Source organism: Pedobacter jaeyakensis (assembly GCF_054461315.1).
Map to the genome: position 1 here is coordinate 1,325,260 of NZ_CM136921.1, position 57,671 is coordinate 1,382,930.

The 57,671-nt window shown below is 40.9% G+C and carries 47 protein-coding genes, 2 tRNA genes and 1 riboswitch (2 of these 50 only partly in view); of the genes, 25 read left to right on the top strand and 24 right to left on the bottom strand.

All coding sequences use genetic code 11. The annotated features are described in order from the left end of the window. The 3 genes from ACXZ1K_RS05995 to ACXZ1K_RS06005 all read left to right on the top strand — a co-directional run. A protein-coding gene (locus ACXZ1K_RS05995) for a 2-hydroxyacid dehydrogenase (RefSeq protein WP_458972475.1) crosses the window boundary here: on the top strand, nucleotides 1-24 show its 3' end. It extends 906 nt beyond the left edge of the window; only the last 24 of its 930 coding nucleotides appear in the window; the start codon falls outside the window, past its left edge; it ends in the stop codon at nucleotides 22-24. A 119-nt stretch (nucleotides 25-143) separates the two neighbouring features. Next, the gene (gene greA, locus ACXZ1K_RS06000) at nucleotides 144-617 is read left to right on the top strand and encodes a transcription elongation factor GreA (RefSeq protein ID WP_458972476.1); all 474 of its coding nucleotides are present in this window, start codon (nucleotides 144-146) and stop codon (nucleotides 615-617) included. 8 nt (nucleotides 618-625) lie between these two features. Continuing rightward, the gene (locus ACXZ1K_RS06005) at nucleotides 626-1,027 is read left to right on the top strand and encodes an HIT family protein (protein WP_458972477.1); all 402 of its coding nucleotides are present in this window, start codon (nucleotides 626-628) and stop codon (nucleotides 1,025-1,027) included. Between the two features lie 61 nt (nucleotides 1,028-1,088). On the opposite strand, the gene ACXZ1K_RS06010 is transcribed toward ACXZ1K_RS06005, so the two are convergent. From ACXZ1K_RS06010 to rsgA, 3 genes are read right to left on the bottom strand one after another with little or no spacing between them, the layout of a single operon-like run. Beyond that, nucleotides 1,089-1,415, bottom strand: coding sequence for a nucleotide pyrophosphohydrolase (locus tag ACXZ1K_RS06010; RefSeq protein ID WP_458972478.1), 327 nt, complete (start codon nucleotides 1,413-1,415; stop codon nucleotides 1,089-1,091). Between the two features lie 9 nt (nucleotides 1,416-1,424). Continuing rightward, nucleotides 1,425-1,877, bottom strand: coding sequence for a D-aminoacyl-tRNA deacylase (dtd, locus tag ACXZ1K_RS06015; RefSeq protein WP_458972479.1), 453 nt, complete (start codon nucleotides 1,875-1,877; stop codon nucleotides 1,425-1,427). A gap of 6 nt (nucleotides 1,878-1,883) precedes the next feature. Continuing rightward, the gene (rsgA, locus tag ACXZ1K_RS06020; protein WP_458972480.1) at nucleotides 1,884-2,804 is read right to left on the bottom strand and encodes a ribosome small subunit-dependent GTPase A; all 921 of its coding nucleotides are present in this window, start codon (nucleotides 2,802-2,804) and stop codon (nucleotides 1,884-1,886) included. A 313-nt stretch (nucleotides 2,805-3,117) separates the two neighbouring features. Between rsgA and thrA the strand changes: the two genes are divergently transcribed. Genes thrA through thrC form a run of 3 tightly spaced genes read left to right on the top strand, consistent with a single transcriptional unit; the run spans nucleotide 3,118 to nucleotide 7,820 of the window. Beyond that, a complete protein-coding gene (gene thrA / locus ACXZ1K_RS06025) occupies nucleotides 3,118-5,565 on the top strand; it encodes a bifunctional aspartate kinase/homoserine dehydrogenase I (protein ID WP_458972481.1) in 2,448 nt (815 codons plus the stop codon). Nucleotides 5,566-5,572: 7 nt separating this feature from the next. Beyond that, nucleotides 5,573-6,508, top strand: coding sequence for a homoserine kinase (locus ACXZ1K_RS06030; RefSeq protein WP_458972482.1), 936 nt, complete (start codon nucleotides 5,573-5,575; stop codon nucleotides 6,506-6,508). 4 nt (nucleotides 6,509-6,512) lie between these two features. After that, the gene (gene thrC, locus ACXZ1K_RS06035) at nucleotides 6,513-7,820 is read left to right on the top strand and encodes a threonine synthase (protein ID WP_458972483.1); all 1,308 of its coding nucleotides are present in this window, start codon (nucleotides 6,513-6,515) and stop codon (nucleotides 7,818-7,820) included. Between the two features lie 24 nt (nucleotides 7,821-7,844). On the opposite strand, the gene ACXZ1K_RS06040 is transcribed toward thrC, so the two are convergent. From ACXZ1K_RS06040 to metH, 3 genes are read right to left on the bottom strand one after another with little or no spacing between them, the layout of a single operon-like run. Next, complete coding sequence (locus tag ACXZ1K_RS06040) at nucleotides 7,845-8,285, bottom strand: META domain-containing protein (protein WP_458972484.1); 441 nt, start codon at nucleotides 8,283-8,285, stop codon at nucleotides 7,845-7,847. Nucleotides 8,286-8,335: 50 nt separating this feature from the next. Further along, complete coding sequence (locus ACXZ1K_RS06045; protein ID WP_458972485.1) at nucleotides 8,336-9,292, bottom strand: methylenetetrahydrofolate reductase; 957 nt, start codon at nucleotides 9,290-9,292, stop codon at nucleotides 8,336-8,338. 39 nt (nucleotides 9,293-9,331) lie between these two features. Next, a complete protein-coding gene (metH, locus tag ACXZ1K_RS06050) occupies nucleotides 9,332-13,009 on the bottom strand; it encodes a methionine synthase (RefSeq protein WP_458972486.1) in 3,678 nt (1,225 codons plus the stop codon). Between the two features lie 137 nt (nucleotides 13,010-13,146). Then, nucleotides 13,147-13,256, bottom strand: a riboswitch (SAM riboswitch). 249 nt (nucleotides 13,257-13,505) lie between these two features. Between metH and ACXZ1K_RS06055 the strand changes: the two genes are divergently transcribed. Beyond that, entirely contained in the window at nucleotides 13,506-14,120 is a 615-nt protein-coding gene (locus tag ACXZ1K_RS06055) for a GIN domain-containing protein (protein WP_458972487.1), read from the top strand. A gap of 56 nt (nucleotides 14,121-14,176) precedes the next feature. Here the strand turns inward: ACXZ1K_RS06055 and ACXZ1K_RS06060 are convergent, their stop codons facing one another. Continuing rightward, complete coding sequence (locus ACXZ1K_RS06060; RefSeq protein ID WP_458972488.1) at nucleotides 14,177-14,572, bottom strand: ribosomal maturation YjgA family protein; 396 nt, start codon at nucleotides 14,570-14,572, stop codon at nucleotides 14,177-14,179. Between the two features lie 65 nt (nucleotides 14,573-14,637). Here ACXZ1K_RS06060 and ACXZ1K_RS06065 point away from each other — a divergent pair, with 65 nt between their 5' ends. Then, nucleotides 14,638-15,294 (top strand): NAD(P)H-binding protein, encoded by a 657-nt coding sequence (locus ACXZ1K_RS06065; RefSeq protein ID WP_458972489.1) that lies wholly within the window; start codon nucleotides 14,638-14,640, stop codon nucleotides 15,292-15,294. A 59-nt stretch (nucleotides 15,295-15,353) separates the two neighbouring features. Here ACXZ1K_RS06065 and ACXZ1K_RS06070 read toward each other — a convergent pair whose 3' ends face one another. From ACXZ1K_RS06070 to murQ, 3 genes are read right to left on the bottom strand one after another with little or no spacing between them, the layout of a single operon-like run. After that, a complete protein-coding gene (locus ACXZ1K_RS06070; RefSeq protein ID WP_458972490.1) occupies nucleotides 15,354-16,103 on the bottom strand; it encodes a Bax inhibitor-1/YccA family protein in 750 nt (249 codons plus the stop codon). Between the two features lie 49 nt (nucleotides 16,104-16,152). Continuing rightward, on the bottom strand, nucleotides 16,153-16,725 hold the full coding sequence (locus ACXZ1K_RS06075) for a hypothetical protein (RefSeq protein WP_458972491.1): 573 nt from the start codon (nucleotides 16,723-16,725) through the stop codon (nucleotides 16,153-16,155). A 2-nt stretch (nucleotides 16,726-16,727) separates the two neighbouring features. Next, on the bottom strand, nucleotides 16,728-17,540 hold the full coding sequence (gene murQ / locus ACXZ1K_RS06080) for an N-acetylmuramic acid 6-phosphate etherase (protein ID WP_458972492.1): 813 nt from the start codon (nucleotides 17,538-17,540) through the stop codon (nucleotides 16,728-16,730). Nucleotides 17,541-17,746: 206 nt separating this feature from the next. On the opposite strand from murQ, the gene ACXZ1K_RS06085 reads away from it, so the two are divergent. Further along, nucleotides 17,747-19,324 carry a S41 family peptidase gene (locus tag ACXZ1K_RS06085; protein WP_458972493.1) on the top strand — a complete coding sequence of 526 codons (1,578 nt, stop codon included), beginning with the start codon at nucleotides 17,747-17,749 and terminating at the stop codon, nucleotides 19,322-19,324. A 1-nt stretch (nucleotide 19,325) separates the two neighbouring features. Here the strand turns inward: ACXZ1K_RS06085 and der are convergent, their stop codons facing one another. Beyond that, entirely contained in the window at nucleotides 19,326-20,627 is a 1,302-nt protein-coding gene (der, locus tag ACXZ1K_RS06090) for a ribosome biogenesis GTPase Der (protein WP_458972494.1), read from the bottom strand. Nucleotides 20,628-20,674: 47 nt separating this feature from the next. Further along, complete coding sequence (gene era, locus ACXZ1K_RS06095) at nucleotides 20,675-21,553, bottom strand: GTPase Era (protein ID WP_458972495.1); 879 nt, start codon at nucleotides 21,551-21,553, stop codon at nucleotides 20,675-20,677. A gap of 110 nt (nucleotides 21,554-21,663) precedes the next feature. Between era and ACXZ1K_RS06100 the strand changes: the two genes are divergently transcribed. Beyond that, nucleotides 21,664-21,736, top strand: a tRNA-Met gene (locus ACXZ1K_RS06100). Between the two features lie 46 nt (nucleotides 21,737-21,782). After that, a tRNA-Glu gene (locus ACXZ1K_RS06105) sits at nucleotides 21,783-21,854 on the top strand. 39 nt (nucleotides 21,855-21,893) lie between these two features. On the opposite strand, the gene ACXZ1K_RS06110 is transcribed toward ACXZ1K_RS06105, so the two are convergent. The 3 genes from ACXZ1K_RS06110 to ACXZ1K_RS06120 form a co-directional block, all read right to left on the bottom strand. Further along, nucleotides 21,894-22,490, bottom strand: a complete 597-nt coding sequence (locus ACXZ1K_RS06110; protein WP_458972496.1) for a 2'-5' RNA ligase family protein — start codon at nucleotides 22,488-22,490, stop codon at nucleotides 21,894-21,896. Between the two features lie 294 nt (nucleotides 22,491-22,784). Further along, a complete protein-coding gene (locus ACXZ1K_RS06115) occupies nucleotides 22,785-23,000 on the bottom strand; it encodes a hypothetical protein (RefSeq protein ID WP_458972497.1) in 216 nt (71 codons plus the stop codon). 32 nt (nucleotides 23,001-23,032) lie between these two features. Continuing rightward, nucleotides 23,033-23,305, bottom strand: coding sequence for a hypothetical protein (locus ACXZ1K_RS06120; protein ID WP_458972498.1), 273 nt, complete (start codon nucleotides 23,303-23,305; stop codon nucleotides 23,033-23,035). Nucleotides 23,306-23,548: 243 nt separating this feature from the next. Between ACXZ1K_RS06120 and ACXZ1K_RS06125 the strand changes: the two genes are divergently transcribed. The 11 genes from ACXZ1K_RS06125 (at nucleotide 23,549) to ACXZ1K_RS06175 (ending at nucleotide 40,820) form a co-directional block, all read left to right on the top strand. Beyond that, the gene (locus ACXZ1K_RS06125; protein WP_458972499.1) at nucleotides 23,549-25,702 is read left to right on the top strand and encodes a hypothetical protein; all 2,154 of its coding nucleotides are present in this window, start codon (nucleotides 23,549-23,551) and stop codon (nucleotides 25,700-25,702) included. Nucleotides 25,703-25,735: 33 nt separating this feature from the next. Next, nucleotides 25,736-27,733, top strand: coding sequence for a beta-L-arabinofuranosidase domain-containing protein (locus tag ACXZ1K_RS06130; RefSeq protein ID WP_458972500.1), 1,998 nt, complete (start codon nucleotides 25,736-25,738; stop codon nucleotides 27,731-27,733). 72 nt (nucleotides 27,734-27,805) lie between these two features. Beyond that, nucleotides 27,806-28,030, top strand: coding sequence for a CDGSH iron-sulfur domain-containing protein (locus ACXZ1K_RS06135; RefSeq protein WP_458972501.1), 225 nt, complete (start codon nucleotides 27,806-27,808; stop codon nucleotides 28,028-28,030). Between the two features lie 35 nt (nucleotides 28,031-28,065). Continuing rightward, the gene (locus ACXZ1K_RS06140; protein ID WP_458972502.1) at nucleotides 28,066-30,108 is read left to right on the top strand and encodes an ATP-binding protein; all 2,043 of its coding nucleotides are present in this window, start codon (nucleotides 28,066-28,068) and stop codon (nucleotides 30,106-30,108) included. A gap of 354 nt (nucleotides 30,109-30,462) precedes the next feature. Continuing rightward, a complete protein-coding gene (locus ACXZ1K_RS06145; protein WP_458972503.1) occupies nucleotides 30,463-31,377 on the top strand; it encodes a sigma-70 family RNA polymerase sigma factor in 915 nt (304 codons plus the stop codon). Between the two features lie 604 nt (nucleotides 31,378-31,981). Continuing rightward, the gene (locus ACXZ1K_RS06150; RefSeq protein ID WP_458972504.1) at nucleotides 31,982-32,563 is read left to right on the top strand and encodes an RNA polymerase sigma-70 factor; all 582 of its coding nucleotides are present in this window, start codon (nucleotides 31,982-31,984) and stop codon (nucleotides 32,561-32,563) included. Nucleotides 32,564-32,639: 76 nt separating this feature from the next. Beyond that, a complete protein-coding gene (locus ACXZ1K_RS06155; protein WP_458972505.1) occupies nucleotides 32,640-33,788 on the top strand; it encodes a FecR family protein in 1,149 nt (382 codons plus the stop codon). Between the two features lie 282 nt (nucleotides 33,789-34,070). Then, nucleotides 34,071-37,259 carry a SusC/RagA family TonB-linked outer membrane protein gene (locus ACXZ1K_RS06160; RefSeq protein ID WP_458972506.1) on the top strand — a complete coding sequence of 1,063 codons (3,189 nt, stop codon included), beginning with the start codon at nucleotides 34,071-34,073 and terminating at the stop codon, nucleotides 37,257-37,259. An 8-nt stretch (nucleotides 37,260-37,267) separates the two neighbouring features. Beyond that, nucleotides 37,268-38,650, top strand: coding sequence for a RagB/SusD family nutrient uptake outer membrane protein (locus tag ACXZ1K_RS06165; RefSeq protein ID WP_458972507.1), 1,383 nt, complete (start codon nucleotides 37,268-37,270; stop codon nucleotides 38,648-38,650). Nucleotides 38,651-38,658: 8 nt separating this feature from the next. After that, nucleotides 38,659-39,807 (top strand): redoxin domain-containing protein, encoded by a 1,149-nt coding sequence (locus tag ACXZ1K_RS06170; protein ID WP_458972508.1) that lies wholly within the window; start codon nucleotides 38,659-38,661, stop codon nucleotides 39,805-39,807. A gap of 323 nt (nucleotides 39,808-40,130) precedes the next feature. Next, entirely contained in the window at nucleotides 40,131-40,820 is a 690-nt protein-coding gene (locus ACXZ1K_RS06175; protein WP_458972509.1) for a DNA alkylation repair protein, read from the top strand. 233 nt (nucleotides 40,821-41,053) lie between these two features. On the opposite strand, the gene ACXZ1K_RS06180 is transcribed toward ACXZ1K_RS06175, so the two are convergent. The 5 genes from ACXZ1K_RS06180 to ACXZ1K_RS06200 form a co-directional block, all read right to left on the bottom strand. Next, complete coding sequence (locus ACXZ1K_RS06180; RefSeq protein ID WP_458972510.1) at nucleotides 41,054-41,320, bottom strand: hypothetical protein; 267 nt, start codon at nucleotides 41,318-41,320, stop codon at nucleotides 41,054-41,056. 37 nt (nucleotides 41,321-41,357) lie between these two features. After that, entirely contained in the window at nucleotides 41,358-42,791 is a 1,434-nt protein-coding gene (locus ACXZ1K_RS06185; RefSeq protein ID WP_458972511.1) for a TolC family protein, read from the bottom strand. After that, nucleotides 42,784-45,951: an efflux RND transporter permease subunit gene (locus tag ACXZ1K_RS06190; protein ID WP_458972512.1), complete on the bottom strand. Its 3,168-nt coding sequence runs from the start codon at nucleotides 45,949-45,951 to the stop codon at nucleotides 42,784-42,786. Before ACXZ1K_RS06190 ends, ACXZ1K_RS06185 begins: the two co-directional genes overlap by 8 nt. Nucleotides 45,952-45,974: 23 nt before the next feature. Next, nucleotides 45,975-47,057: an efflux RND transporter periplasmic adaptor subunit gene (locus ACXZ1K_RS06195; protein WP_458972513.1), complete on the bottom strand. Its 1,083-nt coding sequence runs from the start codon at nucleotides 47,055-47,057 to the stop codon at nucleotides 45,975-45,977. Nucleotides 47,058-47,227: 170 nt separating this feature from the next. Next, a complete protein-coding gene (locus ACXZ1K_RS06200; protein ID WP_458972514.1) occupies nucleotides 47,228-47,632 on the bottom strand; it encodes a hypothetical protein in 405 nt (134 codons plus the stop codon). A gap of 429 nt (nucleotides 47,633-48,061) precedes the next feature. Between ACXZ1K_RS06200 and ACXZ1K_RS06205 the strand changes: the two genes are divergently transcribed. From ACXZ1K_RS06205 to ACXZ1K_RS06215, 3 genes are all read left to right on the top strand, one after another. Then, nucleotides 48,062-51,187, top strand: coding sequence for a SusC/RagA family TonB-linked outer membrane protein (locus ACXZ1K_RS06205; RefSeq protein ID WP_458972515.1), 3,126 nt, complete (start codon nucleotides 48,062-48,064; stop codon nucleotides 51,185-51,187). 11 nt (nucleotides 51,188-51,198) lie between these two features. Then, the gene (locus ACXZ1K_RS06210; protein WP_458972516.1) at nucleotides 51,199-52,638 is read left to right on the top strand and encodes a SusD/RagB family nutrient-binding outer membrane lipoprotein; all 1,440 of its coding nucleotides are present in this window, start codon (nucleotides 51,199-51,201) and stop codon (nucleotides 52,636-52,638) included. A 75-nt stretch (nucleotides 52,639-52,713) separates the two neighbouring features. Then, complete coding sequence (locus tag ACXZ1K_RS06215; RefSeq protein WP_458972517.1) at nucleotides 52,714-54,810, top strand: S9 family peptidase; 2,097 nt, start codon at nucleotides 52,714-52,716, stop codon at nucleotides 54,808-54,810. Here the strand turns inward: ACXZ1K_RS06215 and ACXZ1K_RS06220 are convergent. The 4 genes in view from ACXZ1K_RS06220 to ACXZ1K_RS06235 are tightly spaced (at most 11 nt apart) and all read right to left on the bottom strand, a layout consistent with a single transcriptional unit that may run on beyond the window. Next, on the bottom strand, nucleotides 54,803-55,345 hold the full coding sequence (locus ACXZ1K_RS06220) for a carboxymuconolactone decarboxylase family protein (RefSeq protein ID WP_458972518.1): 543 nt from the start codon (nucleotides 55,343-55,345) through the stop codon (nucleotides 54,803-54,805). The genes ACXZ1K_RS06215 and ACXZ1K_RS06220 overlap by 8 nt on opposite strands. Continuing rightward, entirely contained in the window at nucleotides 55,345-55,896 is a 552-nt protein-coding gene (locus ACXZ1K_RS06225; RefSeq protein WP_458972519.1) for a carboxymuconolactone decarboxylase family protein, read from the bottom strand. The genes ACXZ1K_RS06220 and ACXZ1K_RS06225 overlap by 1 nt, the downstream gene beginning before the upstream one ends. Nucleotides 55,897-55,907: 11 nt before the next feature. Further along, nucleotides 55,908-57,125: an MFS transporter gene (locus ACXZ1K_RS06230; RefSeq protein WP_458972520.1), complete on the bottom strand. Its 1,218-nt coding sequence runs from the start codon at nucleotides 57,123-57,125 to the stop codon at nucleotides 55,908-55,910. A gap of 7 nt (nucleotides 57,126-57,132) precedes the next feature. Continuing rightward, a protein-coding gene (locus tag ACXZ1K_RS06235) for a TonB-dependent receptor domain-containing protein (protein ID WP_458972521.1) crosses the window boundary here: on the bottom strand, nucleotides 57,133-57,671 show its 3' end. It continues 2,227 nt past the right edge of the window; 539 of the gene's 2,766 nt are visible here — the last part of the coding sequence; its start codon lies off the right edge, out of view; its stop codon occupies nucleotides 57,133-57,135.

Genomic DNA, 57,671 nt, shown 5'->3' on the forward strand with positions numbered 1-57,671 from the left:
GATAAATTAAAATCAGCTTATTAATTTGCTTTTCTGATAATACCCTATTATCTTCGTTACAATTCAAAGCAAGACTATATCGGTGAAGTAGCCAATATAGTCTTGTTTGTTTTTTATAGAAAAATTAAATAATACATTGAGCTATGACAGAGGTAACATATTATACCCAAGATGGTTTAGATAAACTGAAAGAGGAATTACAGTATTTAAAAACTACAGGAAGACAACAGATATCTAAAGCTATAGCAGAAGCAAGGGATAAGGGCGATCTATCGGAGAACGCTGAGTACGATGCAGCAAAAGAGGCCCAAGGTTTACATGAGGCCAAGATATCTAAAATGGAAAATACGCTTTCAACAGCTAGACTAATAGATGAGTCTAAGCTGGATGCGTCAAAGGTACTGGCACTATCCATCGTGAAAATTAAAAACATTAAAAACGGCGCAACCATGTCTTATCAACTTGTCGCAGAATCTGAAGCAGATTTAAAAACAGGGAAAATTTCGGTTAAATCCCCTATCGCTCAGGGTCTTTTAGGAAAGTCTGTCGGTGATAAAACAGAGATACAAGTTCCTGCTGGTAAAATTGAGTTTGAAATACTGGAAATAAGTAGATAATCAGAAATATGGCAACAATTTTCTCAAAAATCGTTGATGGTGAAATTCCTGCATATGTTGTTGCAGAGACAAGTGAGTTCTTAGCTTTTCTAGACGTCAATCCCCTAGTGATGGGGCATATACTAGTCATTCCGAAAAGGGAAATCGATTATTTGTTTGATATGGATGAAGAAAGTTATTTCGGGTTGACCTTATTTGCAAAGATCGTCGCTACTGGGTTGAAGCAGGCTTTTCCATGTAAAAAGGTGGGTGTGGCAGTTATCGGTTTGGAAGTGCCTCATGCACACATTCATCTAATCCCTATGAATGAAGTAGGAGATATGAATTTCAGTAAAGAGAAACTTAAGCCTAGTTCTGAAGAGCTTCAAGACGCGGCAGCTAAAATCAAAGCTGCTTTAACCTTGGATTAACTTCAAAGCTACTTAACGCAAGCAAAATGTTTAAAAAGCGGGACTAATCAGTCCCGCTTTTTTATTTAAGTTTGTCATTGTTTTTATGCCTGTCCGCATCACGAATATTCTTTTTAATCAAATTTTTGGCTAACGCTTCGGTTAGGTCTATCCCGGTTTGATTAGCCAGGCAAATCAGCACAAATAAAACGTCGGCCATTTCATCACCTAGATCTACCGCTTCGTCGCTTTTTTTAAAAGATTGTTCTCCATATTCTCTCGACATGATCCTTGCCACCTCTCCAACTTCTTCCATTAGGATAGCGGTGTTGGTCAACTCATTAAAATAACGGACACCAGTGGTATTAATCCACTTGTCAACAGTTTCCTGCGCTTCCTTAATCGTCATTTTTGCTTATTATTCTTTGTTTTTTGTGTCGATCATTATCGTGACTGGACCATCGTTCAGTAAGCTAACTTTCATATCAGCTCCAAATATGCCCGATTTTATCCTTTTCCCTAATAGGAGAGATAGTTTCTCAATCATTGTTTCGTATAGTGAAATGGCTTTTTCAGGTCTGGCTGCTCTAGTAAATCCTGGTCTATTCCCTTTTTTTGTCGAAGCAAAAAGTGTAAACTGACTAATCAATAAAATATTGCCATCTACGTCTGAAAGTCTTTTGTTCATCAAACCATTCTCATCACCAAAAATCCTAATTGCCGAAATTTTACCCGCCAACCATTCCAAATCTTCGAGTGTATCTGCATCCTCAATACCCAACAACACTAATAATCCGAGGTCAATTTCTCCGGTAATTACACCTTCAACCCGGCAGGTGGCACTGGTAACTCTTTGTATAACCGCCCTCATAAATTCCTAAGCTCTGGTTTCATTGCCATGAAAAATACTAAGGTAACTTTCATATCTGCTTAATTCTATATCTCCATTTTCAACTGCCTTGATCACAGCACATCCTGGTTCGTTCACATGTCGGCAATTGTTAAACCTGCATTTATTCATCAGAGATCTCATTTCTCTAAAATAGTGACCCAGCTCCTCAGGCTTTATATCAAAAATACCTAGTTCTCTAATGCCTGGCGTATCGATCAAATACCCGCCAAAGGGAAGTGTATGCATTTCTGCGAAGGTAGTCGTATGTTGGCCTTTATCCGTAGCCTCAGAAACATCGCCAGTTTTGATACTTCTGCCGGGTAATAATGCATTGATCAAACTCGATTTACCTACGCCAGAGTGACCGGAAAATAGTGTCGTCTTGTCTTTTAATAATGATGATATCAAAGGGATATTTGTTCCTGTTAAAGCAGAAACCGAATAGCAGGGATAGTTAATTTGTTCATAAATACTCTTGTATTCGTCAAGTATCGCTAACCCCTCTTGATGAAAGAGGTCCAGTTTGTTGAAGATCAGTGTAGCAGGAATGCCATAGGCTTCTGAGGTAGCCAGAAATCGATCAATAAAGCCCAGTGAGGTTCTTGGAGAAGCAAGTGTTACTACTAAAAATGCCTGATCCATATTCGCGGCAATGATCTGTGCTTGTTTGGATAAATTAATTGATTTCCGGATTATATAGTTTTTCCGTTCATGCAATTTACCAATTATACCTTTATCGGAGTTAGGTTCCAATTCAAATTCAACCAGGTCTCCAACGGCGATAGGGTTTGTAGTCTGAATACCTTGTATTCTAAATTTTCCTTTAATCCTGCAATCGTAATTATTGCCATCTTCCCCGTGTACATTGTACCAGCTTCCTGTTGATTTTATAACTAATCCTTGCATATAATATCCAAAGTTAGTAATTTCTGTTGTGATGTATAGTGGGTTTAAATAGTGAGATACAATTCTTTACAGTAGAACGCTTAAGCCAATAAGTTAAAAAAAACATTTGCTTCTTAAATAAATATAAGCTTACTTTACGCCACAGCACAGTTAGTGTAAAAAATACAATGTATATAAACTCATCAACTACTACCATTACTAGCACCACCGGGATTTCTCGGGGGAAGGCAAGCTAATGGAAAAATTGAAAAAATAAAACCAAAAAAAGCGCCTTCCTCTAAACAGGAAGGCGCTTTTTTTATAACCTGTTATTATGAATATTTTAAAATTCGGGGGTACTTCGGTGGGTTCAGAAGAAAGCATCAAATCCCTAATTGGATTGTTGTCTACAACTGAAGAACAAGGTTACCCTGTTGTGGTACTTTCTGCAATGAGCGGAGTTACTAACGCACTTTTGGAGATGGCGGAGCAAGCCAGGAATCTTGGAGACTATACCTCCCTGCATAAGGAGATAGAAGAACGGCATTTTAGGGTGATAAGAGCCCTGTTGCCTGCAAGTGCACAAAATCCCGTATTAACAAAGCTTAAGATCTTTTTTAATGAATTGGAAGACATTTTGCAATCGGTATACAATCTTAGAGAACTGAGCCCACAAACTAAGGATCTTATTCTCAGCTATGGAGAGCGCTGCGCAACTGTGATGATCAGCCATATTGCCAGGCAAAAGTTTCCTGAAGCGATTTACGCGGACGGGTCAGTATTGATTAAAACAGACAATAATTTCGGACAAGCGAAAGTCAACACCAACCTCTCAGAGATGTTGATTAAAGATTTTTACAATAGCAATAAAGACAAGCTCATTTTTGTGACAGGCTTTATTTCCAGTAATGATGAAGGGCGAGTAACCACGCTTGGACGAGGAGGTAGTGATTACACAGCTGCAATTTGGGGTGCTGCACTTAATGCGGAGGAAATCCAGATTTGGACTGATGTTGATGGAATGTTAACGGCCGATCCCCGAATGGTCAGCAAGGCATTTTCTTTGCCGGAATTAAGTTATACAGAAGCCATGGAACTTTCTTATTTCGGGGCTAAAGTAATCTATCCGCCAACAATGATACCTGCTTTTCTAAAGAGAATTCCTATAGTTATCAAAAATACGTTTAATATTAATTTCCCGGGAACCTACATCAAACATGGTGTTAGTCCTTCAAATCTGCCAATAAAAGGAATATCATCTATTGACGAGATCAGCGTACTCAATTTATCTGGGAGTGGGATGGTAGGTAAGGCAGGATTTAGCGGGCGCTTATTCTCACTTTTATCACGTGAGCAGATTAATATTGTACTGATTACTCAGTCCTCTTCGGAACACAGTATTACCTTTGCAGTCAAGCCTGCTGATTCATTGAAAGCACTTTTGCTAATCAACAAAGAGTTTGAACTGGAACTTCAAGCTAAAAAATTAGAATATCCAGAGGTGGAGAATGGACTTTCAATTGTTGCTATCGTTGGTGAGAATATGAAGCGTACGCCAGGTATGTCCGGAAAGCTATTTAGTGCGTTAGGCCGTAATGGTGTTAATGTCCGCGCTATCGCCCAGGGATCTTCAGAATATAACATATCGGTGATCATTTCTAAAGCAGATCTTTCCAAAGCCGTAAATGCGGTGCACGATGCTTTTTATGCTGACCTTAAAAAGACGCTGCATATCTTCTGCCTCGGTACAGGTAATATCGGTAAAACACTATTCAGGCAACTTCAAAGTCAAATGCCCTTTCTGGCAGACAATAACGATTTACAGGTAAAGGTAATGGGTATAAGTAACACCCGTAAAATGTACCTTAATCCTAAAGGTATCGATCTCAAAAATTGGGAGTCAGAATTGAATCAGCAAGAAACAGTTGCAAGTCTTCCTGAATTTATTAAAAAAATGATTGCTATGAATCTGCCAAATTGTGTTTTCGTTGATAATACAGCTAGTCAAAACCCCGTAGATTTTTATTTGGATATATTACAATCCAGCATTTCTGTAGTTACCTGTAATAAGTTGGGTAACTCTGCAGAGTATGAGCAGTATGCGAATTTCAAACAGGCAGCTAGGACTTATGGCGTGGACTTCTTCTATGAAACCAATGTTGGGGCGGGTTTGCCTATAATTCGAACACTACGTGACCTTATGCTCAGCGGTGATAAGATATCAAGAATAGAGGCGATATTATCTGGAACTATATCCTACATTTTTAATAACTATAAAGGTGGCGTTTTATTTCATGAGGTAGTTAGAGAAGCACAAGATAAAGGTTACACAGAGCCTGATCCGCGTGACGACCTTAATGGAAAAGATTTTATGCGTAAGATGCTTATTCTCGCACGCGATGCTGGATATCCATTAGAAGAACAGGATATCGAACTTCAAAATATGTTGCCGCCATCATGCCTGGCGGCAAATACAGTTGCTGATTTCTACAAAGAATTGGAGAACAATGCTGCTTATTTCGAGAACCTTAAAAATTCTGCGAATGCTGAGGGAAAGGTACTGCGATACATCGGTAAACTAGAAAATGGAAAAGTAACGATTACGCTTCAAATGGTTAATGAAAGCCATCCCTTCTTCACGCTGTCGGGAAGTGATAACATCATTTCATTTACTACCAATCGGTACAAAGAGCGCCCTTTGGTGGTTAAAGGCCCAGGTGCAGGAGCAGAAGTGACTGCAGCAGGCGTATTTGCAGATATAATTAACGTTGGAAAAAGATAAAACTTAAATGAACAAATCAATAAAAGTGTTTGCCCCTGCAACAGTGGCAAATGTAGTTTGTGGATATGATGTACTCGGTTTTGCCGTCAATGCACCGGGAGACGAGGTGATTATGAAAGTAAAGGATACAAAGGGTATCGTTATTTCAAAGATCACTGGCGACGATGGTAAGCTGCCGATCGACCCTGAAAAAAATACAGTTAGTGCGAGCGTGCAGCATTATTTGAATTATATTGGCCACCCCGACTTCGGGGTAGACATTGAGCTTCACAAAAAAATGCCTATAGGTAGCGGACTAGGTTCCAGTTCGGCTAGTACCGTCGCCGGACTATTTGCAATCAACACTTTGTTTGATAATCTTTTAACCGCGAAAGAGCTTGTTCCTTTTGCCATGAAAGGAGAGGAACTGGCTTGTGGTTATGGACACGCAGATAATGTTGCTCCAGCATTAATGGGTGGTTTTGTTTTGATCAGAAGTTATGACCCATTAGATATCATCACCCTACCATATCCAGATGACATGCATGCGGCTATTGTATATCCTGAAGTGGATGTCCCAACAAAGGATGCGCGGCAAATGATCCGATCAAAAGTATTGCTTAAAGATGCTGTAACGCAATGGGGGAATGTAGCCGGATTGGTAAGTGGCCTTTTTATGAAAGATTATGATCTCATTGGCAGAAGCATGACAGATGTACTTGTAGAGCCTACTCGTGCCATTCTTATCCCCGATTTTTATGTCTTAAGGCAGCTCGCACTTGATGCCGGCGCTATTGGTTTTGGCATCTCTGGTTCTGGACCTTCTGTATTTGCATTGACACGGAACGCTGAAAGTGCTCATAAAATCACCACGCAATTGCAAAACCATTTAAAAAAGATGGCCATTAATAGCCTTTCTTTTGTTTCTGAAGTAAATAAAAAAGGCCCTGTAATAACTGATTAATCAAATGAAACTATATAGTACTAATAACCATAAACTCGAGACAGATTTTCAAACTGCCGTATTTAACAGCATGCCGCTAGATAAGGGTCTTTATATGCCATCTTCTATCCCTGAACTGGATGCTGACTTTATCGAAAACATAGATAAATTTACCTTAACTGAGATTGCATTTAAAATAGCCTCGACATTGCTTGATGGTGCAATACCTACTGAAGACCTTAAAAGTATCATCTCAGAGGCGATCAATTTTGATGCTCCTGTCGTGCAACTTGAAGACGAAGTATATGTCCTCGAACTTTTTCAGGGACCTTCTCTTGCTTTTAAAGACTTTGGAGCTCGTTTTATGAGTCGTATAATGGCCTATTTCTTACAAGAAAATGAAAGAATGCTGGATGTGCTCGTTGCTACCTCTGGTGATACTGGCGGGGCTGTCGCATTAGGCTTTCTTGGCGTAAAAAATACAAGAGTAACCATCCTTTACCCAAAGGGTAAAGTAAGTGATATACAAGAACTTCAATTGTGCACCAATGGTCAGAATATCCATGCAATAGAAGTGGATGGGACATTTGATGACTGTCAGGCTTTGGTCAAACAGGCTTTTGCTGATGGGGAGTTGAATGAGAAATTGCGACTAACCTCGGCAAATTCAATAAATATCGCCAGGCTTATTCCTCAAACATTCTATTATTTTAATGCTTATGCCCAGCTCGAGCGCATTGGCAAAGCCGAAGTTGTATTCTCTGTACCATCAGGTAACTTTGGTAATATTGCGGCAGGTTTATTAGCATTCAAAATGGGCCTTCCTGTAAAGCAATTTATTGCGGCAACCAATGTGAATGATACCGTTCCGAGATTTTTAGAAAATGGTGTATATGAAACCAAGCCGTCTGTTCAAACCTATGCCAATGCTATGGATGTTGGTGCCCCAAGCAACTGGGTCCGAATCATGGATCTGTTCAGTGGAGATGTTGATGCGATAAAAGATAAGGTAACCAGTTATAGTTTCACTGATGAGCAAACACTAGCTGGCATTAACCAAATTTACGATGATTATAAATATATCGCTTGTCCGCATACTGCAATCGCATATCTGGCGCTTGAACAATACCGCAGAAAAATAAAGGGCAGTATTTCCGGGGTATTTCTATCCACTGCCCATGCCTGCAAATTCCCTGATATTTTTCCAGAACATATCAAATCAAAAATTGAAATACCGGAGCAGGTGAGGGAATTAATGGATAGGCCTAAGTGCGTAACATCATTAGAAAATAGCTATCCGGCATTCAAAGCATATCTGTTAGAAATCAAATAAGACTTGCTGTAAAAAGCAGGGCTATTAGTCCTGCTTTTTATAGAAACGCATTACGATAATATCTCCCATCATAAAATAAAGAGTTGTATCACTGGAGATTGAATAAGTATTTACTTTTTTTAACATTTCAGTAAAAACGGCTTCTCCTTCACCAGGGCATGCCATTCTTGTCATCATCAAGGATTCATTAAAACTAATATTGCTGTCGTCCGCAACTAATGCGCCCGAAAAGGAATTACAACTGGTGTTGCCGCTAAATTTTTTTTCTCTTGTATTAAATTCTATAAATGGCTTGTTTCCTGGATATAGCCCATTAAACGCCATTCTCGGTCCCGAAACGTGATTTAATACCCATACACCCCCCAGCTTTGACAACCCCTCACTTCCAATTGTACCGGTTTTAATAGTGGTACAAGCTGCAATTGAGCTAATAATTAATACAACAAGTATCAACAGTCTTTTCATAGTTTTATAACAATGGAAGATGTAAGATACAAAGAGTATTCCAAAAAATACTAAAATACGCCTTGTACGATCTTCTTTGTAGGCTCCGGATTACCCATGGTATAAAAATGTAGCACCGGTGCACCCATGGCTTTCAGTTCTTTACATTGATTGATCATCCATTCAATCCCAACAGCTTTTACATCTTTTTCATTGCTGCAAGCCTGCACCGCTTCGCTCAGTTCCAACGGGATATCAAGATGGAATACTTTTGGAAGGCTCACCAATTGTTTGCTGCTGGTAATGGGCTTAAGTCCGGGGATTATTGGTACGTTAATACCGTTTGCACGGCACTTATCAACAAACTCCTTGTATTTGGAATTGTCGAAAAACATCTGCGTTACAATAAATTCCGCACCCATGTCTACTTTAAGTTTCAGGTATTTGAAATCCGTATCTAAATTTGGTGATTCAAAATGTTTTTCAGGGTAACCTGCAACACCTACACAAAAATCCGTGCGTTCAGAAGTGCCCATGTCATCGTGTAGGTATTTACCTTTATTTAAATCTGCAACTTGTTTTAAAAGCTCAGAGGCAAATGCGTGCCCATTTGGAGTCGGTATAAATGCGGCGTCGCTTTTCCTCGCATCACCACGAAGTACCAACACGTTATCTATACCCAAAAATTGCATGTCAATCAGTGCATTTTCTGTTTCGTCTTTTGTAAAGCCACCGCAAATCAAGTGGGGTACTGCATCAACTTTATATTTATTCATAATGGCCGCACAAGTTGCTACTGTACTGGGGCGCTTACGGTAGGCCACTTTCTCTAGCAAGCCGTTGGCGTGTTGTTTATAAATATAATCCTCTCTTAGATAGGTAACGTCTATAAAAGGGGGGTTAAATTCCATTAGCGGATCAATCGCATCAAATATGCCTTTGATACTTTGGCCTTTTATGGGTGGTAGCAACTCAAAGGAGAACAAGGTATTGCCCTTGGCATTTTTGATATGGTCAATTATTTTCATTTGTCTGGTTCTGTTCGCGTAATAAAATCGAGCTAATTTTTAATAGGCTAAGTTCGGGCTTAGCCATCTTTCCACTTCGTCAATAGTCATGTTTTTTCTGGTCGCGTATTCCTCAACCTGATCTTTGGTAATTTTACCCAGACCAAAATAGCGTGATTGAGGATGTGCGAAATAAAAACCGCTTACCGCTGCCGTAGGGTGCATGGCATAGCTTTCTGTTAAGTGCAGGCCAATTTTGTTTTCTGCATCAAGCAATTCAAATAAGGTGCCCTTTTCAGTATGTTCAGGACAAGCAGGGTAACCTGGTGCGGGACGGATACCTTCATATTCTTCCTTAATCAGGTCTTCATTGCTCAAATCTTCATTTTTTGCATAGCCCCAATATTCTTTACGCACCAGCTCGTGCATCCTTTCTGCAAAAGCTTCCGCCAATCTATCGGCTAACGCCTTGGCCATTATGCTATTATAGTCGTCATAATTGGCTTCAAATTCTGCAACCAATTCATCACAGCCAATCCCTGTGGTTAAAGCAAATCCCCCGAAATAATCTTGTACGCCGGTTTCTTTTTGTGCAATGAAATCAGAGAGTGCGTAGTAAGGCTGACCATCCACCTTTTCTGCCTGTTGGCGAAGGGTATGAATCATCACTGTTGTATCTTCTTGTGTATCCTGATTTGTAACCTGTAGTTCTATATCATCTCCAACAGCTTGCGCCGGCCAAAACCCAATTACTGCTTTAGCGGTCAGCAACTTCTCATCTACAATTCTTTGTAGCAATGCCTTTGCGTCCGTGAATAATTTTTTAGCCTCATCACCAACTACTTTGTCTTCTAAAATGCGTGGATAGCTGCCACGTAACTCCCAGGTCTGAAAAAACGGTGTCCAATCGATATACGGCACCAGCTCTTCCAAGGGATAGTTTTCAAAAACACGTGTCCCGGTAAATGTAGGGGCAGGAGCAACGAGAGCAGTATCTATTTTGAAATTACTAGTCCGAGCCTCTTCAATTGTTTTAAATCGTTTATCCGATCGCTTATTTAAATGAGCTTCACGGGCTTTATCATATTCTTCACGGATACTTAATATATAGGCATCCCGGGTATCCTTATTCATCAAAGTGCTGCAAACGGTCACACTTCGGGAAGCATCCAGCACATGGATGGCCGGTCCTGAATAATTTGGTGCAACCTTAACCGCTGCGTGGATGCGGGAGGTAGTAGCCCCACCAATGATTAGTGGAATGGTAAAACCTTCACGCTCCATTTCTTTTGCAAAATGAACCATCTCATCAAGTGATGGTGTAATCAGACCACTTAGGCCGATAATGTCTGCGTTAATTTCCTTGGCCTTTTTTATAATGTCCTGCGCTGGAACCATTACACCCATGTCTACGATTTCGAAATTGTTGCAGGCTAGGACTACACCGACAATATTTTTTCCAATATCATGCACATCACCTTTAACGGTGGCCATTAACACCCGTCCTGCAGATGAATTTTGATCCTGATCCGGATTGTCCAGTTTTTCCTGCTCAATAAAAGGTAGTAAATAGGCTACGGCTTTCTTCATAACCCTGGCAGATTTAACAACTTGGGGAAGAAACATTTTTCCAGCACCAAAAAGGTCACCCACAATGTTCATCCCATCCATCAGAGGACCTTCAATTACTTGTATTGGTCTTGCATATTTTTGCCTCGCTTCTTCAACATCTGCATCCAGGTATTCAATTATGCCCTTAACCAAAGCATGTGACAAACGTGATTCAACAGGTTCCTTTCTCCATTCTTCGTCGCGCACAATTTCCTTGCCTTTGGATTTTATAGTATCTGCAAATTCCACGAGCCGTTCAGTAGCATCATCTCTGCGGTTTAATAAGACATCCTCGACGAGTACCAGCAGTTCCGGCGGTATTTCCTGGTATACCTCAAGCATTCCTGCATTTACAATGCCCATATCCAAACCAGCCTTAATGGCATGGTATAAAAACGCAGAATGCATCGCCTCCCTCACAGTGTTATTTCCTCTAAAGGAGAATGAGATGTTCGATACACCACCGCTAACCTTGGCGTGCGGTAGGTTTTCCTTGATCCATCTCGTAGCGTTTATAAAATCGACAGCGTAATTGTTATGTTCTTCTAGCCCGGTGGCAACAGTAAGTATGTTTGGATCAAAAATAATGTCTTGCGGAGGAAAGCCGATTTCATTAACCAAAATATCATAAGATCTTTTGCAAATTTCTTTTCTTCTTTCAAAATTATCGGCCTGTCCCAGCTCGTCAAAAGCCATCACTACTACGGCTGCTCCGTAAGTCATGATCTTAAGGGCACTTTCCCTGAATTTGTCTTCACCCTCCTTAAGAGAAATGGAGTTTACAATTCCTTTGCCCTGTAAACACTTTAAACCTGCTTCAATCACCGTCCACTTTGATGAGTCAACCATGATCGGTAGCTTAGAAATATCCGGTTCAGAAGCAATCAGGTTCAAAAATTTGGTCATCGCGGCTTCAGAGTCAATCATCCCTTCGTCCATGTTGACGTCTATCACCTGTGCTCCGCCTTCTACTTGTTGTCTTGCCACAGTGAGTGCAGCTTCAAAGTCTCCGCTTAAGATAAGTTTAGAGAATTTAGGAGACCCTGTGATATTTGTTCGCTCACCAATATTAACAAAAATACTTTCGGGCGTGATCGCAACAGGCTCCAATCCGCTCAAGCGGAGATATTCTGGTATTTCAGGTATTTTTCTTGGTTCAATACCCTTGGCTTTTTCAGCAATGCAGCCAATATGATCGGGTGTGGTGCCGCAGCATCCACCTACAATGTTAACAAACCCATGCTGTATGAAATCTTCCACCAGGTGGGCAGTTTCATGAGGCATTTCATCATAGGCACCAAATTCATTTGGCAAACCAGCATTTGGGTAGGCCGATACGTAACAACCTGCCTTCGCCGATAGTTCTTCAATATGTGGCCTCATGTCTTTTGCGCCAAGCGCACAATTAAAGCCGATACTTAGCGGCTTCGCATGAATTACAGAGTTCAAAAAGGCCTCCACAGTTTGGCCAGATAGTGTCCTTCCAGAAGCATCTGTTATTGTTCCTGAGATCATGATCTCTATTTTCCTACCAATTATTTTTTCATATTGCTTAATTGCATAAATGGCTGCCTTTGCATTTAAAGTATCGAATATTGTTTCAATTAGCAGTACATCAGCACCTCCGTCAACCAATCCCCTGATCTGAACATCATAGGCATCAACCAACTGGTCGAATGTAAGCGCTCTGTAGCCTGGATCATTCACATCTGGTGATATGGAAAGGGTTCGGTTTGTTGGCCCAACCGCACCCGCAACGAAGCATTTCCTGTCGGGATTGTTGGCCATGAACTCATTGATGGCTTCTTTAGCAATTTTAGCTCCTTCAAAGCTCATTTCGTAATCAAGCTCTTCCATCTGGTAATCGGCCAGCGAAATGCGTTGGGTACTAAAAGTGTTGGTCTCAATAATATCAGTTCCAGCCTTGAGGTATTCTGTATGAATAGCTTTGATAATATCCGGCCGCGTGATGTTGAGCAGATCATTGTTGCCCTTTACATCGCAAGGATGATCTTTAAAACGTTCTCCCCTAAAATCCTCTTCGGTTAAAACATAGCGCTGGATCATAGTACCCATTGCACCGTCGATGATCAGAATACGTTTTTCTAATTCTTCTCTAATGTTCATTTAAATAGTATCCATATGAGTTGATAATAAGCTGTTTTTGATAGTGGCGGAGCCAAAACAAGTGCCGAACGAATTATAAACAAAGCTTAACGAGAATGATAAAGTCTGCTAACCGATTGGCATCTCTGCCGTCAACTAACTTATCTTTCAGAGGCCAAATAACAGGCTTCAGTAGAATGTAGCACCTTGTAAGCACAGGTTGCTAAGACTTCGCAGGGTCTAATCCCTCCGTCTTTCTCTATAAGCAGTACAAAAGTGCAACAAAGAAAAATCATTTCCAAAAAAACAACTATTAATACGAATAAAGTTCGCTATATGGGCCTGTAGCAAGACTGAATGGAAATTAAATTTTGATGGAGGCGTTCGTCGAATAATATTCGGGTTTGGTCGGTACTTACCCAATACTGGTATAGTATTCCAAAATGCCGTGCAACGTTTTTGTCATCCCTACGTCTTAATTACAAAACGACAAAAAAGACCTCAAAAATCAAACGACATGAAAACTCTAACACAAACATTATTCGCAGCAGCATTAACAGTAGTAGTTTTAACTTCTTCCGCTTTCTCAACTTTCGCAACTCAGCAGCCCACTACCATCTCATCACGAATTCCTTCAGTTATAAATTTCAACAAGATTTGGGTTAGCGGAAACGTGAAGATCATTTTAACACAAGGTGATAAAGAAATTGTACAAGGGACGGAAAGCTTTAATCCTGAGAAAACTTCAGTATTGAGCAAGGGCCAAACACTATACATCAATTCAATGGAATCATCGCAAGTGACCATCAACATCACTGTTAAAGATCTTCAACGCATTGAAGCATACGGACAATCAGTGGTGGTAACCAGCAACAACTTCGATGTAAAATATCTTCAATTGTTTTTAAGCCAAAGTGCAACTGCCAGGATTAAAGCAACCGTTGGTAGTATTTACAGCGTTGTAAATGATAGCGCAGTATTAAAAATCAGCGGAACTGCAGACCAAAGTACAATTGTCGCAAGTAATATGAATAATGTAAAATTCAACAATTTTGCCACTTTAAAATCCTCACAGTATGCATCTGAGGAAATAATGATCGCAGACAGATCATCAATGGCCATTGCCAAGTAAGCAGATACGTTTCAATATATATAAAAATAGCGGCTATTAAATAACAGTCGCTATTTTTATGTTAGCTTGCTTCTAAAACTGGAGAAGCCAATTATTACTACGCAAGTCAAGACCCCTATTGTATACGCTAGTATATCGCTCCATAAAAATCCCCGGCCCAAAACTAAAGCACCTAAAGTTGTTGCTCTTACATGGTCTATCCACGAAGCGTGGTAGAGTTGACTAAATTCCACTACATAGCAGATTAATAAACTTGATATTGCAACAGTGCTTATACGGGCCCGGATGATTAAGCATCTAATCATTAAAAATATCATTACTGCCCACAGCAAATCACCAAACCCGGGAGGTATTGCTGGTATACGCCTTGACATGAGACCTCCAAAAATTACGATGAAAATGAGTAATAGATAAACCAGTCTTGTTTTTGTATTTTTATTAGTATTCGCCATTGCCTGTCACAAATGTAGTGTCTTAATTGTTAATTGTTTACTTTGTATGAATAGGACTTAACAATATGAAAAAAATAGCATTGGTGATTGGTGCAACCGGACTGGTAGGTAAAGAACTTGTAAAGTTACTTCTCGCAGATAACCGTTTGGAAAAGGTTATGGTGTTTACGCGCCGTTCTATGCGCATTTCTGCAAAAAAATTGGAAGAGCATTTGGTTGATTTCGACAAGTCTTCAAGTTGGTCTCACCTGTTAAAAGGGGATGTAATGTTCTCGTGTATGGGCACTACAAAATCCCAGGCGGGCAGTGAAGCTGCGCAATATAAAATTGATTATACTTATCAGTATAACTTTGCCGCTGCGGGAGCTACAAACGGTGTTGATACCTATGTCTTAGTTTCTTCAGCCGGTGCAGATCCAGATTCAAGAATATTCTATTCCAGGATGAAGGGTGAGTTAGAACGAGATGTAAAGACACTAAATTTTTCCAGCATATATTTGATCCAGCCAAGTTTGCTTGTGGGTGATAGAGATAAAAGTCGTTTTGGAGAGAAAGCAGGTTTCTGGGTTTTGAAAGCATTGAATAAATTGGGCTTGTTTAAAAAATACCAGCCTATATCTGGAACAACTGTGGCTCAGGCAATGGTCAGTGCAGCAATCCAATCTAAACCCGGTATTCATATTATTGCGCTAACAGATGTGTTTTCCTTGGCAAGAGGGTAAGTGTGCAAATAAAAGAGGCTCGTTGATATCAACGAGCCTCTTTCTAAAAATTACTTTTATTATCTCCTTCCTCCGAATATCCTCAAAAGGAATAGGAAGATGTTTATGAAGCTTACATACAGCGACATCGCGCCAATAATAGCTAATTTTTTAGTATCGGCATCTTGCATATGAGCGCCGTTTTCTTCCAGTCCGGCACCAATTCTTTTTAACATTTGAACATGATATGCGACTAATGCCGTAAAAATTGCAATGCCTACATACGACATAATTAAATCAAATGATTCACTTTGAATAAAAATATTCGCAATACTTGCAATAATTAATCCAACCACCCCAACCATTAAAATTGGCCCAAATTTACTCAAGTCGACTTCAGTTGTATAGCCCAGAAATGCCATAATTCCGAAAATTCCGGCAGCACCTGCAAAACAACTTATAATGGATGCCGAGGTATAAACAAGTAAAACTGAACTCAAGCTAATTCCCAGAACGGACGCAAAAAGCAAAAATAAACCCACAATTGCACCGTATGAAAGCTTACTTAGACCCATGTTCATTATTAGTGATATAGCCAATGGTGATAGCATTAATGCCCACCCCAAGATATTGGGCTTTCCAGTCTCTCTGCTAAAAAAGTTAAAAAGTATTTCTTTATTTGCTGATACATAAAATGCAACGACTGTCGATACTGTTAAAGCAACAAACATCCACAAGAAAACATTGGCAAAGAATTTCTTGGCTACTGTTTTTTCCTGCTGCACAAACACCGATTCCTGTGCCCATTCGTAATTATTTTTATTATCCATTTGATTTAAAATTTAGTTAAATATAATGATACTTTTCTTGATACAAATCTTATGCCCCTAGTCTTTTTGTCAGGATTTCTTCAACTTTTTTAAATATCTGAAGAGGTTTAAGTGTACGCCATGCCAAATCGTCAAGTTGTCCGCCAAAATTAATATAGTAATCAATATTGCTGTTTCTGAATTCCTGTATCACATGATCCTGGAAATTGACTCCTGATATCCATCCGTCTTCCACATCCTGAAACCATTCCTCATAATAGCTATCCTCTTCTGATGAATGAAAGTTGAGTACGTTTTCTCCAATAAGGATAAACTTATTGATGCCTTCGTCAATCATCAGCTCAATAATCTCCCTTTTTAATAGCATGATGTCATTATTGATGGCGTCATTCCATTCCCCAATAAATTCAATTATGCTATACCCTCTGTCATAATCAGTGTAAAGGACTTTTATGTATAAGGTGTTGGATCCAAAATCATCCCATTGTGGATGGATAAGGAAATTGTAAAGCTGTTTGTCAAAATAAAACTCTGAATACTGGGTCTCAAAAAATGGCGAGCGCTCATCCTCCGCAGCGATATAATCATCCCTCCACTGGTAATATGGTTCTATTTCGTGCATAACTATTTGTTGTTTTGAGTGGCTTCCACAGCCTTGCGCACACTTCCGTAACGGATCAGTAATTCTTCAGCTTTATCACGTTCCATGTTCAATTCTTCCATGACCATCTGCGTACCCCGGTCCACCAACTTATGATTAGTTAACTGCATATCTACCATTTTGTTTCCCTTAATCCTGCCAAGTTTGATCATAACTGTTGTGCTCAGCATGTTCAATACCAATTTTTGAGCAGTGCCAGATTTCATCCTCGTTGATCCTGTTAAAAATTCCGGCCCAACCACAACTTCAACGGGGAAATCGCTTTCTGCAACAATTGGTCCGCCTTCGTTACAAACTATGCATCCCGTTAAGATGCCATGCTTACGAGCGGTATTCAAGCCGCCTACAACGTAAGGTGTAGTGCCTGAAGCCGCTAGTCCAACCAGGCAGTCGCCGCTTAGAATGTCGTATTCCTGCAAGTCATTCCAGGCTTGCTCAGCATTGTCCTCTGCATTTTCTACAGCTCGTCTAATCGCGGTGTCACCACCTGCTATAATTCCAACTACCTGATCAAATGGTACCCCAAATGTAGGCGGACATTCAGATGCATCTACTACGCCAAGCCGACCGCTTGTGCCGGCACCTATGTAAAAAAGCCGCCCCCCTTTAAGCATTCTTTCCGTAATAGCCACAGCTAGCTGTTCAATTTGCGGCATCGCTTTTTCGACAGCTAAAGGCACGGTTTTATCTTCGTTATTTATATTTTGAAGGATCTCAGCAACCGACATCTTATCGATGTTATGATATTTTGATTCCTTTTCAGTCACTCTGATCATGTTCTTTTTATTTCTATTTTTCTACTAGCCGATTACAACCCGCTGCCAGGATAATTTTATAAAATTCGGCTTTTTCTTTTTAAACGAGAAATAATAGCGCCATCATTTAAAACCACAAAAAATATTAGGATAAACAAATAAAATTGATATGGGTTAATTACATAAATGATCTGTATTTTATTAACTTTGTATGCGTCATCGCGCCAATGAAGAAGACAACCCGTTACAACGCCATTATTGCCTTAACCTATTCCATTACCTTAATAGGAGGGATGTTTATGGGCTATAAATTTCTGAAAGATCAGGGTTATCAATTTACACGTACCACCCATCTCGCTGATAACAACGCCGAAAAAGTAGATGAAATCATACACATCATCAACAAAAATTATGTAGACGATATAAATGCAGATTCTCTCAATCATCTACCTATCGATAGCCTGCTTCATAAATTAGATCCGCATAGTGCTTATCTGCCACCATCAGAAGCCAATGACTTTGCAGACAACCTGGGTGGTAATTTTGCCGGTGTTGGCGTAGAATATTACATCTTAAAAGACACATTACTCGTTACTAATGTGATTAAAGATGGGCCAGCTTATGCAGCCGGAATTAAACAGGGAGATAAGATTTTAAAAATAGACTCCCTTGTCGTAAGTGGTATGTCTCTGCCCAGAACACAAGTGATGGGTAAAATTAAGGGGCCACGCGGAACTCCGGTAACATTAACCATTTTGCATCCGGGAGTTGCGCAGCAAGTGGCATTAACGATGAAGCGTGACAGGGTAAAAGTGAGCACGATTGATGCGTCCTATTTGCTTAGCCCCGAAATCGGCTACATACGGATTAGTAAGTTTGGGGCAGATACGGATAAGGATTTCGTAGAATCTATAAAAGATTTAAAGGCCAGGGGCATGAAAAAGCTCGTACTCGATTTAAGGGACAACGGTGGTGGTTATCTTACGGCAGCTACCGGTCTGGCCAACCAGATACTTCAGGAGAATAAGTTAATTGTTTATACAGAAGGAAAACACGAACCACGTACAGATTATGTAGCTACCGGCGGTGGTGAATTTGAAGACGGTAAATTAGCGGTATTGATCAATGAGAACTCAGCGTCAGCAAGCGAAATACTTGCCGGTGCCGTACAAGACCTAAACAGGGGTATTATTATTGGTCGCCGTTCATTTGGAAAAGGATTAGTCCAAGAACAATTTCCATTTGGAGATGGGTCCGCCCTTAACCTTACTATTGCAAGATATTATACCCCATTAGGCAGGAGCATTCAGAAATCTTATAAAAATGGCTATAATGCTTACCAAAATGAAATTGAAGACCGATTCAACGATGGGGAGCTCACGGATAGTAAGCAAATGTCAAAAGACACGTTGAAAAAGAAGGTTGTTGCAGAAGGGGGCATCCAACCGGATATTTACGTAAGGCTGGATACAGCGGGGTACAACAAGTTGTATGCAAATCTTGCAGCTAAGAAAGTGCTTGTTGATTTTGTTTATGATGTTTTGGCAAATAGGTATACGCCATCCTTTATAGAACAAAACCTCAACTCATTTACCATAAACGATACTGATTACAAAGACCTCATTAAGTACATACAGAGCAAGAATATCGTAATTGATCCAAGGCAGCTGGCTGCCGCAAAGCCGGTGATTTTAAATGATGTTAAAGTATTGCTGTGTAAATACCATCTTGGTGGCGCTGGTTATTATAGGGCGCTTAACCTTGGTGATGCGGTTGTAAAGCAGGCCATTACCAGCCTGCAGTAAATTACTTCTGTCTAAAATAGATCTGAATAGGTACGCCGCTAAAATCAAAGTTCTCCCTGAGTTTATTCTCCACAAATCGTTTATAAGGCTCTTTAATATATTGTGGAAGATTACAAAAGAATGCAAACATAGGGGAGGTGGCATTGATTTGCGTAATATATTTGATTTTGATGTATTTTCCTTTCAGCGCAGGCGGTGGATATTTCTCAATTATCGGCAGCATCACGTCATTTAATTTAGAAGTAGGCACCTTTTTAGCCCTGTTCTTGTGAACTTCCAACGCGGTTTCAATCGCCTGAAAAATCCTTTGCTTATTCACTACAGAAGTAAATACAATTGGTACATCAGTAAACGGCTGCAACTTTGTGCGGATCTGATCCTCAAATAACTTGGTGGTTTTGCTGTCCTTTTCTACCAAATCCCATTTGTTTACCAATACAACAATTCCTTTTTTGTTTTTCTCCGCAAGATGGAAAATGTTCACGTCCTGAGACTCCAAACCTTCCATCGCATCAATCATCAGGATTACTACATCCGCTTCTTCCAGCGCCTTAATGGTGCGCATTACGGAATAAAATTCGATGTTCTCTTTAACCTTGGTCTTTTTTCTCAGTCCTGCAGTATCAATGAACATAAATTCATGCCCAAACTGATTGTAGTGAATATGAATAGAATCTCTGGTTGTACCGGCAATTGGGGTAACAATGTTTCTTTCCTTACCGATTAGCGCATTGATCAAAGATGATTTACCCACATTCGGGCGACCAACAATGGTAATCTTAGGTAAGGCATTCTCGTCTTCAGGGATATCTTCGAAATGTTCAATCACTTCATCCAGTAAATCCCCTGTACCAGAACCTGTCATTGACGATATCGGGTAAATCTCACCCAAGCCGAATCCGTAGAAAACAGCGGCTTCGTTTTGAAGCTGTGTATTGTCAACCTTGTTTACAACAGTGAAAACTGGTTTGTTGCTCTTTCTTAACAATTGAGCAATCTCGTCATCAAGATCAGTAATTCCAGTAGTAACATCTACCATAAACAATAAAACAGTAGCTTCTTCTATGGCAATAATTACTTGCTCACGTATTGCGGCTTCAAACACATCTTCAGAATTGGCAACGTAACCGCCAGTATCAATAACTGTAAATTGTTTGTCCGTCCATTCGGCAGAACCGTAATGGCGGTCGCGCGTAACACCGCTAAAATCATCAACAATGGCTTTGCGACTTTCAGTTAAGCGATTAAAAAGGGTAGATTTGCCTACGTTTGGTCTTCCGACAATTGCGATAATGTTACTCATGTGTATTTGTGAATTGTATTAATTATTAAGGGGTTGCAAAGGTAAGCTTAATTTTCGTACCCGAAACCTTTTAAGTAGTTCTTTTTACTGCGCCAGTCGGGAATAACTTTAACAAAAGTTTCCAGGAACACTTTTTGATCAAGAAACTTCTCGATGTCCTTACGCGCCTCAGTTCCAACCTTTTTTAGCATTGAACCACCCTTGCCTATCAGAATATTTTTTTGAGAATCTCTCTCTACTACAATCTCAGCACTGATTCTGGTGATTTTTTCCTCTTCTTTAAAGGCAGTAATTACCACTTCAGTGCTGTAAGGAATCTCTTTTTGGTAGTTGTTAAATATTTTCTCGCGGATAATCTCAGATACAAAAAAACGCTGGGTTCGGTCGGTTAAGTCTTCCTTATCATAAAACGGGTCGTGTTCAGGAATATAATCCAGGATCATTTCCATGATACCTTCCAGATTATACTTATGCAGGGCGGAAATGGCGAAGATATATTTAGGGTTTAGTTTCTCCTGCCAGAAAGCAGTTTTCTCATCAACTTGTTCTTGTGTTGCATTATCAATTTTGTTAATCAGCACAATCATTGGGATGGTTGTATTGATAATTTTCTCAAGTACATCATTTTCATCATGTTGCTCATTAATGTCAGTAACGAACAACAGTAAATCAGCATCAGTTAAAGCACCTTTTACAGAACTCATCATGGAATCTTGTAGGCCATACCTTGGTTTTATGATGCCGGGGGTATCCGAAAAAACGATTTGATAATCTTCTTCATTAACAATTCCGAGAATGCGGTGGCGGGTAGTTTGAGCTTTCGGAGTAATGATAGAAAGCTTTTCGCCCACCAGGGCATTCATTAAGGTTGATTTGCCAACATTTGGCTTACCGATGATACTTACAAAACCTGCTTTGTGCGACATGAAAATATTTTTTAAAATAAATTTGCACCGCAAAGAAACGAATTATATCTTTGCATTCCAATTCGGAAGAAGAGTTAAGGATTTAACAGAAACTTTTAAATTGTATATAGTGCGGGGTGGAGCAGTTGGTAGCTCGTCGGGCTCATAACCCGAAGGTCATCAGTTCGAGTCTGGTCCCCGCTACCTAAAAAGGTTCGTAGTTTTGTAAGAAACTAAGGCAATCTTAAATGGCCCGTTCGTCTAGGGGTGAGGACGCCAGATTTTCATTCTGGAAACAGGGGTTCGATTCCCCTACGGGCTACGATCCCGCTTTACGAAAAGTAGAGCGGGATTTTTGCTTTTAGAATAATTTTGTTTGAGTGTCTAATAGCCCTTTTCCTAAGAGAGGGTATTCACCTAAAATCTCATATTTCAAATTGGCATAGGTAAACGGCCTTTTTAATAACAAAATACGATTCGCAGTAGTAGAAGATTGATAATCTACATTTTTCCAACTTGGCCATGCCTTTGAGAATTCCAACTCTGGGATTCCTTTTGCTATAGTTAAATGAGCATTTTTTATATTATAGTGAGGTGGGTAGTCCTTCATAGACTTCAATATTGGTTTGCAAACTTTCCTAATATGCCGTACCATTTCTGAAAATTCTTTTTCATCTTTCAATTTTACATAAAGTGTATAGGTTTGTGTAGAAAAATAGTCAAATCCGCAAAGGTCTATTTGGAATGGTGGAATATTTGCGATCTCTCTTTCAAAACATTTAACTAGTCTTTCTTCGTTGTGAACAGGTTGAATGATATCGAGCACGGTAAAATGAGGAAGAGAAGAATCCCAGTCATATTCTGTTTTACATCGAATTTTCATGCGCATAGCATCTGAACTAACACACTTATTCGGCTTTATTATCGCTAGGTATTGATTAAAATTATTATTTTCCATATTTAATTTTTAAACTAAATTACTATTTTTTTTAGTATTTATCTCTTTTATTTTAAATTTTATATAATTTTGCTAACGGATATTCATCTGCAAGTGTATGACAGCTAAGCTTACTATTTAAATGAAAACATAATTTTCGCAGTTCTTTATCTCTACCCACGCTTTCAGAAATTGAATCACTTCCAATGTTTGTCAAAAGCAGTAAATCGTGACAAAAGAGGTAGACAAATGTAATTTTGGGTGCTCATTTCGCCTTGTCCAGGAATATTCCACTCAAGGACACGTTAATTCCTCTTACTTGATAAATTCGCAGGCGAATCGGGCCTTGGAAATTAAACTCACATACTTACCCTTGTCATAATGTCTTACATAAATCATCGGCCCTACCAAATTCAATGTGTTCATATCAAATATTTCGATAGCAGATCTTCTTCCTGGGTCACCTTTGTCCAGAAAGTATAAAGAAATCCGGTGTGGCTCGGTATCATTTACCGGAAAGTCAATCGTCATGGACTGTTCGCAAATATTGTTGTCCTTTGTGGCTATGGCACCGAAGTCATTAAAGTGAACATCTTTGCTGAGCTTGGTTTCAATGAAACCGGCTTCAGATGGTAAACCTCAAGCTCATCTGTTGCTTTTGGCGATGCCCATTTCATATTTACCAATGGGTCTGGAGATAATGGAAATAATTTTCCCGCTCTAGCCTCTGAAACTGGCTCATAATTAATTTTCTGTCCATAGGAACCTTGTATACAAAGGGTCATCCAAAGAACAGAAATGGAAGGATAAATAAAGTAAGCTTTTGACCAATTCATGTGGATGGGATATTCAAGATACCTTTCAAAAATAGCTGTTAGTCCTTTAAGCAGATTGTCCCGATCGAAACTTTGTTTGTTCTTTTTGATATTTTACCCAGATTTTTTAACTTTTCTCCTTTGTCTATTAATAAAATATCAAAAAGCGCAACGAATTCAACATTTTTAGTAATCCGAAATATAATTCTAAGCCTAAATTTGACCTATTATTGTTTTTAACTAGAAAAACGCCAAAGCAAGCACATGAAGATTGATCCTGATTTAAAGCCTACTCAGATAATTAATAACTGGAATTACAAAATATTGTGCGGCTATTGTCTAATAGTCTCGGCCTTAGTTGCTTTTATTCCAACTGTCGTCGCTCAAAAGATTGATCGCAAAGCGTTGGTTAGTCGCCATAATCTCCACATCACAAAAAAGGACTTAAGAGGCCCTACTCAGGTAGGTAATGGCCATTTTGCATTCGGTTTTGATATTACTGGCTTGCAAACTTTTTATGATGATGTGAACACACTATCAGACTGGGGCTGGCATAAATTCCCCGTACCCAAAGGAACAGATCCATACCTGTACAAAGGCCGCGAGTGGAATATGCAAGGTAGATGGGTACGTTATGATGTACATAACGAGCAGGAGCATGATTTGTATTATTGGATGCGTGCCAATCCTCAACGCCTCAATTTAGGGAGGTTAAAGTTCATTTTTAAGGACAATGATGGACGCTTGCTCAACTTAAAGGATATTGAATCACCTGTTCAAGATTTGGATATGTGGACGGGCGTTGCCGTGAGTAGTTATCAGATTGCAGGAAAAAAAGTAATCGTAACGACTATATGTGACCCTGTAAAAGATGCAATTACCCTTAAAGTACAAGCCCCTAAATTAAACGATGGAACCATCATGTTGCAGCTGGAATTTCCTTATGCATCCAACCAGGAATTCAGCAATGCAGGCGATTGGAATAATCCAGACAAGCACATCACTACAGCCAATATCGGTAAAGACAACGCAACTTTTACGCGGAAACTGGATTCGACTAGCTTTGATGTATTGCTATCTTGGAAGGGTGGCGGAAAGCTCGAGAGAAAGAACATGCATACCTATTTGTTAGCTCCTAAGGGTGGTTCAACCATTGAGGTGTCCTTGGGTTTTCAGGATCTGGGTACAACATTACAGCTTCCAACATTTACCTCAACAAAGCTGGCGAGCATTCAAAAATGGAAATCATTCTGGAACACCGGTGGTGCTATTGACCTTTCAAAAAGTAGGGATCCACGCTGGAAAGAGTTAGAGCGTCGCATTGTTCTTTCACAGTATTTAATGGAAGTGAACGAAGCAGGAACATTACCTCCGCAAGAAAGTGGACTTGTCAATAATGGATGGTATGGGAAATACCATTTTGAGATGTTGTGGTGGCATGCTGCCCATTATGCATTGTGGGGAAGGATGTCTAAAATGGACGGGCTAACTTCTATCTATCGGTCAGATGTGTCCTACTATGTTCCAAAAGCAAAGGAACAAGGCTATGATGGTGTAAGATGGCCCAAAACACTCGGAGGGCGGGAAAGGTGGGAATGGCCCAATGAAACCAACCCTCTTCTGATCTGGCAACAGCCCCATCCTATTTTCTTCGCTGAACTGGATTACAGAAGTAATCCAACACCGGCTACTATTAACAAATGGAAAGATATTGTACTAAAAACAGCCGATTTTATGGCCTCATATCCAGTGTATAACCGATTGGAAAACCGTTTCATTCTGGGCTATCCATTACAGGTCGTATCAGAGAATGCAGATCAACATACCACCATCAATCCCGTATTTGAGTTGAGTTACTGGAGAACAGGTCTGCGTTTAGCCCAGGATTGGAGAAAGCGTATGGGGCTTAAGGAGAACAAAAAATATCAGGACGTCCTTGATAAACTTTCGGCCCTTCCTGAAAAAGATGGGAAATATGAATCTTGGGAAAATATCCACAACATGTGGTCAATTTACAATTTTGAGCACCCAGCGCTTATTGGCGCCTATGGTATGTTGCCTGGCGATGGCGTAGATATTCAAACAATGGACAGAACATTAAGCATGGTTGAAAAGACATGGAAGTTTGAACATACCTGGGGTTGGGATTTTCCGATGCTCGCAATGACTGCAGCACGGTTGGGACATGCAGACAAAGCCGTCAGTTACCTGCTGGATTATCCAAGCTTCACTTGGGATGAACACGGCCTTTCGGGCGGTGGCATCGCACCATATCCCTACTTTCCAAGTAATGGCGGTTTATTGTACGCAGTGGCGATGATGGCCCAAGGCTGGGATGGTTCAACGGGATCTGCACCAGGTTTCCCAAAAGATGGTTCATGGACTGTAGTTTATGAAGGGCTCCACCCAGCACTTTAAAAACTTTTATCTACTTTAAGGATTTTAATCCATATGTACAAAAAATATAACTTTTTAATCGCTGCGCTTTTTCTGGCATCTGCGGCATTTTCACAATACATTTCACCTAAGGAAGGTTTAGTTTCTAACCCATATCAGGAGCTTCCTCTTGGCGCAATTAAACCGAAAGGCTGGTTGCTGGAAATGTTGACCCGTCAGAAAAATGGCAGTACAGGCAGTATTGACCAACAATATCCTTTGGTGATGGGTAGTCGCAATGGTTGGTTGGGCGGAGATGGCGACCAGTGGGAGCGTGGACCCTATTGGGTCGATGGTTTATTGCCTTTGGCTTACATTCTTCAAGACAAAGGCTTGATCGCCAAAGTAAGGCCTTGGATAGAATGGAGTATCAAAAGCCAGACCCCTGATGGATACTTTGGCCCGGCAAAAGATTATCCGGGTGAGGCTGGAGTGCAACGTGATAATGCGCGCGATTGGTGGCCTAAAATGGTAATGCTTAAAATCTTAAAGCAATACTTCATGGCTACTGGAGATAAAAGGGTAATCACCTTGATGACCAATTACTTTAAATATCAATTGAAGGAGCTCCCGGAGAAACCCCTTGATCATTGGACTTATTGGGCAAGATTTCGTGGTGCAGATAATCTGGCTGTTGTTTACTGGTTGTATAATAAAACCGGAGATAAATTTCTGCTGGAACTTGGCGAGCTGATCCATAAACAGACTTTTGATTTCACAAATGCCTTTCTAAATACAGATATGCTCAGTAAAATGGGCAGCATTCATACAGTCAATTTGGCTCAGGGGTTAAAAGACCCCATTGTGTACTATCAACATCATCCGGAGCAAAAGTATCTGAATGCAATGAAAAAAGGGTTTCAGGACATCCGAAACTACAACGGTATGGCGCACGGACTCTATGGTGGAGATGAGGCACTGCACGGCAATAACCCCACGCAAGGTTCGGAGTTATGCACTGCGGTGGAAATGATGTTCAGCCTGGAAACCTCGCTAGAGATTACAGGAGATGTAGACTACGCAGATAAGTTGGAAAAAATTGCATTCAACGCATTGCCAACACAAATCTCAGATGATTTTCAAACTCATCAATATTTTCAACAGGCCAACCAGGTTATGTTAACTAGGCAAATGCACAACTTCGGAGATAATCACGGTGGCACAGATCTTTGCTACGGTCTTTTAACTGGATATCCTTGCTGTGCATCAAATATGCATCAGGGTTGGCCAAAGTTTACCCAGAATTTATGGTATACTACAGTAGATAAAGGCATTGCAGCTTTAATATATTCCGCTAGTGAGGTGACCGCAAAAGTAGAAAATGGAACAGAAATTACCTTTAAAGAGGAAACCAATTATCCATTTGACGAAACTGTAAAATTTACCCTACAAAGTAGGAGGTCTGCTTCATTTCCGTTTCATTTAAGAATACCAGCATGGTGTAAAAAGGGTTTTATAAAGGTAAATGGGGTGCTTATTCAAGAAGCCGAGGGTGGTCAGATCATAAAAATTAACAGGTCTTGGATGCCGGGAGATGTGGTAGAACTTATGCTGCCAATGCATATTTTCAAAAATAAATGGTATGAGAATTCTATGTCGGTAGAACGGGGGCCGATTACCTATGCATTAAAGATTGGTGAGCAGGTAACTAAAGTAGAGAATACCAAAGACCCAAATGAATATGGAACTTCCTATACCGAAGTTCGCCCAACTACACCTTGGAATTATGGATTGTTTGATATGAACGAGGAGAAGCTGAAAGAAAATTTCAAAGTAGAAACCACCGGAAGCAATACCAATTACCCTTGGAATCTTGAAAATGCACCAATTAAAATCAAAACAAAGGCAAAGCGAATTCCATCCTGGAAACTATATAATGACATGGCCGGACCAATACCATACAGCCACATCTACGGACTGGAAAGCGAAAATGAAGAGGAGGAAATTACCTTAGTGCCCTATGGATGCACAATGCTTCGTATATCTCAATTCCCAAAGGTGGGCAGAAAATAACGTTTCTAAATTGTAATCAGATTGCCTGCGCTCGCTTCATTATTCTACTTTTGAGGTCAAACTCATTATTAGATGTCAGCAACAAAACTTACCATCAACAACAACGGCTCAGTAAAAATAGAAGGCGATTTCGAAATCGTGGACAGAAACGGTAATAACTATGGTCTTCAGGGCCGCACAGTGTTGTCAATATGCCGCTGCGGGCTTTCGAAAAATAAGCCTTTTTGCGACGGTGCACATAATGGTCATTTTGAGCATGAAGCTATAGCATTTGATCTTCCTCCAAAAAAAGTTTAGCGTATTTTTGGCATGCCTATTGAAAACATTAAGCCATGCCAGCATTTCCCATACTACCTAACGAGAAGGATCGCCATGATGCCCTATTGTCATACAAAATTCTAGATACCTTTTCTGAACAGGAATATGATGAATTGACTGCGCTCGCCACAATTATTTGCAATACACCAATTGCTTTAATTAGTCTTGTTGATGCTGAACGACAATGGTTTAAGTCAAAAAAAGGAATTACGGCTTTAGAAACTGACAGGGCGTACTCTTTTTGTGCCCATGCCATCGTCAACCCGGGTGAACTATTTGAAGTGGAAGACGCCACGAAAGATATGCGTTTCCGCGACAATCCTTTGGTTACTGGCCATCCTGATATCGCTTTTTATGCAGGGGTACCTCTCGTTAATGAAGATGGTTATGCTTTGGGCTCTTTATGTGTTATTGATTCTGTTACCAGAACACTTACTTCACAGCAGAAAAGCGCTTTAACCACCATTGCCAAACAGGTAATGGATAAAATGGAACTCAGAAGAAAGGTTAATCTTCTTGAGTCTGCGAACGAAGAAATCAGGACCAGCAATGAGCAACTCCTAATTTCCCAGGAATTGTTGACTCAAAATGAGGAGAAATTTAGATTAATGGCAGATAACATCTCGCAGTTGGCGTGGATGGCAAATCCTGGCGGTGAAATCTATTGGTACAACAAGCGCTGGTATGATTATACTGGTTCTTCATTTGATGAAATGAAAGGATGGGGATGGGCTAAGGTTCATCATCCAGACCATATTGAAGGTGTTAAAAGTAAAATAAAATTGCATTTTGATCAAGGTCTCATTTGGGAGGACACCTTTCCATTACGAGATAAAGATGGAAATTTTCAATGGTTCTTATCCCGAGCAGTTCCAACTAAAGACAAACATGGAGCCGTTACCAATTGGTTTGGTACCAATACAGAGATCACCGAGCAAATTATCGCACGTGAAAAGCTGGAAGCGGCACAGAAGCATTTAACCACTGCTTTTACCAAATTGGAACAAACGGAGCAAAAGCAAAGCATCGCCATATCACAAGCTAAGTTGGGTACCTTCAGTATCAACGGCCAAACCGGTAAAATCAGTTCATCATCTAGATCCAAAGAAATATTTGGTTATACAGGAGATAAAGAAATGCCCTATGAAGCGGTCATAAGCCAGGTCGGGATAGAATTTCAGGAGCAAGTCAGGAAGGCTGTTGAAGCGGTATTCGCCAATGGTGACGATTTTAATTTAGAATTTTCTATTGTTGATTACCATACAGGAAAAGTGAGATGGGTTAAAGTTACCGGTAAGCTATACCGTTCGGAACTTGAGGGTGCAGGCAATTTTTCTGGGACAATGTTAGATATAACAGAACAAAAGGAAGACGAACTACGGAAAAATGATTTTATTGCCATGGTAAGTCATGAGTTGAAAACACCTCTAACTTCATTGAATGGTTTTATCCAGGTTTTGGAATATAAGGCTAAAAGAGCTACTGATACTTTCTCAGAGAACATTTTAGAAAAAGCAAAACGTCAAATTGGAAAAATGACAACCATGATCAATGGGTTTTTGAATATCTCTAAATTAGAATCCGGTAAAATTCATATTGATAAGCAACGCTTTGATATGAAGGAGCTGATTAAAGAGATTGAAGAGGAAATACTCCCAGTTACCAACTCACATCACATCATTTTTGATCCGGTGCTCACCACTTGGGTAGATGGTGATAGAGATAAAATTGGTCAGGTGATCACAAATTATATAAGTAATGCGCTCAAGTATTCTGCGCCTGGTACTAAGATTCAGATAGCTTGTGTTGCAGAAGAGAATTGTTCAAAAGTCAGCGTACGGGATGAGGGGATGGGTATTGCTCAAAAGGACATCAATCAATTATTTGAAAGATACTACCGTGTAGAAGGCCATGAAATGCGCAGTATTGCTGGCTTTGGGATTGGCTTATACCTCTGTTCAGAAATTATAAAAAGGCATAATGGAAAGGTTTGGGTAGAAAGCAAACCAAAAGTAGGTTCCACGTTTTATTTCAGCATACCGGTAATTGAAGATTAGCAGCATTGCGCTGTTAGGGTAAGTCACAGTTCTGTTCGTGTTTCGTTATAGGTTGGTTAATCCTTGGTAGGTCCTTGGGTAATCCTTTGTTAGACTATAAACGAAGCAAGGTCTTGGGTAAGGCTAGTTAACATTTATATAAATACTATATAAACCTTAACTCATTCCGAACGGAGCAGAAAACCTGGCAAAGTGCAAACTATGTGCAATCTATCTCCCTGGTGCGTACAGTTTTCTGTGGACAAACCAAATAAAAATTGGCGGCTAACCTTAAGCCCTCCTTTCAAACAGAAATAAATATGGTAGAAGATTCATTTATAAGGAAAATTTAACGATTCACTCTGAATTCATGAAATGAAAAAGCCAGCTGACGAACTTTGCCGTGGAACCAAATGCCGTATGAGAGAGTTTAAGATCGTCAATAAAATCACCAACAGAAATGAAGACATGTTGGGGCGTTACCTTCATGATATTTCTAGTTATCAATTGATAACGAATGTAGAGGAAGAAGACTTGGCCAGGCAAATAAAACTGGGCAACAAGGCTGCCGAACACCGCTTAGTTACCGCTAATTTACGCTTCGTGGTGTCCTGTGCTAAGAAGTATCAAAATATGGGGATGAACCTTACTGATTTGATTAGTGAAGGAAATTTAGGCTTAATTAAAGCTGCTGGGCTTTTTGATCAAACTCGTGGTTTTAAGTTTATTTCCTATGCAGTGTGGTGGATCAGGCAGGCCATGTTGAATGCCTTAAATGAAAATCTGCGCGTGGTACGTATACCCATGAATAAGCAGAATGATTTGGGAGAGATTAATAAGATTGCGCGGAAGTTGGAGCAAGTATTGGAACGAGAACCTACGATTGCAGAACTTGCTGAAGAAATTGGCAAAACAGAAGCACACGTTGCAGATGTAATCTTGGTAAACGATAGGGGAACTTATCTCGATGACATTATGCCGGGTGCAAGTGAAAGCAACAATTTGATGGATTATCTTCACAATCCAGATGGGCACGGTACAGAAGGTTGGGTTAATGAAGAGGATCTCGATTACCAGGCAAAGTTTTTCTTAACTACGCTTTCAGAACGCGATAGGAAGTTGATCATTCATCTATTCGGGCTTTTCGGTGCTCCTATGCTGGAACCGGAAGATGTTGGAGTTCTACTCAACCTTTCCGCAGAACGTGTAAGACAGTTAAAGACAAAAGCGATAAAAAAAATGCGAGAAAGCAGGGTCTCTCTCCAAAGTGGCCCTGCTTTTTTCTATTAACTACCTAAATCTTGTGCCGTGAAAATCACGAACACTAGAAACTCCCTTATCCAACATGGGAGATTCCTGCGGTGGTTAGTACCTCTACTAACCTAGGGTCACAGGTATTTTTTTTGCCTTAGTATGAATCAGGTTTGTTGGCGATTCAAAATTGCACTTTACATATTAATAATGGCGGCGTTGCGCAAATATTAGAAAATTTTGCGGAAAATGCAGTCGTAATTCCAAATAATATTTTGTTTTCCTTATGTTGCAAATCTATTTTCAAAATTTAAAGGAGGTGAATCTCGGTAATTATGTGCCCTGCTCTCGCTACTTGAGATCACTGTAACTGAATGTCCGACATTTACCAATTCGGTTACCAGTGGTTTTCCAATGTTCCGATAGAGCCTGTTCATACAATTTTCATAATTTTAGCTTATAAAACGAACTTCGAAAATAGAAGCACCTTGAATTTAACCATATGGCGCAATTTTGTAGTCAAAGGGATTCTGTAATTGATGGTAACTTCCTGATTTAGATGTTTTGCAAGTTTTCTGAGTTCAGAAAAAGGAAATAAATATTATGTTTGTTTAGAAAACTAATCTAATAGGGACTTATACCAATGGCATCTTCCAATATTTCAGTTGATCTGAACCTATTTACCCTGATTAAAGCGGGGAATGTTGATGCTTTCACCGAGATATACAATAGGTATTTCGATTTACTCTACATACATGCGCTCAAACGGGTGAGAGATGAAGATGCTGCAAAGGACCTGATTCAGGATTTGTTTACGGCATTATGGAATAAGAGAGAAAAGCTGGATCAGCTTACTAATCCAAGCCACTATTTATATACAGCAACTCGTAACGGTGTCTTAAATTACATTGCCCGGCAAAAAGTAGAATCAGCATACACCACCGCACTTCCCAACTTAGAAGCCGTTGGAATAAATCAGACTGACTACTTAACCAGGGAGAAGCAATTGCAAGCTTTAATTGATAAAGAAGTCGGTGAATTACCAGAAAAAATGCGACTTATTTTTCAGTTGAGCAGGTCCGAAGGCTTAAGTCATAAGGAAATTGCAGTCCGATTGGGTCTTTCTGAGTTAACTGTGAAAACCCAGGTTAAAAATGCCTTGCGAATTCTAAGGGGCAAACTAGGGATTGTACTCTATCTTCTGATGGTTTTTGGTAACAAGTAATGCTATTTTGATTTCGTTCTACCCCCAAAGGTATGTTTGATCTGTCTATATCTAAATGGCTCCAAACTGCTAACATATGCATCCTCAAGATTTACAATCCCTAATCACAAAGTACCTCGCAGGTCAATGCACTGAAGCGGAAAAAGCGCTCCTGGAAAATTGGTACCTTACCTGGAAACCGGAAAAAGTTGCTGTCGAGGAAGATCAAATGTTAACTACCAAGGAAGAGGTTTTTGCTCAACTTCCCATACATTTTATCCCTAAAAAGGTTGCATTGTGGAAATATGTTGCATCTGTGGCTGCACTTTTATTTTTAGCTTTAAGCGCTAGCCTTTTTCTTCTTTCAAGAGACACTCAATATAATATTATTGAAATTGCAGCAGGTTCCTATGACATTCCGCCCGGCCGCAGCGGTGCAACCTTAACCCTGTCAAACGGCAATGTAATTGCATTGAGTAGTTCACAAAATGGCATGGTGGTCAGTGGAAGGAAAATAAAGTATAATGATGGAACTGATTTGCAGGGAACAATTGCAGAAATATCTACAGAGGGAGCGCCTCAAATCCTGAAAGCTAGTACAGGCAAAGGTCAAACTTATGAAGTAACACTACCGGATGGAACTCATGTTTGGTTAAATTCAGCTTCGTCTATACAATTCCCAACAGTTTTTAAAGACACAGATAAAAGAGTGGTTGCAATTACTGGTGAAGCTTATTTTGAGGTCAGTAAGCAATTTTTAGGAGGTACAATTTATCCAAAGACTCAAAGGCAGGCTTTTGAAGTTCACTCCGGCAATCAAATTGTGGAGGTTTTAGGAACCCATTTTAATATCAATAGCTACGGGGATGAACATACCATCATGACTACACTGCTTGAAGGTAGTGTGCGCGTGAGCGCTGCTGGCAATAGCAGAATATTGAGGCCAAATCAGCAGGCAGCACTTGTGAACAACACATTTAAAATAGCTGAGGTACAGGCCGAAGATGCCATAGATTGGAAGCGTGGAGATTTTGAGTTTAATACAGAGCCCTTATTTTCTATCATGCACAAGATATCCAGGTGGTATGATGTGGATGTGATCTATGAACAAGGAGTGGATAAAAGCCAAACCTTCAGCGGAAAAGTAACCCGGGAACAGAGTATCTCCAATGTTTTAGAAATTATGCAGACGACCAGGCGACTGAGATTTAAAATCGAAGGTCGGCAAGTTACTGTAATGAAATAACCGAGCACAATTAATTAATCAACTAAACTAAACAACCAGACCACACATGAAGAAAATTTTACTAGAATAATTTCAGGAATAACCATCGGTGACTAAATAAAAAACCGCATTCCGACTGCGAATCGAAACACGGTCTATGTTTGAGTTAACCCTTTCCGGAAACCGGAAAAAATAATTTTGCGACTATTTCATGTATTAACCCAGACCATCAAAAGTATGAAAATAAATGCTTTTAACCTAGGTATGCTCCGCCTCGGCATACCGCCTAAAATTCTATTGATTATGAGATTAATCATAGTTTTATTAACCACCGCAATATTTCAGGTAAGTGCAACTTCCTATGGGCAAACTGTAACCTTGAAAAGGAAAAATGCATCACTGGCAACTGTTTTCACAGACATCAGGAAACAGACCGGGTACGATTTCTTTTACAGTGATAAAATGATGTCAACCACTAACCCCATTACAATAAACTTAATCAATATCAGTCTGCGCGAAGCACTCAAGCAAATTTTTGAGAATCAATCTCTAAATTTTGAACTAATGGACAAAGCAGTAGTTGTTACGGAAAAGCAAAAGACCTTTCTGGATAAGGTCGCCGGCCTGTTTGAGAATATTGAAGTTTCCGGTCGCATAGTTAACGAGGACGGAAATCCGCTACCAGGCGCCACCATCTTTATTAAAGGAACAAACCAATCCGTTTACAGCAGTACTACCGGTTACTTTACCTTAAAGAATGTAGAGGAGAAAGCAGTGATTGTGGTGCGTTCAGTAGGCTATCTCACAAAGGAACTGAACGCAAAAGCGGATCTTGGTGTGATCAAACTGGAGGTCAGCAACTCTAAGCTGGATGAAGTATTTGTAGTTGCTTACGGAACGTCCACCAAACGCTTAACTACCGGTTCCTCCACCACTATCAATGGCGAAGAAATTACAAAGCAACCAATCTCTAATCCTATTTTAGGGCTGAGCGGACGCGTTCCAGGCTTGTTCATCACCCAAAGCTCCGGCTATGCAGGCGCTACCTATAATGCATCTATCAGGGGACAAACAAGTTTAGGCTTCAACGCCAGTACCCCTTTGTATGTTATAGATGGGATCCCTTTCGGAGATAAACCGGTAGAACAAACCGCCGGCGGATTTGGTTTAACTGCTTTTAGCCCGCTAAACAACATTAGTCCAGATGAAATTGAAAGCATTACTGTCCTTAAAGATGCCGATGCAACGGCAATTTACGGATCCAGGGGTGCTAACGGAGTGATCCTAATCACCACCAAAAAAGGAAAGCCAGGCAATAACATCAGCGTAGATGTGAACACAGGCTTCGGCAAGGCTACCAACGAACTGAAAATGCTGGGCACAGAGCAGTATTTGTCAATCAGGAACCAGGCATTCGCCAACGATGGGGTAACACCTACTTTAGCCAATGCGCCCGACCTGAAACTGTGGGACCAATCAGCTTACACCAATTATCCCAAATTGCTTACTGGCAATACCTCTCACCAAACTAATGCGGCAATTAATGTGTCAGGAGGAAATGCCTATGATCAGTACCTGATTTCAGGAAATTACAGAAAGGAATCCACGATCTTGAAAACAAGCACTGCAGATGAGGCCGTTCAGTTCCACAGCAGTATACAGCATAAAAGTGAAAATGACAAATTCAGCATCGGGCTAACCAGCAGTTACAGTATAGATAATAACAGCATACCCAACTATACCATAGGCAACCAGAATTACGCACTGCCGCCCAATTACCCATTGTATAACCCAAGCGGGACATTATACTTCGGCCCCGGCTTTACCAGTCCGCTCGCAGCGTTCAACACCAGGGTTGGATTAAAATCTACCAACTTTGTAAGCAGCATGAATTTGCGTTATACGATCTTACCGGGACTTACGGCAAAGGCCGATCTGGGTTACAACTACATCAATGTATTCTCTTCAAACGTTTCTCCTGCAGAAGCTTTCGATCCCAATACAAATTTTACACAAACCACCTTTTTGGGAAATAATTATGTAAAAACCTATATCGCAGAACCGCAGTTAAATTATACACATACCTGGGGTAAAGGAAAATTAAATGCGCTATTGGGCGGTAGCTGGCAGCAAACACAATCCGTACAACCTTATTACCTGTTCGGGTCATTCAACAACAAACTGCTGGCAACAAGTTTAGCAGCACTGACGGTATTTTTCCAGACATCAGGTTATACCGACTATAAATACGATTCGGGATTCGGACGTGTGGAGTATGATTGGGCAGGCAAATACCTGATCAGCGGTAACATCCGGAGAGATGGTTCGTCCAGGTTTGGTCCCGAGCGACCATTCGGTACCTTCGGCAGCGGGGCAGCAGCCTGGATCTTTTCACAAGAAAATATAATTGCAGAAAAACTGCCATTACTAAGCTTCGGTAAATTGAAGGCAAGCTACGGAAGTGTGGGGAGCGACAAATCCATCCAGGAATATGCTTACCTCAGCACCTATCTGGCCAATGGTACCTACGGACCCACTACAAGCTTAACCCCTTCCCGTATCCTTAACCCTTATTTACAATGGGAAGTAACGAAGAAACTGGATGTGGCCCTTGAACTCGGCTTCTTTAAAGACAGGGTGTTTGTTTCAGGAAATTACTACCGCAACCGTTCCAGTAACTTGTTGGCCAGCATTCCACTACCCGGACAAACAGGATTCGGCAATTATAGTGGAAACATACCTGCCACAGTGCAAAACAAAGGCTTTGAGTTTGAATTGGCCACTACCAATATCAGCAACAGCGAACTTACCTGGCGGTCGTCGTTTAACCTCAGCATCCCGCGAAACAAGCTGCTTTCATTTCCAGATATCCAGAAGTCCTCCTATGCCAACACTTACGTAGTAGGCAAGTCCTTAAACCTACGCACGGTTTACCATTCCACAGGAATCGTTAATGGTATCCCTACCGCACAGGACGTGAATGGCGACGGGGTGATTACCGGCGGACTTAACGGCGATCAAATTGTTTCAGGCAACCTCGACCCTAAATTCTTCGGTGGCTTCAACAATACCTTTACTTATAAAGGGATTCAGCTCGACTTCCTGTTCCAGTTTACCAACCGCACCGCGCAGCGGGGAGATTTAAGCCTGTTTACCTATCCGGGCCGTGCGAACAACATTCCTGTAAGTATGCTGGATATCCCGCTGAAGTATTCAGCTACTGCGGGTTCTCAGGCCCTCAATTCCTACTTTTTCTATGCCGGTTCAGATGCAGCAGTTGAAAGTGCATCGTTTGTGCGCCTGAAGAATGTTTCCCTGTCTTACAACCTGCCACAGGTATGGATTACAAAGCTGAAACTTTCCAATGTTCAGGTATATGCACACGGACAAAACTTGCTGACCTTCACCAAATATAAAGGTATTGATCCTGAAACAATGGGTAATATCCCTCCTTTAAAAATGTTGGTTACCGGTATCAAACTTACTTTATAACATCCGCCATGAAAAGAGAAAATACATTTAAAATATACGCCGTAGTGTTCAGCCTCGGGCTGTTGTTTACACTCGGCAGCTGCAAAAAATTAATAGAAATAAATCCATCCAGCACACAGCTGTTAACATCTACGGTATTTACAGATTCTGCCACTGTGCAGTCTACGCTGGGTGGTATGTACAGCACTTTCGGAATACAGTCGGGACCCTACCGACTGGGATTGTCTACCCTGCCGGCATTTAGCGCCGATGAACTACAATATGTGGGTACAAATTTCGACAACTACGCAAACAATGCCATCCTGTCGACCGACGCGAATGTGAACTCCATCTGGACGAATACCTACAGTGCTATCTATTCCGCAAACGCCATAATAGAGGGGGTACTGGGAAGCTCGGCCATTAGTACCAACTTTAAGAACCAGGCTATGGCAGAGGCTAGGTTCATTCGGTCTTTTTGCTATTTCTACCTCATCAATCTTTATGGCGATGTTCCGCTCATCCTAACAACGGATGTTGCTAAAAACATTACGCTGCCAAGAACACCGGTAGCTACAGTCTATGCCCAAATTATCGAAGACTTGAAGTTCGCCCAAAATAACCTTCGGGCCGATTATTCTATTTCCGCAGGTACAAGGACCCGCGTTAACAAATGGGCGGCTACCGCCATGCTTGCGAGGGTTTATCTGTATATTGGCGATTGGGCAAATGCAGAAGCACAGGCCTCCAGTGTCATTGGTAATACCGCGCTTTTTGAACTCAACAGGGATTTAAACAAGGTTTTCGTGCCAACCAGCAAGGAGGCCATTTTCCAGTTATATAATGACAATAACGGTTACACCTGGTACGCAATTACCGTATTGCCCAATCCGGTTTCCAAAGTACCTACCTACGTTTTCAATCCAGCCTTAACAGCTGGTTTCGAAACGGGTGATGCCCGTAAAACCGCATGGGCTGCAACTCTGGTTTACAACGGGGTTACCTACACCTATCCTTACAAATACAAGAGCATTACGTTGAGTGCAAATGCAGAATACTACACCCTCTTACGCTTGGGCGAGCAATTCCTGATCCGTGCAGAAGCAAGAGCACAGCAAGGGAACATCAACGGGGCGAAGGATGATCTTTTCGCCATCCGCGACAGGGCGGGCTTGGGCGTTTCTACAGCAACAGATAAGCCATCAGCCTTGCTGGCAGTTGAACAGGAGCGAAGAATTGAACTCAATAATGAATGGGGACACCGCTGGCTTGACCTTAAACGTACCGGCAGGGTAAATACAGTCATCAAATCCTTAAAACCTAATTTCAATCCTGATGCCGCCTTATATCCGATACCAAATGCGCAAAGGTTACTCAATAGCAGTTTAACTCAAAACCCAGGATACAATTAAACAATACCATGAAAAAAATAATTAACATACTTACAATTGTGCTCTGCAGCTACAGCAGCATAATGGCACAACAGGCCTTTACCATAAAAGGCAATCTTAGCGGACTAAAAACCTCGATGAAGGTGATGTTTTATTATGAAGATAACGGCAAAAAGGTGATGGATTCGTCCATCACCGAAAACGGGAAATTCATTTTTTCGGGAATGATCAACAGGCCGGTAAGGGCCGGCATGTACCTGAAACTTTTAACGCCGACCGGCAAAGTCCCGAAGATCGGTGATGTTTTACCGCAGAGCGACTGGGCGAATTTCATGATTGATCCGGGAGTTACGGAAATCAACGGGCCTAGCCTGGTTAAAGCCACCATCAGCGGTGGGCAAACTCAAAAAGATTTCAGCATTTACAACACGCTTGTTGACCAACGAATGGATACAGTCGTGCGCATTTGGAGGGAGCAAAGAAAAGCACTGCCTGAAGATTCAGCAGCATCCTTCAAAAGGCTACTGTATGCAAGGAGTGTCATCGGTAAAGAGCTCGCTAAAAACTTTATCTCTTCCCATACAGATTCTTATGTGTCTTTCGATTTAGTTTCGGGCCGTGCCATTGTTGTAGAAGAACCCAAAGAAGTTAACGAACTATATGCCATGCTGAGCCAGCATTTAAAAGATACGCAACAGGGTAAGGTAATTGGCGAGCGCATTGCTTTGGCAACTAAATTTTCAATTGGTGCCCCTGCAGAGAATTTCAGTCAGGCAGACGATAAAGGCAAAATCGTATCCTTGTCGGACTTCAAAGGGAAATACGTGCTGATCGACTTCTGGGCTAGCTGGTGTGGGCCCTGCAGAACTGAATATCCATTTCTGCACAAAGCTTACGACAAATACAAAAGCAAAAACTTCGAAATCGTAGGTGTTTCTTTGGATGATAAAAAGTCGCTCTGGCTAAATGCGATAAAAGACAATAGTTTTGATTGGGTAGAACTCTGCGATTTAAACGGCCGTAAAAACGCTGTCGCAATTACCTATGGCGTTGCGGCTATTCCTCAAAGTTTCTTAATCGATCCAAACGGCAAAATCATCGCTAAAAACTTACGCGGAAACGATCTTTTAGATAAATTGGATGCAGTATTGAGCACGCAAAACTACACAGGAAAGTAATTAAGCAACTCAATAGATAGAAAGCCGGACAATGTCCGGCTTTTTTGTTCAGTTGATAATTTGCATACGTTTGATATCAGTCGTAGCCCTTGTAACCACTATGAAGTGTCAAAGCGATCGTTAGTAAAAGGTAAGGTTCTATAACCATTTACCAACCTCCCAGGTTCCATTGTATAAACGCATTGTAGACATAGCGTATCGCGAACAGCGGCTAACCACAGCAGATATTCCTTCGCTTAGTAATAAGTTAGATTCGTTAGTTTTCATTATCTTTATTAGCAAACAACAAGTATTCTTGGAACAATATGACACTAAATGAAATTATGGCCTATTTGCAGGATCATGGCAGTGAAAGCATTAAAAAGATCTTGCTGAAACATGGAGTGAAAGAGCCATTTTTTGGCGTTAAAATAGAGTTTTTAAAGACGATTGAGAAAAAAATAAAAGTTGATTATCAACTCGCTAAAGAGTTGTACGCTACCGGCAATGCCGATGCGCAATATTTGGCAGGACTGATTGCCGACGATAAAAAAATGAGCAGAGAGGATCTTCAGACTTGGGTTGAGCAAGCTTATTCTAAGAATATTGCCGAATATACAGTGCCTTGGGTTGCTGCCGGAAGCAATTTTGGTTATGAGTTGGCAACAACCTGGATCGCATCAGCGAATGAAGATATTGCAGCTTCGGGCTGGTCTACACTCAGTAATGTGGTAGCCCTTAAGCAAGATGCTGAATTGGATATTGCCGGTTTAAAAACCTTATTGGATAAAGTTGAAGGAAGCATTCACTCCTCACCAAACCGGGTTATTTACACGATGAACGGGTTTGTTATTGCAATTGGTAGTTATGTTGTTGCGCTAAGTGATCATGCAATGAATATTGCAAAGAACATCGGGCATGTCATTGTTGATATGAATGGTACAGCCTGTAAAGTTCCCGACGCAACGACTTATATTGAAAAGGTTGTGGCAAAAGGCGCAATAGGAAAAAAGAAGAAAACGTTAAAGTGTTAAGTCAGCCTGCTCCTCCTCCCTTGGTTGTTAATAACGATATTGCACGCAAGATCGCTGGGTGTTGCCAAGCCTGATTTGCCACTGCGGGTTATGTATCGCCAATTAACGCATTTTCCTGGATGAAACTGGATGAAACTGGATGAAGTGAACGTTGCGGCTTGCGTGGAGGGCGGCAAGATAATAAAGGCATATGCTGTTAATTAAAAAGCGGGCTATTACGCCCGCTTTTTAGGTTATAAATCAGTATCGTGTACGATAAATTTGACATCCGGATCTTCCCCGGCAGCGCACTCGTTCACATATTCGGAATCTATTGTATTCAATTCCGTAACTGTACCCAGTGCTATTTTTTGAGGGATGATTTGAAAAGCTGCCTCTTCTATTTCATCATACATCTCATCTTCAACAGTTTTTAACACCACATGGGTCATGCCCTGTTGCTGCCAATAAGTTTGTATGGCCCCGTCAAATTCTACATACCCGTATTTCAGTACTTTCATTAAATGTAAATTGGTTGGCAAATATGCGAAAAAAAAGCTATTTCCAACCGCCTCCTAAATTCCTGTAGATATTTGTTGCTGCAGTAAGCTGAGCCTTGCGGGTTTCTATCAATTCCAGTTTCGAATCCAAGGCATCCCTTTGAGTCATCAGTACCTCGAAGTAATCTACCCTTGCAGATTTGAACAGGTCGTTTGATATGTCGTTAGACTTATTCAACGCATCTACTTGCTTCGCTTTCAAATCATAGCTTTTCTGCAAGTTGCTCACATTCGAAAGTTCTGTAGCTACTTCCATGTACGCGTTTAAAATAACACGTTCATAGTTGTACATTGCTTGTAACTGTCTCGCATTTGCATTTTTAAATTCTGCTTTAATTGCATTTCTATTGATTAGCGGTGCAGCAATTTCTCCCGCAAGGGAATACAGCAGTGACTCTGGTGTTCTGAATAAGTAAGCGGTATTGAAGGCTTGAAATCCAGCGGCAGCGGAGATATCCAGTGATGGGTAGAATTCTGCCCGTGCTACTTTTACATCAAGTTTTGCAGCAATAAGTTCCAACTCTGCTTGTTTGATATCCGGACGGTTGGCCAACAATTGGGAGGGAATTCCTGCCTGTACTAATGCTGGTGTTACGGTTAAGAACTCAGCCCTGTCCCTTTGGATCTCCTGAGGGTAACGGCCAAGCAAGAAATTGATCCTGTTTTCTGTTTCCTTTATGTTCTGCATGATTTCAAATTCCAGGCTCTGAGATTTTAAGACTTCTGCCTGAAATTTCTGAACAGCAAGTTCTGTAGTTCGGGCAGCTTCTTTTTGAACCTTTACAATATCCAGGGCATTTTTTTGCAGACCGATATTTTGTTTAACTATCAGTAACTGGTTGTCTAAAGCTTGTAGTTCGTAATAGGAGTTTGCAACTTCAGCAATCAGATTGGTTACTGCGAAATTTCGACCCTCAACGGTCGATAAGTACCTGGTGATCATAGCCTTTTTTGCATTGCGCAGCTTTTTCCATATATCTACCTCCCAGTTTGCATAGGCGGCAATTGTGAAATCGCTGAGTGGATCAGGAAATTCCCGGCCTGGCGCAACCTCCGTTGACGCATCACCAGCACCCTGACTGGTATAGCGGCCAACTTTTTCTAATCCTGCACCTGCTTTAATACCTACCGTTGGAAGTAATGCACCTTTCCTCGATTGAATATCGTTTTTGGCAATCTCAATCTCCTGCATGGTGATCATCAGCTCCTGGTTGTTTTTCAGTGCTGTATCTATTAAACTAACTAGATTTTTATCTGTAAAAAAGTTTCGCCACTGACCAGCGGCTGCATTGGTGGTGTCTTTATCTGAGCCGAAAGATTCAGGAACTGACCGGTTCTCACTGTGTTGTGTGATCTCTGGAATCTTGCAGCTGGCAACCGCCAGGCATAGGCCTAGCGGTAGGATGTATCGATTTAATTGGAGTTTATACATTATGATCGATTTCTTCGGTTAATGGATTTTCATCTTCGTTTTTAACGATAATGTGTTTTTCTGATAGTTTTGCGAATACATAGTAAAGCCCAGGGATAATTAGTACGCCAAATAGCGTTCCGATAAGCATTCCGCCCGCCGCCGCAGAACCGATGGTACGGTTTCCTGTTGCACCTGGCCCCGAAGCAAATACCAATGGAATCAAACCTGCTATAAACGCAAAGGATGTCATTAAAATAGGGCGGAACCTTACTGCAGAACCTTCAATAGCAGCCTTGAGTACAGAATCCCCGGCACGGTGGCGTTGTACTGCGAACTCTACAATCAACACGGCATTTTTGCCGAGTAAGCCGATGAGCATTACCATTGCCACCTGCGCATATATGTTATTTTCCAATCCTGCGATTTTCAATAAAAGGAAGGCCCCGAAAATACCTGCAGGTAGTGAAAGGATTACAGCAAAAGGTAGCAAGAAGCTTTCATATTGTGCTGCCAGAATCAGGTATACGAAACCAAGACAAATGAGGAAAATATAAATCGCTTCGTTTCCACGAGCTACCTCATCGGCAGAAATACCGGCCCAGTCGATGCCGAAGCCCCTTGGTAAAGATTTCTTTGCGACTTCTGCAACAGCTTCAATAGCAGTACCGCTACTATAACCGGCAGCTGATGAACCACTGATTTCCGAAGCATTGTACATATTGTGCCTGGTTATCTCTGATAGACCATACACTTTTTCTAACTTCATAAACGCCGAAAAGGGCACCATTTCATCCCGATCGTTTTTAACGTAGAGTTTCAAAATATCCGACGGTAAAGCGCGGTACTGTGGCAAAGCCTGAACCATCACCTTGTATTGTCGGTCGAACTTAATGAAACTCGTTTCATAATTACTACCCACTAAAGTGGAAAGGGTATTCATAGCATTATCGATACTTACACCTTTTTGTTGCGCGATGTCATTGTCGATCCTCAACATATATTGTGGGAAACTGGCACTGTAAAAGGTAAATACAGACGAGAGTTCCGGACGTTTATTCAGTTCTTTAACAAAATTCCTGCTGACGGTTTCCATCTTTTTGAAATCGCCAGAACCTGCCTTGTCTAGTAAACGCAATTCAAATCCGCCTGCGGCACCATAACCTGGAACTGCTGGGGGCTGAAAGAACTCTATAGTTGCTCCCTGGATGTCTTTAGATTTCTCTTCCAGTTCTTCCATAATTTCCGTTACGGAATGCTTACGTTCTTCCCAGCTCTTTAAATTAATCAAACAGGTTCCTGAGTTTGCGCCTGTACCTTCAGTAAGGATTTCATACCCTGCAAGCGAAGAAACTGATTTAACACCGTCGATTTTTTCAGCGATTTTCTGTAGCCTTTGTGCAATCTGATTGCTACGTTCTAGCGTAGATCCGGGAGGGGTCTGGATTACGGCGTAAAACATCCCCTGATCCTCATTTGGAATAAAGCCTGAAGGCAAACTGCTATTTAAAAAACCTATACCGGCGCAAAAAACAAGCAGCATGATAAAAGTGATTGATCTTTTGTTTACAATTTTACCCAGTAAGCCCTGATATCTGCCGGAAACCCTGTTGAACCAATTGTTAAAACCATCCAGCATTTTATTCACTGCTGTTTTCTTCCTTACTGTTCCGTGGTTGTTTTTAAGCATGATGGCACAAAGAGCTGGCGTAAGTGTTAACGCGATTACTCCTGAAAGTACAATGGCAGTTGCCATGGTAATAGAGAATTGCCGGTAGAAAATTCCGACAGGCCCAGACATAAACGCTACCGGAATAAATACGGCAGTCATTACAAAAGTGATGGCAATAATTGCACCGCTGATTTCATGCATGGCTTCCTGCGTGGCCAGGAGTGGCGACAGGTTTTTTTCTTCCATCTTGGCATGGACAGCCTCGACGACGACAATGGCATTGTCAACCACAATACCAATCGCGAGCACGAGCGCAAATAATGAAATCAAATTCAGCGTAATCCCGAAAAAGGACATTACTGCAAATGTTCCTACAAGTGATACGGGAACTGCAATGGCAGGAATTAGGGTCGAACGCCAATCACCCAGGAATAGGAATACGACAATACCAACCAATATAAAGGCCTCTACTAGCGTATGGATCACCTTTTCAATAGAAGCATCAAGGAATTTAGAAACGTCATAACTGATTTCATAGTCTACCCCTTTTGGAAAGGAGTTGGATTTGATCTCGGCCAGTTTTGCTTTCACATCCTTGATAACTTGACTGGCGTTACTTCCGTAAGATTGTTTCAATACGATTGCTGCGGAAGGACGTCCGTTCAGATTGGAATAAATATCGTAAAAGGAACTTCCAAATTCGATATCCGCTACATCTTTTAAACGCAGCAATTCTCCATCTTTACTTGATTTTAGAACGATATTTTCATATCCCTCCTTGGTGTTAAAACGACCTGGGTATTTTAATACGTATTCAAAAGCTTCTGACCGTTTTCCGGAACTTTCTCCTGTTTTTCCAGGTGAAGCCTCTAAGCTCTGTTCATCGAGTGCTTTTAGTACTTCATCTGCTGAGACCTTATAAGCAAGCATTCTGTCTGGTCTAAGCCAGATCCTCATTGCATATTCCCGGTTTCCCAGGATGTCGGCATTTCCCACACCATCAACCCTTTTCAATTCAGACAAAATATTAATGTCTGCGAAATTGAAGAGGAATTTCTCATCCATTTTGGGATCTGTGCTGAATAAGTTAATGTATAGCAGCATGTTCGACTCCTCACGGGTGATTTTTACACCTTCGCGCACAACCAGTGGGGGTAGTTTATTTACAACGGAAGCCACACGATTTTGAACGTTGATGGATGCCTGGTTCGGGTCAGTTCCAAGATTGAACACCACTTGAATTGATGCTTCACCATCGTTACCTGCATCAGAAGCCATGTACTTCATTCCGGGAACGCCATTGATTGCACGCTCTAACGGGATCAATACTGCTTTCGTCATCAGTTCTCCATTGGCGCCAGGATATTCTGCCGTAATGTTCACCTTAGGTGGTGAAATTGACGGAAATTGTGTAACCGGTAGCTTTGTTATGGCCAGCGCACCCAAGAAAATAATGATGAGTGAGATGACAATAGACAGTACTGGTCTATGTATGAATTTGTTAAACATTAGTTCTTTGATTTATGGTTCGACTACTCAGCATTTAATCTCAGTTCAGAAATGGCTTGTTTTGGCGTCACAAACTTGAACTTGATCTTGTCGTCATCTTTTACATTTTGTACACCTTCTAAAAGAATCTTATCAGAAGCATTAATACCGCTGCCAACTATATATAAGTCAGGCATTTCACTGCTGATGGTGATGTTTTTGGAATGTACAACATTATCGTTTCCGATAACAAAAACGTAAAACTTATCCTGTATTTCGTATGTTGCTTTTTGCGGGATGATCAGTGCGTTTTTTAGTGGCACGGTCATTTGAACTTTTCCGGTCTCGCCGTTTTTAAGCAATTTATCAGGGTTTGGAAATTTTGCACGGAATGCAATATTTCCGGTTTCGCTGTCAAACTCACTTTCAATGGTTTCTACATCACCTTTATATTTCAATGGCATGTTATTTGCCAGCAGCAATCCTACTTTTTTACTTCCGCGGTCTTTTACATCTGTTTGGTAATTCAGGTATTCAGGTTCAGAAACGTTGAAATAGGCAAACATCTGGCTGTTGTCTGAAAGCGTTGTGAGCAATTCTCCTTCATCAATCAGGCTTCCCAGTTTTTTAGGAATCCGGTCAATCGTTCCATCAAACGGCGCTTTAATTATGGTAGCTGTTAAATGGAATTTAGCCATAGACATTTCTGCTTTAGCACCATCTAATTTAGCTTTTGCCATTGCCAGTTCATTTTTGGAAACGATATTCTTATCGGATAGCATTTTGGTATTCTGAAGTTCGATTTCGGCAGATTTAACTTCTGCTTCCGCTTTTTGGGATTCGGCTTCATACATTTTCGGAACAATTTTGAACAGCACTTGTCCGGCTTTTACCGACTGGCCTTCATCCACATAAATGTTTTGCAGGAAACCTTTTTCAAGGGCTCTGATTTCGATGTTGCGTACAGATTTGATTTGCGACACATACTCCTTCGTAATGGAAGTGTCTAGCACCAGTGGACTGGTTGCTGTGTAGTTTGCAGACTCTTCTTTTACTTCTTTTTTAGAGGTACAGCTTGTGTGGCAAAATATTGCGCACAAACCCGCGAGCATTACTATTCTTTTCATGATATTAAAATGGTTTATTAAGCGATTTGATGACTGGGGATCGGGATTTCCTAATGAAATTGAAAATCGGCTACGCAGTGTACAACCAAAACGGCATAAGAAAAGAATAATGTGATCTCACTTTACAGCAGAATATGGTTCTTAACTTCGGCAACCGAAGAATAGTGTGATCATATCCGCAAAGATCTTTGCAGAATATATTTACTGGAGGAGGTATGGATTAAGTGCCTGCCTATTGACAAATGATTTTTTAGGTGGCGGCAAAAAAGAAGAAAGAGTGATACGTAAGCAATTGTAATGAAGTAATTGGTAAGCAATACATATTTTCTTGCCAATACCAGATCTTCATCGTCATCTTCAACAGTTAGGAAATCTTCCTTTTTTTCACCAAAGCGGTTATGCTTGATTAAAATGGACTTGTGATTTGCGATTTCCGGGCTTAAATGTTGGTTTGGGATAATTGTGTTTAAGGAGACGTTATTATCCAAACCATTTTGCAAATCTGCATAAACGGAATTGTATCCGTTTGTCAGAAAGAAGCACAGGGAGAGAAAAAATACAGCAATAACCTTCATATCCGTTGCCAAAAATACTACCACCTAAGATAGAAACGATGTTCTTAACATTTTTTAACAGTCATTTTTTTGTCAATAGTTGAAAATCTCCGGTTTTAAGTCTTCAGCCTCCCTCTACTTTTAAGATAAATCACAGTCATTGATACTTGGTCAGGAATTGTGAGTAGGTATATTTCTATTAAATTTTTGACAAATCAGTCGATAATATAAGAGAAATGAATACTTACAAGCGTATTCTAAGGTAGTTTGGCTTGTTTATTGGCTTAACTTGTTAAAATTTAGTAAATATCAGTCTCTTAGTGGGCAATTATTTGTTGTCATTTGATATTTTGATTGAAAGTAGTTGAGAGTTAGGTAGATATTGATGATGTTTTTGTGCAATTTATTATATTGCCGTAACGAAACTTTATCAACTAATTCCTGTAAACTATGAGAAAAATTTTTACCCTACTTTTTCTTCCATTTCTTTTACTGGCAAATTTCACGCTTCATGCCCAGGTAAAAACCATTAATGGAAAAATCACCTCATCCGACGGAGGAACCCCCTTGCCGGGAGTAAGTATTAAAATTAAAGGAGGTAGTATTGGAACATCAACCAACTCCAATGGTGCTTTTACATTGCAAGTGCCGGGACCAGATGCCGTATTGGTAATTTCCTATATTGGTTATGTTACCAAGGAAGTGCCTGTTGGCAGTCAGGCCGCATTTTCCATAGTGTTGGAAGAGGACAGTCAGCAATTGCAGGAGGTTCAGGTTTCTACAGCATTAGGGATTACTCGACAAAAGAAATCTCTCGGATATGCAGCACAGGGCGTTAAATCTGAAGATTTGAACTTTAATCATCAACCCAACTTAATTAACGCATTACAAGGAAAAGTTGCGGGTGCAACTATATCTAGTGTGGGAGGTGGTCCGGGTCAAGGCGCAAATATCAAAATTAGGGGAATTAACTCTATCGATCCAACCTCTTCCAGCGATCCACTATATGTAATTGATGGTGTGCAGATTGATAATACTACATCCTTACTGGGTGCGGGAGCCGGAGCTAATGTTAGATCTGTCGGCAATAGGGCATCTGACATTAACCCGGAAGATATTGAGACAATTAATATTTTAAAAGGTGGTGCTGCGACTGCACTGTACGGATTAAGAGGTGCAAATGGGGTTGTTTTAATCACAACAAAGAAAGGTAAGGGTGATGGTATCAGGGTGAACTTCAGTAGCACTTACGGTGTGGATAATGTTAATAAAACTCCTGCCATCCAACAAGAATATACCGCTGGAATTTTAGGAGCATATGTACCGATAGGTCTGGGTCCAGCATGGGGACCCACCATTGCTGAAGCTAAGTTAATCGACCCCACTCATCCAGACGCGCTTTTTGATAATTATAAGCGTGCTTTTGATCAGGGTAACCAAATTAGGAATGCGGTAACAGTGACAGGCGGAAATGAGACAGTGAAGTTCTTCTCATCATTATCGTCGTTTTTTCAGGATGGTATGTTACCTTTCACTGATTATAGAAATCTCTCAGGTAGACTAAATACTGACTTTACCATAAGTCCGAAATGGAAAGCCGGTGTAAATATGAATTTTACCAATTCGGGTGGTTACAGTTATGACGCGGATCGTTTTGGCGAAAGTTTAACTTACTTTTCGGGACGTTGGGATGTCAGGGATTATCTTAATCCAGACGGCACTCAATTGTACAGGGGAACAAATAACCCGATTTATGGGGCGGCAACTAATAGATTGAAAGGAGACGTGAACCGTTTTATTGGTGGTGCATTTCTAGAATATTCGCCATTGAAATGGCTTAACTTTAGCTACCGTGCCGGGTTAGACACTTATACGGATAATCGATTTAGAACTGCTCCAGGAAAATTAGGTATTACCGGGGAAGCATCATATGACAATGCCGATGGTTTTGTTGGGGAATACAATACTAAGTATAGAGGAATAAACACAACGTTTTTAACAACGTTATCCTCAAACATAGCAAAAGATTTAAATGGCACACTAAGACTCGGTTTTGAGGTGTTTGATAGGCATCTTAAAGATGAAGGTGTGTTAGGTAGTGTGTTGGGCGTCTACAATGACTACAGACTAACTAACGCTAAAGTACTCACTCCTACTCAAAATATTGATGACTATCGTTCAAATGGATATTTTGGAGAGGCATCTTTTGATTATAAAAATTATTTGTTTTTAACAGTTACTGGTAGGACCGATATTAGTTCATCACTCTCACCAAGTAATCGCTCGTTTTTCTATCCCTCTGCCAGTTTGAGCTACGTTTTTTCAGATCATTTCAAATTACCTGACTTTATTAGCCAAAGTAGGTTAAGAATGTCCTATGCGCGCATAGGAAAGGATGCAAAGTTTTATCCAACATCAAATGGTTTTGCCACTTATACCGGACTTCCAACAGGTACGACAGGATTGACCATATCAAGTAACTTAGGTGATTCTGACTTAAAGCCTGAGTTTACAGATACTTACGAGGCCGGTTTAGAAATGTCTCTGATCAAAAACCGTCTAGGATTTGACTTTACTTATTATTATTCTTTAGGAAAAGATCAAATTATAAGAGCTCAGGTTTCTTCTGCAACCGGGTACGTGAGTGCTTCTTCCAATATTGGGACGATGCGAAATAAAGGGATTGAACTAACTTTAACTGGCACACCTCTAAAAACAAGGGATTTCACCTGGAACGCGACGTTAAATTTTTCTGCTAATAGAAACAAAGTTGTTAGTTTGAAAGATGATTTAAAGGAAGTTGTTTATGGCGCAGGTACCGGAGGTTATATAAACTCTCCAGTTACGTTTAAGTTAATCCCCGGTCAGCCATATGGAAATATTTATGGATCTTATTACTTGCGTTATTATGGTACAGATGCGGAAGATCCTATGAGGACTGATAAATCTCGGCCATTGCTAATTGGGGCTAATGGATTTCCTATATCATCTTTAACTAAACAAAAATTACTTGGAAACAGTCAGCCTGATTGGGTAGGTGGACTTTCGAATACTTTCACCTATAAGAGTTTCAGCTTATCAACTTTGATAGATGCAAGATGGGGTTTTGAGCGTTTTAATAGGCTTGAGAATTTCAATGCTGCATTTGGAATTGCAGATTATACAAGAGACCGGAGGGATTTCCGGGTTTTTGAAGGAGTGCTAGCTGATGGAACTCCAAACACAAAAAGCGTATGGCTTGGACAAGGTACTGGCCCAGATGGAGTAGCATATGGAGAAGGTTATTACCGTAACTATTATCGAGTTCTCTCTGAGCCATTTGTTCAAGATGCCTCTTGGATAAGACTTCGCTCTGCAAGTTTGGCATATGCCTTACCTGTAAAATGGCTTCCATCAAAAGTACTACGTACAGCTTCAGTTTCTATTACTGGAAATAATTTGTTGCTTCATACTAATTACTATGGTTTGGACCCTGAGTCTGTATCAGCAGACAGCGGAAGTATAGTTGACGGATCTTCTGGTATGACATATCCAGCAGCCAGATCATTTTTATTTACTCTTAATGTTGGATTTTAATTGATAAGATCATGCAAAAAATATATAAGTACACTACTCTGATCGCAGTTGCTATTGCGTTAATCTCCCCGGGCTGCAGTAAAAACTATTTTGATGAAAAAACACAAAATCCCAATCTAGTTACTAAGCCTACATTATCAGGATTGTTGGCTACCTCTACCAGCAAGGCAGGTATAAACAGCTATACAATTGGAAGCCTGATCTCCCCGTATGTCCAATACACAGCTAACCCTTCAATTGCTGCTGCCAGCGATATTTATGAAACTATCGATTTTACGAGTTCATGGGATGCTCTCTATTTCGCTATGGCCGATGTTAACGAACTAAAGAAGCTTGCGATAGCGCAAGGTTCAAGTGAATATCTCGGTGTTTCCGACGTTATTTTGGCATATAATTTAATCCTGGTAAATGACCTCTGGGGAGATGCTCCTTTTAGTGAAGCATTCAATATTAAGAATTTGACGCCAAAATATGATGCTCAACAAACGTTGTATGCTACAAGTTTAACTTTAATTAACGAGGCCATAATTGAACTTGCAAAAACTGACGCTGTTATCAAGCTCAATGCGGCGAGTGACATGATCTATGGGGCATCTGCATCTACTGAGAGAGCAAGATGGCTTAAAACTGCTTATGCGTTGAAAGCGCGATTATTAATTAAAGTGAGCAAAACTTCCCAATATAATCCGGCTGACGTCCTAACTGCGGTGTCTAACTCGTATGCAAACAATGCAGAAGACGCCGGAATGGCGACTTTTGTCCTGAGAAATAATTGGGCCACTGTTGCCGTAAATAATGCTGCCTTAACTTTGGGAGGTTGGCTCTCTGAACAGTTGATAGATCATTTAAATGGTAAAACTTACGGGATATTTGATCCCAGAATACGAAAAATAACTGACCCAACAGTAACGGCCGCCACGCCATGGATTGGTACTGTTAATGGAGCTGGGAACAGAGCTCCTGGAAATAACACAGTTAAGGACGAAAATTATATTTCGCAGAACTCTCCGTGGACAAGCGCAACAGCGCCGTTGTTGATTGTTACATATGCTGAACTTAAGTTCATAGAGGCTGAAGCCGCATTTACTACTGATAAGACCAGATCTTATAATGCTTATTTAGCTGGAATTAACGCCAACATGGATAAGTTACAAGTTCCCACAAATGATGCAGAGCGGATAGCCTATTTAGCCGCGGCGTCTGTAGGCTCCGCAAACTTATCATTAGATCTTATATTTAAAGAAAAATATGTAGCAACTTATCTAAATCCGGAGGCATGGAATGATGCTCGTAGATATGATTACAAATACAAGGATTTTACCTTGCCTTCCAATGCGGTATTGACATCGTTTATCAGAAGATTAGATTATCCAAGCGGAGAGAGGAGTAAAAATGGAGCGAATGTTCCTGCAAATCCATTGAGAACAACGAAATTGTGGTGGAATCAATGATGTTTTTCCAGCCTATTATTAAAGCCCTAACCATTAAAGTTAGGGCTCTTTTATGTAATTTATAACCAAAAGTGTATGATGAAAAAAATATTGGTCTTGTTTTTCACATTGTCGTTTTCTATTTCCACTTTCTCCCAGTCTTTCAGCTTGGAGTTGATTTTAAGTTATCCTTTCCCTTCTGGACTGACTGCTTGTACCAGCGGTGATAAAATTGCTTGGGCTGTAAGTGAAAAGGGGAGGCGTAATGTCTACGTAGCTGAGGGCCCCAACTATCAGGCTAGAAAAGTAACAGGATACGACAAGGACGAAGGACAAGAAATCACCAGCTTGTCTATCTCAAACGACGGTAAATGGGTGGTTTTTGTACGGGGTGGAGATCATGGCGGCAGGGATGGTGCAATCCCTGTAAATGCAGCTTCGTTGCCGGCTGTCCCGAAGGTTCAGGTTTGTAGCGTTCCATTCGCGGGAGGCTCGGTGAATGAGCTGGCCGAAGGCGATAATCCAATAATCCATCCAGACAATAAAAACCTAACATATATCAAAGCCGGGCAAGTGATGAGTATTCCTATAGATGGATCAACTCTACCCAAGCTACTTTTCTATGCAAAAGGTTTAAGCAGTAGTTTACGTTGGTCGCCCGATGGCAGTAAACTTGCTTTTGTTTCAGGTCGCGTTGATCATTCTTTCATAGGTATTTATAAAGATGCCGAAACCGCTGTCAAATGGATCATGCCCGCCTTCTGTAAAGACAATTCACCCCGGTGGTCTCCGGATGGAAAGGAAATCATTTTCATCAGAACTTCAGGAAGCGGTGGGGCCGCAGATTCTATATTGGCCAGAAGACATCAACCATGGGAGATTTGGAAGGCCAGTATGGAGGACGATAGCGGGAAGCGCATCTGGAAAGCATCCGAGACAATCATGGGGTCATTTCCCGCAATTGAAGGAGGGGCAAATTTATTATGGGCCAAGGACAAAATTGTGTTCACATCATATCAGGATGGCTGGCCTCATTTATACAGTGTTGACACGGATGGTGGCAATGGTTCGCTTTTAACCCCAGGAGATTTTGCAATTGAGCACATTCAGTTGAGCCCTGATGGTTCGACAGTATTTTTTAGTGCGAATAGAGGACTTGAAAAAGATGATTCAGACCGCAGACATATTTACAAGGTTGATGTGAAAAAGGGTCGATTAAATGCCCTCACAAATGGAAAGGGCATAGAAGTCTTTCCTGCAGTGACTGCTACCTCTGGAGATTTGGTTTTTTTGAGCGGAAATGCTCAGCGGCCATTGTTGCCTGCTGTAATCGCCTCCGGTAAAAAGGAGGCTGTCACAATTGGAGCTGAGTTAATTCCAGCAGATTTTCCGATGAGGCAATTGACCATACCTGAGCAGGTTATTTTCAAGGCAGAAGATGGCACCTTGGTTCATGGGCAGCTATTTACTCCGCAAGGTAATTCCAAAGGCGAAAAGCGGCCTGCAATTGTCTACGTACACGGAGGACCGCAAAGGCAAATGTTGCTGGGGTGGCATTACATGGATTATTATTCTATAGATTATGCGCTAAATCAATATTTGGTTAGTCAGGGATTTACAGTGCTTTCTGTCAATTACAGGCTCGGTACTGGGTACGGTTTTAAATTACATAAGCCATTGAATGCCGGAGCCCAGGGTGCCTCAGAATATCTCGACGTAAAAGCCGCAGGTGAGTGGCTTGCTGCTCAGTCAGATATTGATCCAAAGCGCATCGGTATCTATGGGGGATCTTACGGTGGTTATTTGGTTGCGCTTGCGCTTGGTAAAGATTCTAAAATTTTCGCCGCGGGCGTAGATATCCATGGGGTAAACAATCGGTTTAGCAGCCCCACAGCCGAATCACGGAATGATGCGCCAGATGCTTTATTGGCAGAAGAAATTGCAAAGGCATCATCTCCTGTAACATATCTGAATACATGGACCTCACCCGTAATGATTATACATGCTGATGATGACCGGAATGTAAATTTTAGTCAGAGTATAGACCTGGCCAGAAGATTTGATGCCATGAAGTTTCCTTATGAATTTCTGGTTATACCTGATGATACCCACCATTGGATGCTTTTTTCCAATGGTATTAAGGTTAGCGCAGCAACAGCAGAGTTTCTGAAAAGAAAATTGATGGTTAAGTAAGAATCAAATAACCTTCCTCGGCACGCTGAGGTGCACGATTTACATAGAACTGCCGGTCTTGTGGTGCGGAAGTTCCTAGCCCGTCCACATACCTGTTAAACATGCAAAACGCTGCAGCTATCAGTACGGCATCATGAATCTCCTGGTCAGTTGCGTTTTCGCCTTTGGCTTGCATTATCAAAGCACCAGTTACAGATTTTCCTCCTTTTTGTACAGCGGCAGCTATTTCAAGTAGCGCTTTCATTTTCGATGAAAGCATTGAGGTATGGAAATTGGCTTTTATCGCATCGATCTCGTCAATATTGCAATTTAAGTAATGTCCCGCCAGCGCGCCATGTACGTTTTGGCAAAAGAAACAATCATTTAGATAAGATACATAGGTGCCTATCATTTCTCTTTCTCCTCTGCTTAATGAGTTGTTATCGTCCCTCAACAGCACTTCCGCTAGTGCATTAAGCGGTGCCGCTGTCTCTGGTCTGTATTGCATTAAACCTCTTATTCCCGGAAGTTCATTCTCTAAGTTGATATATGCCATTATGAATTCTTTTGAGGTGGCAGATTGTAGCCTTTTACCATATGTTTACCCATTTCTTTGTAGAGCTCGGGATCTGTTGGTGTAAAGCTTGCCAGTCCGTCTACGTATCTATTAAACATGCAAAATGCCGCTGCAATCAATACAGTGTCATGAATCTCTTTATCTGATGCTCCTTTCAGTTTGGCTTGATCGATATCCTCTTGTTTTACCTCCTTGCCCAGGATTTGAACCTTTCCTGCAATGTGTAAAAGTGCTTTCATTTTCTCGCTCACTTTGGCCAGTTGCGCATCTTTTAAAACATCATCAACAACTGCCTCATCTTCTTCTCCGTACAAGCAGCGGGCCGCGGCAGCATGACTGCTCATACAAAAGAAGCAATCGTTTCGTTTTGATACATGTGCTGCGATCAATTCTCGATCTGCCTCTGATAACGGAGATTCGCCTCTCAAAAGCTCTTGCGCCAGGGCGTATAGATATTTTCCTGTTTCTGGTCTGAACATGACCAGGGACCTGATCCCCGGAACACCTTCTGGTACGTTTATGTGTGCCATATTGCCTGATTTTAAATAGCCACTTCTTTTTTATCTTTAACAAACAACACCACTACAAAGCCAATAAGGAATACAATAGAAAAAGTAAAAATTGCGTTCCCATAGCCTCCTAATGATGATACTAAAACCCCTATAAATAATACTGCGCTTCCAGTAAATAACCGGCCAATGTTAAAACAGAATCCGGTTGCAGTTGCACGTATCCCTGTATGGAACAATTGTGGTATATAGGCAGACAATACTCCTTGACTCGCTCCAAAGAATAAGGCCAATACGCCAATCTCTGCAAAGATTGCAGGGCTGAAATTGCTATTGGTCTTAAATAGTATAAATGCCATGACAGCACAAACAGCAAAGCACAGCAACATAGATTTTCTAAGGCCCAGCAAGTTAACCAACCATCCCGAAAAGAACCCACCTGCTAATCCACCCATTCCCATGCACATCATACTCAGTCCGCGCTCTTTGGGAGCATCAACATTGATGAGGCTTTGCACCCAGGTTGGTAGCCATGAAAAAATAGCCCATAAACCAATAAGCATCGTGCCAAACATCAGGGAGCCAATTAATAGTTCCTTCCTGTTTTCTTCAGCATACCATATTGATTTTGTGCTGGCAGTTTTCTGCTGTTTATGCTCCAGCCATTTATCAGATTCTTTCAATAGCCAGGCCCCGGCCATAGCCAGTAAAACAGGAACAACTCCAATGAAAAATCCTTCCCGCCAGGATGATACGATAAAGTTTATCAGTCCGGCAGAGAAGATACCAACAGGAAATGCAATGGAGATGATTCCGGTAACAATAGCTTTGCTTTTTTGTGGCCATACCTCACTTAGTAATGTGAAAGAAACCACCAATACTCCACCCACTCCAAATCCGCTCATAAACCTGCATAACACAACGCCAATCCATTGCGGCATAAGCCCTGTTAGAAATGTAAATATGCCGTAACAGGCAATTGCATAAAGCAATGCCTGCTTTCTGCCAATTTTGTCGCTGATTAAGCCCCAACTGAAGCCGCCAAATGCCCAGCCAAATATAAATAAGGCATTGATGAAACCGCTAATGCTGTTGAGTTCCTCCGGACTTAAATTTCCCTGCAGGTCTTTAACCACAACCGGAAGGTAAACAGACATTAATGTTGACACTGTTCCGCCCAGCGCGCTGCTAACAAAGCACAATATGAATAAAATGCTGAGGTAAGTGTTGCTTAGTTTGATGGTGCTCATGGGGTAACTATTTAAGAGGGTTATCAAATAAAAGGGCTACATAATACACTGCTCCAACTGCAGGGGAGCCATATGCCTGTGAAACATATTTGTTGAAAATATTGCTTCCGCCTAGTTTAATTGTAGTATTGATGGAGGGTATTTTTTTATTGATCTGCGCATCTACCATAGAATATGCTTTGATACGACCCGGTCTTACACCATTAAAAGTACCATACCAATCAAACGCACTTTGCCAGTGCCAGGCTACATTAAAGCCCACATTGTTAAAGGCATTTGAATTACCAAAAGTTGCATTTGTACTATATTCCGGCGTATTGAATTGTGCAATATTATTAATGTTTGCACTGCCTAAGTTAAAATCAGACCAGGTTGCATTACCGCCCAGAACATACCCTTTGTCAAATAAATAAGTTAGACCTGCGCTTACTCCCTGAGCAGAAACTTTGTCTGTAGCATTTGTATAAAGCTGAAATGCACTTACTGTACGTGCTGCAACCTCCCCGGCTGCAACAGGATTAACTGTTCCGTCTGGTAATAAGACGT

Excerpts from the sequence above, each read along its gene's own strand:
- greA (WP_458972476.1), top strand. The coding sequence starts at position 144 with ATGACAGAGGTAACATATTATACCCAAGATGGTTTAGATAAACTGAAA.
- ACXZ1K_RS06005 (WP_458972477.1), top strand. The coding sequence starts at position 626 with ATGGCAACAATTTTCTCAAAAATCGTTGATGGTGAAATTCCTGCATAT.
- ACXZ1K_RS06010 (WP_458972478.1), bottom strand. The coding sequence starts at position 1,415 with ATGACGATTAAGGAAGCGCAGGAAACTGTTGACAAGTGGATTAATACC.
- dtd (WP_458972479.1), bottom strand. The coding sequence starts at position 1,877 with ATGAGGGCGGTTATACAAAGAGTTACCAGTGCCACCTGCCGGGTTGAA.
- rsgA (WP_458972480.1), bottom strand. The coding sequence starts at position 2,804 with ATGCAAGGATTAGTTATAAAATCAACAGGAAGCTGGTACAATGTACAC.
- thrA (WP_458972481.1), top strand. The coding sequence starts at position 3,118 with ATGAATATTTTAAAATTCGGGGGTACTTCGGTGGGTTCAGAAGAAAGC.
- ACXZ1K_RS06030 (WP_458972482.1), top strand. The coding sequence starts at position 5,573 with ATGAACAAATCAATAAAAGTGTTTGCCCCTGCAACAGTGGCAAATGTA.
- thrC (WP_458972483.1), top strand. The coding sequence starts at position 6,513 with ATGAAACTATATAGTACTAATAACCATAAACTCGAGACAGATTTTCAA.
- ACXZ1K_RS06040 (WP_458972484.1), bottom strand. The coding sequence starts at position 8,285 with ATGAAAAGACTGTTGATACTTGTTGTATTAATTATTAGCTCAATTGCA.
- ACXZ1K_RS06045 (WP_458972485.1), bottom strand. The coding sequence starts at position 9,292 with ATGAAAATAATTGACCATATCAAAAATGCCAAGGGCAATACCTTGTTC.
- metH (WP_458972486.1), bottom strand. The coding sequence starts at position 13,009 with ATGAACATTAGAGAAGAATTAGAAAAACGTATTCTGATCATCGACGGT.
- ACXZ1K_RS06055 (WP_458972487.1), top strand. The coding sequence starts at position 13,506 with ATGAAAACTCTAACACAAACATTATTCGCAGCAGCATTAACAGTAGTA.
- ACXZ1K_RS06060 (WP_458972488.1), bottom strand. The coding sequence starts at position 14,572 with ATGGCGAATACTAATAAAAATACAAAAACAAGACTGGTTTATCTATTA.
- ACXZ1K_RS06065 (WP_458972489.1), top strand. The coding sequence starts at position 14,638 with ATGAAAAAAATAGCATTGGTGATTGGTGCAACCGGACTGGTAGGTAAA.
- ACXZ1K_RS06070 (WP_458972490.1), bottom strand. The coding sequence starts at position 16,103 with ATGGATAATAAAAATAATTACGAATGGGCACAGGAATCGGTGTTTGTG.
- ACXZ1K_RS06075 (WP_458972491.1), bottom strand. The coding sequence starts at position 16,725 with ATGCACGAAATAGAACCATATTACCAGTGGAGGGATGATTATATCGCT.
- murQ (WP_458972492.1), bottom strand. The coding sequence starts at position 17,540 with ATGATCAGAGTGACTGAAAAGGAATCAAAATATCATAACATCGATAAG.
- ACXZ1K_RS06085 (WP_458972493.1), top strand. The coding sequence starts at position 17,747 with ATGAAGAAGACAACCCGTTACAACGCCATTATTGCCTTAACCTATTCC.
- der (WP_458972494.1), bottom strand. The coding sequence starts at position 20,627 with ATGAGTAACATTATCGCAATTGTCGGAAGACCAAACGTAGGCAAATCT.
- era (WP_458972495.1), bottom strand. The coding sequence starts at position 21,553 with ATGTCGCACAAAGCAGGTTTTGTAAGTATCATCGGTAAGCCAAATGTT.
- ACXZ1K_RS06110 (WP_458972496.1), bottom strand. The coding sequence starts at position 22,490 with ATGGAAAATAATAATTTTAATCAATACCTAGCGATAATAAAGCCGAAT.
- ACXZ1K_RS06115 (WP_458972497.1), bottom strand. The coding sequence starts at position 23,000 with ATGACGATTGACTTTCCGGTAAATGATACCGAGCCACACCGGATTTCT.
- ACXZ1K_RS06120 (WP_458972498.1), bottom strand. The coding sequence starts at position 23,305 with ATGAATTGGTCAAAAGCTTACTTTATTTATCCTTCCATTTCTGTTCTT.
- ACXZ1K_RS06125 (WP_458972499.1), top strand. The coding sequence starts at position 23,549 with ATGAAGATTGATCCTGATTTAAAGCCTACTCAGATAATTAATAACTGG.
- ACXZ1K_RS06130 (WP_458972500.1), top strand. The coding sequence starts at position 25,736 with ATGTACAAAAAATATAACTTTTTAATCGCTGCGCTTTTTCTGGCATCT.
- ACXZ1K_RS06135 (WP_458972501.1), top strand. The coding sequence starts at position 27,806 with ATGTCAGCAACAAAACTTACCATCAACAACAACGGCTCAGTAAAAATA.
- ACXZ1K_RS06140 (WP_458972502.1), top strand. The coding sequence starts at position 28,066 with ATGCCAGCATTTCCCATACTACCTAACGAGAAGGATCGCCATGATGCC.
- ACXZ1K_RS06145 (WP_458972503.1), top strand. The coding sequence starts at position 30,463 with ATGAAAAAGCCAGCTGACGAACTTTGCCGTGGAACCAAATGCCGTATG.
- ACXZ1K_RS06150 (WP_458972504.1), top strand. The coding sequence starts at position 31,982 with ATGGCATCTTCCAATATTTCAGTTGATCTGAACCTATTTACCCTGATT.
- ACXZ1K_RS06155 (WP_458972505.1), top strand. The coding sequence starts at position 32,640 with ATGCATCCTCAAGATTTACAATCCCTAATCACAAAGTACCTCGCAGGT.
- ACXZ1K_RS06160 (WP_458972506.1), top strand. The coding sequence starts at position 34,071 with ATGAGATTAATCATAGTTTTATTAACCACCGCAATATTTCAGGTAAGT.
- ACXZ1K_RS06165 (WP_458972507.1), top strand. The coding sequence starts at position 37,268 with ATGAAAAGAGAAAATACATTTAAAATATACGCCGTAGTGTTCAGCCTC.
- ACXZ1K_RS06170 (WP_458972508.1), top strand. The coding sequence starts at position 38,659 with ATGAAAAAAATAATTAACATACTTACAATTGTGCTCTGCAGCTACAGC.
- ACXZ1K_RS06175 (WP_458972509.1), top strand. The coding sequence starts at position 40,131 with ATGGCCTATTTGCAGGATCATGGCAGTGAAAGCATTAAAAAGATCTTG.
- ACXZ1K_RS06180 (WP_458972510.1), bottom strand. The coding sequence starts at position 41,320 with ATGAAAGTACTGAAATACGGGTATGTAGAATTTGACGGGGCCATACAA.
- ACXZ1K_RS06185 (WP_458972511.1), bottom strand. The coding sequence starts at position 42,791 with ATGTATAAACTCCAATTAAATCGATACATCCTACCGCTAGGCCTATGC.
- ACXZ1K_RS06190 (WP_458972512.1), bottom strand. The coding sequence starts at position 45,951 with ATGTTTAACAAATTCATACATAGACCAGTACTGTCTATTGTCATCTCA.
- ACXZ1K_RS06195 (WP_458972513.1), bottom strand. The coding sequence starts at position 47,057 with ATGAAAAGAATAGTAATGCTCGCGGGTTTGTGCGCAATATTTTGCCAC.
- ACXZ1K_RS06200 (WP_458972514.1), bottom strand. The coding sequence starts at position 47,632 with ATGAAGGTTATTGCTGTATTTTTTCTCTCCCTGTGCTTCTTTCTGACA.
- ACXZ1K_RS06205 (WP_458972515.1), top strand. The coding sequence starts at position 48,062 with ATGAGAAAAATTTTTACCCTACTTTTTCTTCCATTTCTTTTACTGGCA.
- ACXZ1K_RS06210 (WP_458972516.1), top strand. The coding sequence starts at position 51,199 with ATGCAAAAAATATATAAGTACACTACTCTGATCGCAGTTGCTATTGCG.
- ACXZ1K_RS06215 (WP_458972517.1), top strand. The coding sequence starts at position 52,714 with ATGATGAAAAAAATATTGGTCTTGTTTTTCACATTGTCGTTTTCTATT.
- ACXZ1K_RS06220 (WP_458972518.1), bottom strand. The coding sequence starts at position 55,345 with ATGGCATATATCAACTTAGAGAATGAACTTCCGGGAATAAGAGGTTTA.
- ACXZ1K_RS06225 (WP_458972519.1), bottom strand. The coding sequence starts at position 55,896 with ATGGCACACATAAACGTACCAGAAGGTGTTCCGGGGATCAGGTCCCTG.
- ACXZ1K_RS06230 (WP_458972520.1), bottom strand. The coding sequence starts at position 57,125 with ATGAGCACCATCAAACTAAGCAACACTTACCTCAGCATTTTATTCATA.